Below are 53,896 nucleotides of genomic sequence, written 5' to 3' on the forward strand. Positions count from 1 at the left end.
GAGCGGGATATGCCCCGGCAAGCCGGGGCATAGAGCACGAATTGCGCAAGCGCAATTCGGATTCCGGCGCAAGCGCCGGAATGGAATTCCGCGAGCGGAATTCCTAACGGAATGCAATTCGCGCAAGCGCGAATTGAAGGCGACCGCGCAAGCGCGATCACCGGGGCTGGCTACGGGGGAAGGTGCATCACGCGCGGCACTGTGTAGGGCTTGGGAATCCCAGCCACCACCCCCGCAACGAGAGTGACGGACCATCGGACCGATCGGGCGCCGGCCTCACCGCAGTGACGGGCTCGGCCTCACCGCAGTGACGGGCTCCGCTGCGCTCCACCCTGACCCCTCCCCCACCCTCGAAACCAGCCGCTCACGTTCACCAATACCCCGTCAGCATACACGCCAACCCACAACCGTGGGACGGAATCAGGCGATGCATCACCCGCAAGGGCAAAGACGCATCGGGGCTGATGCATCACGGACCCTAGCTGTGTAGCGTTTGGGTCCTGACCGCGCCACCCTTGCCCCGGCTCAAAAACTCCCGGCAGAATTCAGAATTGCGCGGCCTTGAATGCCTCAGCCACAGAACGGAAGCCCGATATGCGAGAGCTGGAATTCAACGTGCGGAGGTACCTGAGCCGATCGGCCGCCAGGCCGGGCGGCGGAGCCCGCCACCGGCACCGGCCACGCTTCCGTGCTTTTGATCGTCACGGCCGGTACAACCCGAGACTCAGAGCCGCTGCTGCGGCCTACGGTCCGCACCGGTCCCACGGAGCCGCACGCGAAGCCGCCTCAGCCCCGGTCGGGGGCCGACGCGCAGCAGCAGGCGGGCCGCCGGCGGATGGATCCGCGGCCTCCCGTTGCCCGGCCGCCGCCTCGCCGCTGCATGGAGCGGCTGGAGGGCGCAGCGCGGGCCGTAGGGGGCGCGCCTCTAAAGATCAGATAGACGCAAGCCTCTGACCTGCGAAAACGCGCGAGATATATGCAGCCTGAGTGAATGGATCTCGGCCAGAGGGGGCGAGTTGCATTCACGTAGGTGCATAGATCCTTCCTGTCCAGGGACACGCCCGCCGCGTGCATACATCGCCTGCATAACATCGCAGATCTGCTATGTTATGCAGCCCCGACGATCATGGAGGAGAGCCCGTGGCCCAGCCCTTGAGGCGCAGCGCGGAGGCGCCGGCGACCACGCCGCGGCTGGCCCCCGCTCCGCCGCCCGCCGATGCCGTCAACGGCATGGAGTCGGCCCAGCAGCTGGTGAAGAGCCTGGACAGGCTGGCCAAGCGGGGCGGCGCCTTCATCACGAAGGACCCGGTCAAGCCGTACGTCTTCTACGGCAAGGGGCACCTGAGCATGTCCCAGGTGATCGAGGACAACCTGTGGAAGTTCGACCTAAGCGCGATGTCGCGGAACGTCCTGGACTACCTCAAGACGCACCACGACAAGGAGGGCCTGGTGGAGATGACCCAGGGCGCCCTGGCGAAGAAGTACGGCTGCTCGCAGTCGAAGATCTCCCGCGCTGTCGGCCAGCTGAGCCACCACAATTTCACGTGGCGGGAACGGCGTGGGGTGTACCGGCTGAACCCGCTCTACGCTTACCGGTGGGGCAGCGAGAAGCAGCTGCGCCTGGTGAAGTCGCTCAAGAAGACCCTGGTGGAGCACGAGATCACCATTCCGACGGTGAGGAACGAGGCCACGCGATGAGCTCCGCTTCCATTCCTGGTTTCCACAACCCGGAGATCTTCGAGGTCCTGCCGAACGCCTGCCTGTCCCCGACGGCCCGCGACGTCTTCGACGTGCTGACCTCGCGCCAGGAGCCGGGCGGCCTGGTCAAGATCCGCCAGCAGGAACTTGCCGAGCGCCTCGGGCTGACCCAGTCCGTGGTCTCCCGGGCCATCAGCCAGCTGCGCGACAAGGGCATCATCAGCGAGCGGCAGCGCCGCGGCGAGGTCCTCATCCACCCGCTGCTCGCCGGCTACGAGTCGCTGAGCCACATGGTCAACCACCTCAAGGCCCCCGACACGTTCGTGTGGCCGCTGAACTTCCCGACCGGCGACATCCGCCCGCCGCGGGCCCGCGACGCCCGCATCGGGACAGACTTCGACCCGGACCCAGACGGGGGCGAGGACGCCCCGATGCCCGACGCACCGCCCTCCCTGCGACTGGCTGGATGAACCGCGACTCCTGCCCCGCCACTGCCACGGCGCCCACCCCACCGGGGAGGGCGCCTTCGTCGTTCCCGGCAGCCAACGCTGCAGCACGATGGCCGGCCCGCTCGCGGTCCCGGCACCGTGCTGCACCGCGTTGTGCTGCATGCAGCCGCTGCATAGATCTTCTGGCCTGCTGCACGAGCAGCACCCTTGTCCCGCCCGGCCCAGGCAAATGCTGCGCTGCACCCGCGACACCACCCTGCTGCACCCCGACGACCACCACCAGGACGACAGCCACCACCCCCGCTACCCATCGAGCAGCACCCGCTGCACACCACGGCGAGCAGCACGACCAGGAGCAGCGGCATCCCGTTGCCGCAGGCCCTCGCCTCACACCTCACACCCTCACAGCGCGCCTCGCCCACCTGGGGAAACAGGCTGTGTGCCACACAGGAGCAGCCGGGATCGGTGAGCTACAGGACGGTGCCGTACAGGGCGCGGCGGTCGCCGGACATCGCGTAGCGGCGGGCAGCGAGGCCGTTGTCGAGGGCCTCGCCGATCTGCTCGCACAGCGGGGCCAGGACGTCGGCGGCCGTGGTGTCGGACAGGTACGCGGGGGCGACTTCGAGCATCAGCTCCCCGAGCTGGTGGGTGTGGGCGGCGAGGTCGTCGACGACGCGGCGGAGTTCGGCGAGCGCGGGATCCGCCGGCGGATCGGCGGGCGGCGGGGGCGGGGCGGTGCGGAGGTCACGGACGGCCTGGCGGACCACGGCGCGCACGGTGGGCTCATCGAGGGCCTGGAGGCCGCTGTGGGCGAGCGCGGCGAGTCGGTGGGTGATCAACTGCGAGACGGTGTCCGTACGGCCGGAGACGGCGATCAGGGCGCGTTGGGACAGGCCGTAGTCGAGCGCGGCCGCGGCGGCCAGGTCGCTGTCTCGCGTGCGAGACGTCCCGGGGCCGGCGGCGACGGCGTCGTGGATCGCGGCCAGGGCGCGGGCGACGTCGAGCAGCCGGTACGCCTGGGCACGGCTGATGCCGAACTCCGTGGCGCAGTACGCCTCCCACGAGCCGTAGCCGAGTGGCGTCCAGACGCGGGCGACGTGGGCGGCGCGGACCCGGGCGGCGAGATGCGCGACGGAGCGCCGGACGTCGTCCATCGCCTCGCGCAGCCCAGCCGTGACGTCCCGGGCCTGCTCTGCGGTGAGCGGCGGCTGCGCGGGTTCGACGACGTTGTCCTGGTCCTGGTCGCGGGTGCCCATGACTCCATCGTCCTCCGGGCCGGCTGTTGGGACCAGGGGGTGCGGAAGCACGGGCGCGAGCTCCACCTCACAGGCTCACACCCTCACAGCTCACCCCGTCTACCTGGGCAAACGGCCTGTAAGCCTGATAGACCTCACAGGCCGGGGCTGACGTGACACCAGGTGCGTGACACCGGGCCCGGGGCGCGGCCGGGTGCGGCTACGTCGCCTGGGAATCGCCGCCGGTGGGCAGCTCCTGCTCGATCTCCCGCGCCGTCCTCATCAGCTCCAGGGCCTCGCGGCGCAGCTGGCTGGCGCGCTCACGCAGCTGCTTCACGCGCCGGCGCTGCTGCTCGGGGCTGAACGCGTTGACGTACTGCCCGCGCGGCCCGACGAGCAGCCCTTCGGCGATCAGCTGGCGTACGGCGGCCGCGGCCTCCTTGCCACCGATGTCGAAGCGCTGGCCGATGTCGTTGCGGGTCATGAACCGTTCGCCGGGCTCGTAACTGCGGTGGATCGCGGTGCGCAGCAGCCGGTAGGCGCGCTCGGTCGGCGTCGTCGTGCCGACGCTGTAGAGCCGGTAGCCCTCGAACAGGGTCACCATCCCTTCGGCGGCGAGCCTCTCCAGCGCGGAGCAGACCGTGTCCGTCGACAGCCGGAGATCCCCGGCGATCTCGGCCAGCGCGGGCAGATGGGTGCCCGGCTCAGTGCACGAGAGCCGCACCCACCGGCGCACCGCCTGGACGTCGTCGTCGCCCGCCACCACGTTGTCCACCGTCGTCATGTCCGCGCCCCCTGTTCTCCGGTGATCCGGTCTGGGGACCAGCCTGGTGGGCGGCGCGGCGCGGGCGCCAGAAACTTGCCGGGGTTTGCCAGGACCGGGCCTGGGCGCGGTGGATATGGGTGGATACGCGTTGCCGCCCGGGTGGCTACCGGTGGATACGGCCACTCGGGCGGCGGGACTGCCTAGCCCGGCGGCTCTGTTGCTCCGGGCGTCAGCCGCCTGTCGGGTCGGTCGCGCGGGCTACGCTCTGCTCTTCCCGGTGGCTGGTCCGGATATCCAGTCCCAGCTCGGCCAAGGCGTCCATGACGACCCTGGCGGGATCTCCAAGGGCCGTCAGGTCGAACCACTCCCCCCGCACCCGGTAGTCCGCGAACCGCTCGTGCAGCGCGCCTTCGTAGTCGCCCTCCACGTCCAGGAGCGGAAGGAGCCTGGCGTGGTGGCTGGTCTGGAGCTGCGCCATCCGGGACTTGAGGGTGCCGGTGGTCCGCCCGATCTTCGTCTGCGGGGAGTCCTCCACGCCGACGAGGTACGTCCGCACAGTCCGGTGGACCGGGCTTCGGGGTGCTGGCACCGCCAGCTCGTCGGGGCCCGGGAGCGCCTCGTCGTCCTCCACGTCCTCGGGGTTCTGATGCATCACGAGGGCTGTGCTCCCGCCCTGGATGGTCAGGGTCTTGCTGATGGGTGTGCCGTCGGCCCGGAACGTGGTCCGGACGATCTGCATGACGAGGACGGCGCCCTTGTAGCCCAGGGCCTCCAGTTCGGTGTCCGTGGCGAGCCGGGAGGTGACCTCCGTCTCCTCCCGTACGGCTTCGCTCGGTTGGGGCTGTAAGTGGTCACGGCGCGGGTGGCCGGTCGGGTTCTCCATGGCCCGACCCTATGGGCGCCCGCCGACAGGCCGCAGGCCCTGGCCGTGGCCCCCAGCCCGGGGAAGGCGGGGCACGGCGGGGTCGGGTGTGTGGGTGTCGGCTACGGCAGGCAGCGGCCGCGGAGCCGGACTTCGCGGGTGGCTATCCACTCCCTGCGCAGGTAGGCGCGGGCGGAGTCCCGTTCGGCGTCCCGGTCCCCGTCGGTGCGGGGCTGCGGAGGGCGGGAGGTCTTCCCTCCCCCGTGGACGCGGTCATGGGCGACAAGGCGCTCCGCGAGCATGGCCGCGTCGGTGCGTAGCTCCACCGCGGAGTCCACCGGTTCGGGGACGTCGTCGTACGGTTCCTCGCCCGGTAGATACGGGCCCGGTGTGCAGGAGAGGGCCAGGGCGTCCAGGACGGCGCCGGCCTCCAGCAGGTCGTCGCGGGCTTCCATGGCGAGGAGGTTCACCTCGGAGAGGACGGCGTCCTGTCCATGGGTGAGTCGTGCGGTCAGGGCCTCGCGGTCGGACTGGTAGCCGGCCAGCAGGGAGGCGATGAACCGGATGTCCGGCAGGTGCCTGCCGTAGGCGTCTATGGCGGCCTGGGAGGCGTTCCAGGCCGGTAAGCCGCTGGTGTCGTATCCGGGCGCGTGCACGCAGGGGTCCTCTCGGGATTGCCGGGTTATCGGGCGATCTACCAGGGTGGCTACCGGTGGATAGGGCCGTGGCTACGATGCGGAGCACCCCGACCCCGGCAGTTGCGATGCCGGGGTCGGGGCGTTGTCGTCGGGTGGCTACCCGAGCCAGGTGATGGTGAGGACGGACAGCCGGTGCAGGGGCCTGTTCACCCAGTAGGTGAGGGACAGCTGGCCGACGGACGCGTGGCGCACGTCCTGGCCCTCGGGGTCGTCGGCGTTGAACTGCCGGAATCCCCAGGGGTCGGCCGCGGCGGCGTCCAGGACGTCCCACACGGTGTCTTCTGCGTGCTCGGGCAGGGCGTCGAGGACCTTGGCGGCCGGGGCGGAGAAGCGGATCGCGTACGGCTGTGCGGTCACCGGCGCCTGCCGCGGAGCTCCGCCATGTCGATGAAGTCGGTGTCGTCGTAGCCGGAGGCGACGAACGCGTCGACGGCCGGGGCGGAGGCGATGAGGCCCTGCCACTCCTGGACGACCTCGTAGAGCGCGGCGAGGGAGAACGTGCGGCGTGATTCCTCGAGCGCGGCCGCCCACTGCCGCTCGAAGGCCGGCACCCACTGCGCGGCGCGCTGGTCGGCGCGCAGCTGGGCGAGGAGTTCGGCCGGCGCCCCGGGCGCGGGGGCGTACGGCGTGACGGGTGCGTGGTCGGGCTGCGCGCTCATCTGGTCCTCCCGGCGGGTCGTCACCTCACCGTACGCGCGCCGGATCGCCGTGGATGCGGTCATGGGCAGATCCCTCCTACGGGGTGAGCGGCGGCACGAGGGTCGGGCCCCGGCAGTTGCGATGCCGGGGCCCGACCCGTGGTGTGCCGACCGGGGTCAGGCGGCGGGGGTGAGGGTCAGGGTGTAGTGGCGGCCGGTGGCCAGGTGGACGGTGAGGGTGTCGTCGTCGGCGGTGGCGGCCCGGTAGGCGGGGTGGGCCAGGAGCGCGGGGATGACGACGTCGCGCAGCACGTCGGTGGCGGGCCGGTCGGCGGGGGCCGGGCTGCTGGTCGGGTTCTGGAACACCTCGCCGTCGGGGCCGTGCTGGAAGTCGAGCACCCAGGTGCCCCCGGCCGCGGTGAAGACGATGTCGCCCGCCGCGCCAGCGTCGGTGACGTCGCCGGTGCCCGGGTGCGCATCCAGGACGTCGGCCAGGCGCACGGCCTCTTCGTCCACGGCGGTCAGGTGGCTCTTGTCGCGGTCGATGGCCGGGAATTCAGTGGTCATGCATTCGCTCCGATTCAGTATTCGAGATCGAGGTAATCGATGTCGTTGATGGCGACGTCCGACAGTCCCATGGCCCGGCCGCCATTGTCCTGGAAATAGACTTCCTTAAACCCTTCGGCGATGATCCCACGCATCTCCTGGTCGCTGGCCCCAGTTTCGCGGGCGTCGAACAGGCGCTGTGCGTACGTCGCGGGGAGCTTGACGGTGAGGCGGCGGAAGCGGCCGTCGTCCGTCGATCCTTCCGAGGAGTGGTAGCCGAAGCGGGCCCGGGTCTCCACCTTGATGCCGGTGGCGGCGGCCTGCTTGTGTCGGCGCTTGCGCACCTGGGGCTGCCAGCGGGAGCGGACGGCGTTGTCGATTTTCGAGGCGATGTCCTTGGGCGGGTTCTTGCGGGCGCCGCGCCGGTAGCGGTTGACGGAGTCGGCGGTGATGCCGAGTTCCGCCGCCACCGCCTTCGCGGTCCCCAACTGCTTGAGCAGGTAGTTGATGCGGCCCGGGAGCGTCTTGGGCGGCTCGCGGGTGAAGCCCTCCCGGTCGGCCCGCTCGATGGCGTCCTCGATCTCCCCCATCGCCTACTCCCCTTCGTCCATGACGGCGTCGCCGCCCTTGATGTGGCGGGCCGGGTTGAGGCCCTTCTCCATGAGGTCGACCGCCCACAGCATCGACTGGACGCCCTCCAGCTTCGCCAGGCCGGGAGTGGGCCCGAGGCGGAACCCGCCGGGCTGCGGCTTGCCGGACGCGGCGTACGGGAGGAAGTCGAGCGGGCTCTCACCCGGGCTCGGGTAGACGACGCAGTCGGAGAGCACGGCGAGCGGGTAGAGCCCGGTCATCTTCGCCATGTTGTTGAGCTTGCGGTGCATGTTGACCCGGGCCTTGCTGATGACGGCGGCCCGGATGTCGGGGCGCCACGTCGGCCGGGACAGGGCCGGCCACGTCTCGCCCTCGTTGTAGTGCTTGCCCTGGGGGCGCTCGCGGAGCTTGCCGACGCCGCCCTTGACGGTGGCCTTGATGGCGGACAGGACGGCGGCCAGGGCCGGGTCGTTCTGCTTGTGCTGTGCCATCGCGGCGAGGAACTGGCGGTCGTCCAGGTCCTTGGTGACGCCCATGTCGGCGAGGGTGTCGACGTAGGCGTTCTTGAGGCGGTCGTGCCACGGGTCGAGGTAGGCGCCGGTCTCGCGGCGCAGGTACGCCTCGATCGGGTGCACGTCGTGCCCGAGCTCCTGGGCGTAGGCGAGGGTGTGCGTCTGGTACCAGGCCGGGCCGGTCGGGCGGGAGCCGTCCGGAGTGAACGGCGAGGGCAGGCGCGGGTCGAGCTCGATGTGGGAGAGGTCGGCCAGCCAGCTCCCGGGGATCTTCGGGTTGAACGTCGGGGCGTGGAAGTGGTCCGGGGCGCTGAGGCCGACGACCAGGCGGGCCGCGGCGGCGAGGAACGCCGTGTTCAGGTCGAGGCCGACCGCGAAGGGCAGGGTGCACTCCTCATCGGAGAGCGTCTCCACCGACCGCACCCACTGGTACGCCTCCTCGTTCAGGAAGCCGCCGGTCCAGCCGCTGTTGACGACGACGGGGTGTTCCGGGGTGGCCTCCGGCGGCGCCGGGTCCATCGGCTCGGTGCCCAGGCTGCCCGCGTTGTAGCCGGAGACCCAGTTGCCGGTCTCCGGGTCCTGCACGGCCTTGGTGGGCGGGCGCAGCGCGGTCATCAGCTCCAGGCCGGAGACGGCGGTGGAGCCGCGCGGGGTGATGACCCGGGTCGCGTACACGCCCAGGACGCGGGCGATGTCGGCCGGCTCCATCTCGGCAACTCCGGGCCAGGACCGCTCATCGAGGGCGTCCCAGGACAGGATCGCCAGCTGCACGCACTGCCGGTCGCGGCCCTGCGCCTTGCGGTAGATCCGGGCCCACGGGCCGAAGCCCCGCTGGGTGAGCTGCCACTTCGCCTTGGCGACCTGCTTGACGACCGGGTGGTCCTCCGGGAGGCGCAGGGAGCGGCGCTGCTCGTGGCCCTCCAGGCGCTCGGGCAGCCCGAGCTTCACGGCGGCGGCCGCGGTGAGCACGATCAGCGGGTCGGAGTCCTTGCCGTACCGGTTGAGCTTCGGCGCGCCGAGACCGGACTCGCGCAGCGTCCACTCCACCAGCTCCGGCACCGTAGTCGCCGGGCAGTCCAGCACGACGCCGCCCACGGCGTAAGCGGAGCCGTCGCCGTCCAGGACGGCGAGCGGGCCGTGCGGGAAGCGCGGGTCGACGGCGGGTGCGGCGGCCTTCTTCGCAGCCGGACGCCGGGACGACGTCGCCGCCCGTCCGGCCGGACGGGCGAAATGCTCCGGCCCGGCCGGGGCGGCGGGGGCCTGTACCGGGGCGGCCGTGTCGGCGGGCTCGGACACGGCCGGGCCGGTGAACGTGTCCGGCACCGGGGCGGCCTGCGGCGCGGCCACGGGGGCCGGGGCGGCGGGAGCTCCGTGGGCGGGGTACTTCGCCGCCCACCCGTTCAGCAGCCGCTGGTACGCCTCCAGGCGCGGCGGCTTCGGCTCGCTCCTGCCGTTCTCGTAGTTCTTGACCGTCTGCGTCGACGTCTTGAGCGCGACCGCGAGGCGGGCCTGGGTGATGCCGGCGGCCTCACGCAGCCGGGCGCGCTCCGCCGGGGGCGGGAGCTGCGGCTCCTCCGCCAGCAGGGCGTCGATGTTCGCGAAAAGCTCTTCCTCGGATGCCATGTGGATCTCCTTTCGTGCCCTCACCCTAGCACTGTTTACCCAATTCTTTAGCCCGTTTTTTAACCCGATCGGATTGATTCGGAGGGTGGGGGGTGGACATGCAAGAAGGCCGCCCGGCGGATGCCGGACGGCCTTCTTGAAGTCTGACCCCTGGGTGTGTGGCCTGCCCCTTTCAGGGCTACCAGGGACGAATCCAGGGTCTTCGTCGCCCAGTGTACCTACCTCCGCTCACAGCTCACAGGGTCACGCCGCAGCGCTCCCACCTGGGGGAACGCCGTGTGAGGCTCCCAGGTGCAGCCAGTCGTCACAGGCTGCTGCTGAACAGTTCAGGAAGGTCAACCAGGGCAGCGGGGAGATCCTTGGCACCCTGCTGCGCGTACCAGCCGCGGCACCAGCGCAGGACGCCGGGGCGGCTGAGCCGCCACTCCGAGCAGCACTGGACCAGCACATCGGAGGCGAAGTCGACGCCCAGCGCCTGGAGGACCGGGTCGACCGGCCCCCCTTCGAACCCGCAGCCCCAGGGAACGCCGAGGCCCAAAGCGTCGGCGAGGATCGCGTTGGCGGCCCTGCCGGGGCCGGACCCGCTGTATCCCCAGTCGAACCCTCCCAGGGCCTCCGCGTCCCTCGGGGCGAGCTCGTACAGGACGAGGTCGTCGACCTGCCGCTCGGTGGGCCCCAGCTTCCTCTTCTCCACCAGGATCCGGCACTGCCAGTCGTCATCCCCGACCGGCCGCACACCGTGGTAGATGCGGTCCTGCTCCGTCATGGTCTCCCCTTCTCTTGCTGATCCTGCCCGTACACCGGCTCTGCCGGACGTCAGGTGAGTGGCACCCAGCCGAGGTAGATGTGGCCGGCGGCCCCGTAGCGCAGGATGTCGTTGGGGCCGGTCATGGAGGTCGGCTCGCACGCGGTGGAGATGCCCAGCAACAGTCCGCCCAGCGCGCGGGTCGCCTTGACGGTGTCGAGGTTCGCCGATGACGACCACTGGCCGTCCAGGCCGGCGTCGATGTGGATGGTGGAGCCGGTCAGCTTGGCGCGGGGCGGAGTCTGGTCGGCCACCCACTTGTCGACGATCAGCTCGCGGCCCATCGGGCGGAACCCGCGGGCCCGCCAGTACCGTTCGGTGTTCACACTCCAGCCGTCGCCGCCGTCCTGGTCCAGGTGCACCGTCTCCAGGTGCGGACAGACGATGAACGTCGCCCGCGGAGCGCGGTCACCCTCTTCGTCCATCGGCAGGGTGAAGAACCGGCTGGTCCACGACACGTGCGCGCCGACCATGACCGTGCGCAGCCCGTACCAGCCCGAGGGGCGACAGTCCTGGTGGTTGAGGGACGCGCTCAGGAACGGGCCGCAGTCGTCGACGGCGAGCGCGGGCGTCTGGTCACCGAGCGGCGCCCCGCAGGTCTGGCAGTCCCGCTTGTGCAGGTTGAGCGCCACCTCCATGCGGGCCTGCTCCGACAGGCGGGACATGATCTCGTCCGAGACCAACAACTCGGTCACTGCCACCGGCTCAACTCCCCTGCCACCAGGCCGCCCGTCGCGCCCGCTGTCGCAGATCATGGAGCGGGCGCAGCCCCGCCACATCCGCAATGGCCCGGCGTGCCCGGTTCATCGCGAGCATTGGCCGAGAAGGCTCTGTTGCTGCGGCCGGACCGCCGCCCAACCAGCCGTGCCGGTACGGTGCCCGGGACAACGGCGGCAGCAGGAGTGGGTGGAACGTGACGGCAGGACCGGTTCGACGGCGCGGAGATGTGCTCGGCTTCGGCCTGGCGGTCGTGCTCTTCCTGCCCGGGATCGCCTACCTCGGGATCCACAACGGGCACGACTTCATCGAGAACGACTTCTTCGCCTTCATGTACTGCGTGGCCTGCGTGAGCTTCGCGTCGGTCCCCCTGCTGGGGTGGCGCATGGGCGGCCGCTGGCACGCGGACCCGGGCTTCGGCCGGATCACCTGGTTTCCGTGGCTGTTCACGACCGGGCAGGGCATGGCCTACAGCGGTCAGCGCACCGACTCCAACCTCTTCGTCCTGGCTCTCGGCTGGGGCGCGTTCATGGGCGCCGGCATCGTCGCCATGTACTACCTCGGGCACGCGCTCTGGCTGAACGACCAGGAGCGCACCGCCGCATGCGACGCCGACAAGACCCTGGCCGCAGAGCAGACCGGGCAGCGGGAGCCCAGCGATCCGGAGGCCGGTGCCTGAACGCCGCACGGCGTTCAGTCGGCAGCGCGCTGTTCGTCGTCCAGGTGGGCCATCGCGTAGCCGTGCTCGTCGGGATGGCGGGCGAGCCGGGCCATTACCCACGCGGTCCTCGCGTCCATCCCCGCACCGAAGTCGGTGGCCAGGCGCCGCGCCTGCCACGTCGTACGCGGGGCGAGCACCCACCGCGCGAGCGAGAAACGGACCCTGCCGGTGCCGGCCGTCGTCGGACCTGCCCCGTCCGGAGCATCAGCGGAGGGCAGAGGAGCATGGGGATCGGACACGAGCGTGAGTCTGGCGTCGGCCTTGATCACAGCGGGTGGCTGTCGGCAGAGATCACCGGAACGGGTCTGTGCGGCACCGTGGTTGACGCCCACGCCGTCACGGCTGCCGTCTACGGGGGAGAATCCCGATCATGCCGAAGACTGCCGCACCCCCAGCGTCGGCGGCGTCCTTCCTGCTGACCATCCCGCAGGGGCACGCCGCACGCCTCCTTCTCTCCTTCACCGCCGCCCTGCCGCTGTCCTCACCCGACGCCCAGCTGCTCGCCGCGGTCATCGCCGTCAGGACCGCGTGGGGCGGCACAGGCCAGATCCGGGGCGCAGCGGTGCGGGCACTGCGGCTGGACGATGCGGACGGGGCCGTCGCTGAGCTGCGCGCTCTGGGCTGGCAGGTTCCCGACGAGCTCCTGGACCAGAACGCCGACGCCCCGGCACTGCTGACGGTGCCGGCCCTGGCGGCCGGAACGGACGACCACCCGCTTCCCCTCGCCAAGGAACCGCAGTCGCGGGTGTCCGGCTGGATCGTGCGCACCCTGTCCGCCCCGCTGGTCGCCCAATGCCCGCCGGCTGTCCGGCTCGCCGCGCTGTTCCTGACAGGCCACGCTTCCGCCCACCTGAACGGCACGCTGCCCCACGATCTGCCGCACACCTGCCGCGAGAAGATGCCCGCCCTGGCGACGGACGGATTCCTCACCCACCTCGAAGGCGACCGGTACCGCCTCGACCCCTCCATGCGGCACCTCACCGGACGACTCCCCCACCGGGCCGACCCGGACGACTCCCCGCCGCGCAAGGGCCCGTGGAAGGTACCCCGGCACGCCCGGACCACCAAGGCGGAATGGGCGCAGTGGAAGCAGGCAGCCCGCCCGACGGTGCGCCAGAACGCCCAAGCGGTCGAACACTGCGCCGTGTGCCGCCTCCCCCGCCTCCAGGTGGCGGCAGCGTTCACAGAAACCCGGCACACCGACCAGACACCGCGGCACGTACGCGACGCGTACGACACCTGGACGAAGGGGCATCCCGGCCACGGCCTGCAAGCCGCGCAGGCCACCGCCGTGTTCCGGACCAGGCACGGACACGGCCCCTCGTACGGCCAGCTCTGCTCCGGCCTGGGCTGGCCGCCGAAGCTGCGCGGCATCATCGTCCAGCAACTCCTGGCCGACGGGTGGCTGGCAGAGATCCCGTCCGTGCCGTGGACCCTGCAGCCCGGGGACACCGCTGCCGCCCACGGAGTCCTTCTGCAGCCCCGCGCCGCGACAGCCGACTGACCAGGACCCGGTTCGGCGCCAAGGGCGAAGAACTTCGCGGATCGCGCCCCGCCCGGACCGGGGAGCGCCGTACGGTCGTTCCACGGATGGCGACCGGGCGGTGACGCCGGGTCAGGCGTGAGAGGGATCCGGGGATGGTCAATGCCCGTACGTACCCGTTGTGGCGGGACCTCGCGATGAGCGAGGACCTCCCCAAGGAAGCCCTCAAGACGGTGATCGAAGCACTGTGCGCCCCGGCGATGTGTTCGGACGGCTTCGACTCCCGCGCTGATCAGTGGCGGGAGGAAGCCCTCAAGACGGCGTTGCCGGCGCTGCTGGCCCGGACCTCCGCCAAGCGGCTGCGGGGCCGGCTCCTGGTCCACGGCGACGAGAAGCTGCTGGCCGCCTTGGCGGCCGAAGGCACGGTGACCGCCGACGACGTGCCCGCCATCCTGCGACACCGCCGCCTGTGGGCCGGGCTGGTCGCCGCTCTGGCCCGCCACCCCGGCCAGGTCGAGGCCGCGGTCGCGCTCCTGCCGCGCCTCGCCGACCACGAGGTGGAACGCGTCGTGCGGGACTTCGACCCCGACCACTACTCCCGCACCGAAGGGGACACGCCGCCCCCGCCCGTGCCGCAGGCCCTGTTCGACGCCGTCCTCGAGGCGTGCCTGACCCCGCTCGCCGCGTACCTGCTCCACCCCGAGCCCGAAGAGGGCTGGGAGGCCGTGTCCGCGTACGCGAAGGACTGGTCGCTGGAACTGGGAGGCCGCAACGGCTGGGCGATGCTGGCCCGGTGTCCCGAGCGGTGGGCGGAGCTCACCGCGCACCCCACGCTCGGGGCGGCCGTCCAGCACCTGCTCCTGGACCAGGCCGAGGTCCAGGCCGCGGAGGACGCCCGGACCCACGCCGCCGGTTACCTGCCCGGCGAGGACGACCCCGGCGAAGACCTCCCCGCCGACGAGCCGGCCCCCGCGCTCAGCGAGGATCTGCTGCGGGCGTGCCTGCCCGCGTTGTGCCTGCCCGAGTTGGCCAACCTGCCCAACCCGCAGGTGACGGCCCGCAGGACCCTGCACCACATCGCCCGCCGCGTCGACAGCAACCCGCGCGTGGTCGGCCTCGCCGCCGAGCAGCTGCACGCGGCCGCCGACGCGGCGGTAGTCCGCGGCCAGCTGCTCCACCCGTCCGACAAGCAGGAGAACGACTACGAGTTCGACGGGCGGGTGCGGCGCCTCGCCGAGGACCTGGCCCTCCTCAGTGCCAACCCCGACCACCTCGCGGGCGCCTGTGCCCAGCTCGCTGCCCTGGACCAGCCGGCCGTCGTCTCCCCCGCGCCGAGCCGGACCCTGATCCGCGTCGTCGACGACAGCCTCCCCGCCGATTACGACCGTCCGGCCCGGCTCCTGGAACGCCACTCCGAGCACCGCCGCGCCGAGACCCTGGCCGCGCTCGCCGCCAACCCGCGCACCCCGCACGCCGCCGTCACCGACGCTCTGAACGCGCTGCACCCCGCCGAGCTGGCCTGGATCGCCGAGAAGGTCGAAGGCCCCGCCTGGTTCCGGGAGGCGGCGGCTGCCGTCCCGGCCCCCGAGGACGAAGACGACGGTGTGCTGCGGCTGCTGAGCGACGACGAACTCGCCCACCACCCCGACCCTGCCGCCGTCCTGCAGTCCTGGCTCGACTCCCCCGCCGCCGGCGAAATCCTCTCCCGCTCCGAGGTCTACCGGGCCCTGGTCAAATCCCGGCACCACACCCTGGAGCACCTGCGCCAGATCCCCGCCGATGAGGTCCTCGCCCGCCAGGAACCCGAGATCGCGCTGAAGATCCTGCTGAAGCACTGCGGGCGCAGCACCGGCCGGTGGGAAGCCCTCGCCGCCGCCATGACCTTCCAGTACGACGAAACCAAGCCCACCTTCGGCGAACTCCTCGACTCCCTGGACGGCACACCCGCGACTACGCAGGGCACCTGACCTTCGCAATTCACGCCGTTCGCACAGGGCGAGTTCAGCAGCCTTCAACCTCCGCGCCCCAATACGGTGTCCACGCCGCCCGCACGCCGCCGCCCGGCGCGCGGCGGGGGCGGCGAATATCGGAGATACAGGGCGGGAGGGAGACCGGGATGACGCAGGCCGCGGTGAGCGAGCTGGACGAACGGGTGCCGGGACGTCGTTGGACGGTGCGTCTGGACGCCGCCGGCCGGGGCAGTACGGCGGTGCGTATCTCGTGCAGCCGGCCCGCCTGTGCCGAGCAGCGTCTGCCGTCCGCGGCCGCCGGGCGTGCGGCTGCGGTCGCTCACATCAAGGCCCACCTGCGCAGCGTCCCCGCCCCTAGAGCCACGGCGTACTGCGCGTGTCGGCTGGCGGACTGCCACACCCATCTGCCCGACACCGGCCGTCCGCGTACGGAACCCTGGCGGTGCGGCGGTCCGGTCGTCCTGGCCGTGGTCACCGACCGGGAAGGCCGCTGGTGGCAGGTGATGGAGTGCTGCTCCCGATGCGCGGCCGCTACCCCCGGAGCGAAGACCGCGGCCACCTCGCAGCCACCCACGGCCGCAGATCCCCCGGCCACGGCCCCGGCCGGGGGTACGGCCCCGGCAGCGGGTGCGGGTACGGGGGCGCCGCAGTTCTCCGACGACGACCACGGCCTGGTCCCGGTTCCCCGCGCCGCACCGGCGCGGCGCCGTCCACCACAGGTGAAGGTCGCCCAGCGGGTCATCCCCCACGATCTGCGGCCCGTCGTCCTGCGGGACGAACTGATCGAGCTCGGCAATCTCTTCCGCGCCTACCAGCAGCGCGACCAGCCCGACCTGGAGCTGCTTGCCGACCTCCAGGAACGCAAGGCCCGCGCCTTCACCAGCTGGGCCGACGTCACCAGCGAGGGGCCCCTGCGGTGGGAGGCCCGGCGCGCCGAGCAGGCCGCGGCCACCGCCCGTCTCCAGGACCAGCAGCGCACCGGCGGCATCACCGGAGGCGACGGGACGGCCGTGACCCGGTTGCTGACCGTCCCGGCGCAGTGGGAGCACGCACGCTCCGTCCTCGCGTACGTAGCCGACCACACCCCGCTGCCCGGACCCGACGCACGGCTGCTGGTGCTGATGCTGACCCTGCGCACCGCGCACACCGGCACTGGCAATCTCGTCGGCCAGGACCTCACCGCGCTGGGCCTGACCGATCCGCAAGACCTGGTCGAGAAGCTGACCGGCTGCGGCTGGCTGTCTCTCCCCGGCACCGCCGGCGACCTGCTCGCCTCCCGGCCGGAGAACGCCACCCCGATCACCGTCCCCTCCCTCGCGCCCCGCGAGGACGGGACGGGCCCATTCACGTTCGGCAAGAAGATGCGGCCCAAGCTCTCCGGCTGGGCACAGAAGGTGATCTCGGACAAGAAACTCCGCAAGGCCAAGGCCACCGCCGCAACCCGGCTGCTCGCCCTGACGCTGGCCGCCCAGACCGACGCCTCGGGACGTCTCGGTCCCGGTGGCCAGGGCATCGCCCTGACCGCTCTCGCCGCCTGGGTGCCGGCCGATCCTGGTGAGCTGCAGCAGTTGGTCGACCAGCTGACGGAAGCGGACTGGCTCACCGACGCCGCCCTCACCGATACCCACCTCACCGGGCAGCTGACCGAACGCGTCCTCCCGCTCACCTGCCCCCTCCGGGCGTGAGGCAGCAGCCGTCCGAGTGAGCCCGCGACGGAGTCGTTTCCTGGTCCGCCCTCGGCCCGGCGTGAAGGTGGTGTCAGCGCTCGTGGGTCACCCGTCGCACAGTGCTTCGAGTTCTGCCCGGGTCAGGGTGAAAGGAGGAGTGCGGCCCTTCCAGCCCTGTTCGACGGCGTGCCGCAGGCCGGCCGACGGCAGTTGTCCGTCGTAGCCGGGGGCGGTATGGGTGATGTCGTCCAGGAGCAGGCCGATGAGCCTGGCCAGCGCGACCGGGCCGCCGCCTGCGTACCCGTAGGTGTAGCCGCCGCCGATCTGCGGTGCGGGAAACACCGTCCCGTCCTGGGTGGTCACCCATACCGAGTTGTGGCCGCGGCCGATGGTCAGCGCGGCAAGCGGTGAGTGCGCCGGCAGCCGCTGCGGGGCGACGGTCTCGATGACGTCGCCGGTCCGCACGGCGGGCATGTCGGTCACCGGGTCGACGAGGATGTCCCGTTCCTGGTCGTCGCCGAGGTACGTGGCGAGCGCGATACGAGGGCTGGCCTGCAGCCGGGATGCCCACCGCCCGGCCTCGACGCAGGAGGACGGGTCCACGGTGACCTTGCACGAGCCGGGAAAGTACCGGGTGGCGCCCAGGACGTGTCCCAGGCGGGCGCATTCGGTGGCGAGGACGTCGGTGCGGTGCAGGATGCTCCTCCAGCCATCACGCAGGATCTCCTCGGCGACCGGCTGCGGCGGGTGCGGCATGACGGGGCGGGCGGCCACCGCGATGGACGCGATGCCGTCGCTGGCGTCGACGTACTCGGCGATCTCCTTGTGTGCGGAGTCCGCGCAGTTCCACAGGGCGCGCCGTGCGACCTCGAGCGCGGCCGCGGCCGCGTGGGAGCCGTCGGGTTCCTCCGCGGCCAGGCGCAGCAGCGGCGCCGGGTCCGGAGTGACGACGGCCGGCACGTGCACGGTGGGCGCGCCGGGCTTCCAGGCCATCATCAGCTCGGGGTCGCGCAGATTCGAATGCCAGTAGGGGGCGGGCATGCCGAGCACCCGCTCCAGGCGGTGCCAGGTGGTGCCGTAGTGCTTGTCCGGGCCGGCGGCGTCGATCACCTCCAGGCTCGGTCCGTCAGGAGGGCCGTAGTCCGGTTCGACCACGGCCAGGGCCACGGCGTCCTGAGCCAGCTCGCGCAGCAGGGTGAGGCCCGGGAACGTCATTCCCATCTCGCCGACAACCCCGTGGGCGAGCACGACGATCCCGAACTCCGTCTCCCACCGGTACAGCACCCAGTCTTGGCGCCGTTGCGCTCCCAGGAATTGGGACGGCCTGGTCGCCACCGCGTTCCACAACAGCCGCGTCGCGCTCCCGGAACGTTTGAACACCACGAACCCTGGCCTCCTGACTCCGCCCGGTGACTCGATACCGAAGCACCATCCAAGCCCAGTCGGCCGTCGTGCGTGGTCAGAACCAGCGGAATACCGAGGGAGAGCCCCTGGGAGGGTCTGCCGGGTGCGCGTGCTCGGACTGCGCGTGCCGGTCGTCGGGGGCGCGGCGTCGCCGGTCAGCTCCTCGGCGTGGGCTCGGTGCCAAGCCGGAGGTCAGTCATCGAGCGCTTCAATCCGGCCACTCCCGGCGAAGTCACGGCGCGGGGCGGCCGGTGGCCGGTACGGTCGACCGGTTTCGCAGCTGCCAGGCGCGCGGGGTGTCCCGTGGTCGCCGAGGAGGGGGACGGGTGGCCGAGCTTCACGAGGAGATAGCCCAGGAGGTCACGGGGTTGCAGGCCGAGATCACTGCGGCGCTCCAGGGTCTCGACAGCTTGGACGAGGACGATCCGCAGTACGCGGCCGCCTTCGCACGCCTGGTGCAGGCAGGCAACGCGCTGCTCACGTACGAGACGAAGGTGCCGGCCAGGTTGGAGCAGCCCCACCTCGAGGTGAGCACCAAGTCGTTCACGGTGGCGCTGTGGGCCCACGCGGCGTGTGCGGTGTTGCTGGGCGTGGCCTCGGGGTTCGGCTGGATCAGCGGCGGGTGGTCGCTCCTGGCGGTGGTGCAGCTGATCGGGACCTCCGCGTTCTACACGGCCGGCAACAAGCCCCTGCCGGGCAAGCACCGACAGCTGCGGCACGCCGCCGCCGCGCTGGGCGTCGCCAGCGTGGCGGTGCCGCTGCTCGCCTTCGGGGTGCTGCCGTGGTGGGTGTGGCTCTTGCCGTTGCTGTGCTGGGCCGGCGCCTACGGCCTGGCCAGCGAAGCAAGCCGGGACGGCGCGAGGAAGGCGAAGGCGTGAGCGGATACGACTCCCTGGACCTGGGCGAGGAGCAGCGCCGCCGCATCGACGCGCTCAAGCGCAGCCAGGACACCTTCGAACGCAACACCGACTACGCCATCTCGAACCTCACGTCGAAGCTGTCGGACATCGAGGAGACGGTGGAGCGCCTGGAGGATGGTGAGCGCAGCACCGCGCGGCGCTTCGAGACCCTTGAGTCGGAGCTGCAGGAAGCCAAGGAGACGGCCGAAGCCCGCTCTGACGAGCTGGAGGAGTCGATCTCCGCGACGGAGACGGGGCTGGAGCGGCTGACCACGCGGGTGAGCGCGCTGGAGCGTCACCTGCGGCAGGCCGAAGGCGCCGTCGTCGTCGACCTGGACGTCGACCGCGGAGGAAAGCTGAGAGGTCTCGGTCTCGCCGTCGACGAGGGGCTCGCCGCCGAGGAAGCGCTCCTGCCGACCCACCAGCGCAACGTCCTCCAGCTACGGATCACCCACTACCAACAGGCGCGGCAGGCGCTGGCCGGCCACCGCTCCACCGTCCGTGAAGCCGCGGCCGTACTGGCCTCCACCCCGGCCGGCGACCCACGCCGCAAAAAGGCCGAGCAGGCGTTCACCAAGGCCGCCGCCGAGGCCCAGAAGGGCCAGGAACGGATCGGGCGACTGGCCGAGAGCGCTCAGGGCGCCCAAGCCGAGCAGGCCGCGGACAACGCCCGCCGCGCAAGGTCGGCAGGTGTCATCGAGGCCGGCCAACGAGCACGCACCCAACTGCGGGTACGCCTGCGCAGCCGGCTGTCCGACGCGCTCACCGGCACCGACCTGCTGCCCGTGTGGTTCACGACGGCGCTCGGACCCATGGCACCCCCACGCCGCGCGGAGGAATGGCTGGAGACCGCCCTGGACGTCCTGGCCTACCGAGTGACCTACCAGGTCACCGATCCCGTCCTCGCCCTCGGCAGCGCACCCGACGCGAGCCAAGCCCCCCGCCGAGCCGCGCGGTTCAACGAGCTGAAACGGAACCTGCGCGACTGGGGATAGCCACGCCCTCTCGGTGCCGCCCAGCGGACATCTTCTTTACGTCGTAAAGAGGGCTCCTCCGGCGAACCGTTTCCACTGGAAACGGCACAGCGCCACGTTGGCCCGGCGACGCAGCGGTCTCTTCTACTTCGTCGATGATCAGCCACTGCAAGCCAGAAACGCTGGGGCCAGGACATCTTGGCCCGTTCGGCTGCCAACCGCCTGCCAGCCTGGGCAGGATGCGGAAATGACCTTCACCTGGAAGACCCCGCCGTGGGAACGGCACGAGGACTGTACGCACATGGCGGTCACGCTCGTCCACACCGGCGGCGGGAACATCGCTACCTCCGCCACAAGCCTGCGGGGCAACGATGCCACCGAGGCGCTCGCTGACTTCCTCATGGGGGACCCGGGCGGCCGAGCGGCGGCGTCGATGCCCGGACTCGTGGCTGTGGTCGTCCGGCGCGGCATCGACGTGATGTGGATGGCCCAGCCGCCCATCCAAGTCAGCTCCTCGGACTCGGGCGAGTGGACCCTCGCCGTCCACGGCGTGGACGAGGCCGACGTGACCGCCTTCTCCTCCGACCAGGTCCAGGAACTCCTCGCCCAGCTGCAGGCTCAATACGGCCGCACCTAAGGCGGCGCCGCCATACTGCGGTTCGAGTGCCTGGGCTCGTTGTTTCCCGCGTGAAACAACGAGCCCAGGCGCCGTACGGACAGGCCGCTCACGCTGTCGTGCGCAGTGCAACGGCCGGCGGCACGATGATGCCCGCGCGCTCGTCCCGGGCCCGGCGTAGGGCAGCGGCCTCGGTCGCCGCGGCCTGGCGGCGACGCTGGACGCGGGCCTGGTCGATCGGGGCCGGCGCATCGTCCGGCACCACGGGCGGCTCGGGGAACGCGCGGCGGCTGAGCTCCCGCATCGCCCGGTTCTGCCGCTCCACCGCCTCCGCGATGCCCGGGTCGACCCGCGACGGCACCGCGGCCTGGCGGTGCGCCTCGATCGCACGGCGGTAGCCCTCCGGCGGAGTCCGCCGCTGCACCGGCGCGACGGGCGCGGTCGGCCGCGGAGCCGGTTCGGCGGCCGCCGTGGCGGGGCCGGCCTCCACGGGTGCGGGCGCCAGGACGTGCAGGGCGCGGACGCACCCACCGGACACCCGCTCGTTGGCCGCCGCGACCAGCTTCGGCGCGCTCCAGCGCAGCTGCGTGCCGCAGGCCGGGGCGTCAGGGACGACGTCCAGGCGGCCGGTCTCCGCGTCGAAGGCCACGGCCCGGACCCGCCCGGCGAGCTCGGGCACGACCGCCGCGACGATGGTGTCGAAGCCCGCGAGGACGCTTCCGCCGGCGGCCGGGGCGGCCATACCGCGCTCGGTCATCATCATGCCGATCGCGCTACCCAGCCCGAGCGGCTCGCGCCCGTCACGCCGTACGACGGTGCCGGTGCGCCGCTTCGGCTTCTTGCTGGTCGCGCTGTTCTTCCTTGCCGCCTCCCGGGCCGCGAGCAGGGCCTGACGCGCCAGGTCGACACCGGACACCTCGCTGCCGCTCACGACTGCCCCCAGGTGGAGTAGCCGAGGTTCAGGTGCCCGAGCCCGGAGAGGTGCTTCGCATCGTTGACCAGCTGGTTGCTGAACAGGCGCCTGGCCGACGGCTCGCCGTAGCGGTCGATGTGGTCGAAGACGACCTGGTGGTCCTTCATCGCCCGCACCCGCCAGTCGCGCACCTGGTCGGGGGTCAGGTCCTCGAGGACCAGCTCCTGGTCGTCGTCGATGTCGGCGAACTCCGGCTCCGGGGCGGGGACGGCGGCGGCCGGGCGCGGCGCGGGCAGCACGACCGGTGCCACCGGCGCGGCCGGGACGTCGTCCTCGGGCTCCGCGGCCGCGGCTTCGGCACGGGCCTGAGCTGCGGCGGCCTGCTGCTCGCGGACCTGTGCCCACCGGTGCTCGCGGATCCACGCCTGGGCGGTGACGTCCTGGTGCAGCTGCTGCTCGGTCGCCGCGCGGCGCTCGGTCTCGGAGGCGCGCGGCATCGCGGCGTCGACGGCGGCCGCGACCGCACGGCGCTGGTCGCGGCGGTCGGCCTGCTTCTCCTCGCAGCGCGGGCAGTCCTGCCCGGAGTCGAGCAGCACCCGGTCGTCGCACCGGACGTCGCCGCACCGCTGACGCTGGGGCAGGGCCAGGCCGATCAGCCAGCCCACCGGGTCCTTGATCGGCCCGTGCAGCCGCATCTGGTCCTCCAGGCGCCGGGCGAGGCGGTCGGCCAGGACCTGCGGAGCGTCCGTACGGCCGGCGAACCCGATCACCCGGGCCAGCTCGCCACGGGCGGCGGCCTCCACCAGCTTCCGGGCGCTCCGACGCTCCAGGCGCGCCCACACCAGGTCGACCGGAGCGAAGACGGCCCGCAGATCCTCCGACGGCAGAGCCACCCTCCCCCGCTGCTGCCTGCCCTGACCCGCACCGTCCATGGTCCGCACCGGATCACCGGCCACCGGCCCGCGGCCGGGCTTCTTGCTGCTGATCGACGGGGACTTCTTCGGCTGTTCCCCGCGCAGCGGGCCGCCGTCCTCGCGTACGCACGCGCGGTCCGGCAGATCACCGGACCCACCACGGCCTTCGCCGGAAAAGCCACCAGAGAGAGCGAGGGGAAGGACGGGAGTAACCAGGTGAGGGTGGTCAGTGTGAAGGGCTGCCGCAACGTCGGGCTCTGCAACATCCGCCACATCAGTCACCGGCAGGCCGCTGACCTGCGGTTCCGTCTCCAGCTTCGGCGACTGAACAGGCCCTGCCGCAACGTCGGGGTCTGAAAACTCGGGCTCCGGGGCCTGCGCACGGTCCTCCTGGACGTCGTCGGCGACCGTCCGGCCGTGCGCGGCGGCGACCGCCGGCACCATCAGCCGCGACCGGTTCGCCAGCCCGGAACCCGTCTTCAGACGCACCCGGAGCACCAGCTCCCGGTCCTCCAGGCGCTCCAGCACCCGCTCGCCCGCCGACGCCGTGCACCCGAGCAGCCGGGCCACCGTCGCCGCCGCGCGGCCGCGCTTGGTATCCACCGTCCCGCCGCACTGCCGCACCCGCCCGGTCTCCCGCGCCTCCAGCACCAGCAGCAGCAGCGCCAGCCGGTCCGTCGCCGCGCCGCGACCGGTACGCGTACCGATCAGCCCGGCCGGAGTGACCGAGCCGTCCCGGTGCGTCCAACCCGGCCCCATCACGGCCTGCAGGAGCCGCCACAAGGTGGCGTACTCCTTCTTCGCCAGATTCAACGGGTGCCCGACCACGTCCTGCGCCGCCCACAGCGGCAGCACCTTGCACTCCAGACCGTCGTCCTGGCCGTAGTCGCCCTCCGCCGTCTCCACGGAGACCACACCCGAGCGACGCAGCACCGGCACCACCTCGGAGGCCGTGTACGACGCGGACACCCCGATCCACCGACCCAGCTCAGAGGTACGGATCTCCACCACACCGGTCTCCGACGGCGTACGCGACGCCAGCACCAGCACCGCCAGACGCACCGCGTCCGAAGCCCCGGCCAGACCGGCCGTGTCCAGCAGCGCCCGCACCGCGCCACCCAGACGGGCGCGCGCGTCCCGACCGAGCGACAACGGATGACCCGCCGCCCGCTCCGGCACCGGCCCGGCCGGGACCGACCGCAGCCGGCGCCGCGGCTTCCCACCCGGTGCGTCGTCGACGGAGTTGTCGACGTCGTCCCACAGCGGGTGGTCCAGCACGGCGGCCGACGCCGCCGCGGTGCTCATCGAATACCCCCGACGAACGTCACGGAGGAAGCGCGGACGTAGAGAGGTGCCGGGGCGGACAGGGCGGTGCAGGCGGTCATGGCCGTGGTGTACCGGCCAAAGCGGACACCCCCCTGGGGGGCGAAGCGAGAGCTGGGTACAGCGGAGCGAGAAGTGATCACCTCGGCAGCCTGGACCGGCCGCTTTGTGGACAGAGGCCACGAGACCCTGATTGCCTCCAGCGCTCCCGCACGACGGGCAGAAACCTCGGATCGCGTCCCGCCACACGGGACGACCCCTTCGAAGACGCCACCGACGGAGCTGTTGCGGACGCGGGCAGACGCCGACCGGACAGACCCGGCCGGGTTGTGGCTTCCTACAGGAAGACCCTCTTCCTGAACAAAAGGCGCGAAGGGGCGGATCGCGGACGCCTGTTCCGTCACCTGAAACGCGCGAACCGTGTGAATCGCGCCGAAACGGACGGCGCTCGACTTTTCAGGGGACACCAGATCGGGCACTATGGCGAAGACACCTACTTCCATATGCGAGTCGGACCACCCCGTTCACACGGGACGGCCGGCTAGTGGATGAGGGTGCAGCCCTCCTTCTTCGCGAAGCGGGCAGACACCGAACGGCAGGGGGGAGATTTCTCCTCTCGTCTCGGTGGGACTGCAGAGCCCCTGTGGTGGGGGCCCTGCAGGACAACGCACAGCGGGTGCTGCGCGGCTGTGGTGGCCGTGGTTAGCGGCCGGTGTTGCGGTAGCGATCTGGCTCGATGAGCCGAAGCTCAGGACCGGGTGAAGACCGGGACTGAGCGTTGACCTGGACAGTGAGTCCGGTCAGGACGAGGCCGGCGCGGCCGAGCGGATGGTTAGTCCGCCGAAGCAGCGCGGCCATGGCGGTTACGTCACGCCGGCCCCCTCGACAACAGAGGCGGAGTCGGCGTACCCGCACGCCTGAATGGTGAAAGCGATTACGGCTGTAAACGGCGTAGTTGCGCGGTGGAGTTCCCCCACGCGAGTACGCTGCATTCCGCGATCACCTCCCATCAGTTGCATCGTGCGGACGGGAATCCCGTCCAAGAGTCCTCCAAGGCCGCGCCCGGCCAGGGAGGACTCTCTGCTGCCAGCGGTCACATCTGTGATCACCCTAACCCCCCGTGACGACATAGGGATAAGGGGGAAACGCTGCGTGCCCGGATTGCCGCGTCCGTCGAACGTGAGACGCGATCGGAGAGAGTTGATCGGACAAGCCCGACCGGTTTGAAGGCTGGTCACTACCGGTCCTCCCTCGCGGAAGGCAGGCCGTAGCGGAGCTGGGCAAGCAGGGCTTCGGGGCGCTCGTCATATACAACATGCGGCTCATCCTCAGTCGGAGGATGAAAGCGCGTGGCGAAGCGCAACAGGTCTTGCTCGCTGAACTCGATGGAGTTGGCGTCGACATCAGCGAGCTGGTTCCGCTCGCGGATCCGTGACCATCGCACTTCATGCGGCACTGGCAGGTACACCAGGGTGGGGACGCCACCGGCCCCTGCGACTAGAGCCTGCCATTCGGCCCGTTCTTCTGGTGTCCAGAAGCCGTGGTCGACCACGACGTCATCCCCGGCCTCCACCAGTCCTCGGAGTTCACCAGCGACATCTTCAAGGACGGGAGCTTCCCGAACTCGGAATTGCCCCCTGGGGAAGTCGACGCCGTACCGGCCGTAGCGACGGAACATCTCCTCATCAGGACACAGCCGTGTGAACCCCGCGGCTACGAGGGCTCTTGCCAACGTCGTCTTACCGGCGCCCGGCATCCCCGCCATCAGAACGACACGTGACTTGCGCGGCACGTCTCCGCCCATGGCCGAGGTACAAGTCGAGGTCAGCACGTCATGTCCGCCGTTTCGACGCGCGTACGGCCGGGGGCGCCCAGATCCACGCCGTACTCCAGAGGCCGGCCTTCGCGGTCGACGAACCGAGCGGAGAGGACGAGGATCGCTTCGTTCGTACCGGGCTGGAGCTCCAGGAGCTGGGCGTCCTCGGCGGTGGCGATGCGGGCCGTGGTTTCGTCCGTACGCTTCACAGCCTGCCGCCCCGTTTCCTGGGCGATGAGGTCGAGGGACGTGCCGCCGAGCAGGCGTTCGTTGCGGAGGAGCGCGGGCACGGCCTGGGCGAACTCGAGCTGGATCCACGAGGTCGAGTGTGCAACGACGCCGTGCCGGTCACGGTAGACGCGGGTCCGCCGGATGACGTCGTCGCCAGCTTCCACCCCCAGTGCCGCAGCAACGTTCTGCGGGGCGGAGGCGACGGCGGCGGTGTGTCCGTCGGAGCGTTCTCCCGCACCCCATGAAGAACCAGTACGGCGCCCGCGTTCCAGGCGCTGACCTCCAGAGGAGAGCGACACGGGCCGACCGATGCGCGCGTACGCGGCGGTCGCGTCATCGGACCGCTTGAACCGCGGCCAGCGCTCGCCGGCCGGGTCAGCAAGCTCGACTTCCCGAGTGCGCGCGATCAGGGCCGCCGGCCCCTCGACGCGCAGCAGATCGAGGAGTTGCTCCCAGCTCAGAGCGCCGAAGCTGTCAACGAGTCGACTCGCGCCGTCCGTGAGTAGAGCGGCCTGACGGACCTGGGCAAGGTCGACGCTCCCGGTAATCGCTTCGTCAGCCGCAGCCGGGTCAGTTGCCGCGACCCAGTAACCGCCAGGCCGGTTCCGGAGATGCCGTTGGACTGTGACGAGCGCGGAGACACGAGCGGCGTGCTCGGGAGTACCCGTCGGCCCTTGGAGCGCGGCCTCCATCTCCGCGCCGGCCACCTCTTCGACTCGCTTGTCGGTGATGGTCCGGATGCCCTCGTCGCCGAGGTCAAGCACTAGCACGTTGTCGGAGAGCACGAGGTAGTCGAGGACGTCCCCCCGCTCACGGATCATCACGACGGTCGATGCCGGGACGGCTTCCTGGTCCAACGCGCAGGTGTCACGGTGGAGGTCATTGACCTCGGAGATAGCGCTTCGCAGCGCCTCGCGCAGCGACACCACGTCGTCGCCGATCAGGTTGATCAAGCATGTGCCGAGCTGCCGCACGAACCATGGGGTGCCGTGGATGCACCCCATGGGCAGGTCCTTGGGCGCGGACAGGCCGTCCAGCACGACGACCCCGGTAGGGCTGACGTGGACAGTGTCCTCGTTTGCGGTGCCCACACCTTGGGTCGAAGCCATGGATACCTGCACGTCAGGCCCCTTCCGGGCGGTAGAACGGCGTGATTTGCTCGCTCGCGACGATCTCGAGGGTCTCCGGGTCAAAGCGGCTGGAGACGAGGGTCGAGAACCGTCGCGCCTTGAGCTCGCGGTGCACGGTGGCCAGCTCCTGGTTGAGCCAGTGAACGACGCCACCGGAGCCACGCGCGTGGATGCCGGCGACATAAAGGAAGGTTCCCTTGCCGTCAGGGCGCGGGAGCCGGCCGAAGTATGCGATGTCGCTGTTCTCGCCCCGGTCCATCGGTGAGCGGTAGATCTGGCCGGTGTTGCGGTCGGTGAGGTACCAGCCGTCATCATCCTTGCCGAACCGCAGGTGGGGATCCCCTTCAAGGATCTGTTCGATGAGGGGCGACAGCCGAGGGCCGCAGATGACCACGAGGTTGTTGCGGTTGAGCCGGACGTTGCCGCCGAGCGGGATCCGCTCGAAGCTGACTTCCAACCCGACATCTTCGGCCAGCTCCCGCAGACGTTCGTAGGTCTGGACGTCCTCGGTGGCGATCACGGGGCCCTGGATGGCCTTCTTCTTGCCATCCTTGTCGTTGCCGTCTTCCAGCTTCTCGGCCAGCGCCACGATGACCTTGCCCGAGCCGAGGAAGAGCCTCTCCGGCGGAGCTCCCTTGGCGAGCTGGCTTACGCGTCCCTTGCTGATGCCGAGTTCGGACGCCAGCTGAGTGCTGTTCAACCGGCCCACACGCAGCGTCTCGTTCATCGCCTCGTTGCGGACCGCCTGAAACTCGTTGCCGTAGTCCTGTACACGGCCAGCGAGACCATGTGCGACCTTCGCGCGCTCCAGAGGGTCAGGGAGCTCCTTCAGCTGGGACAAGGCGACGTCGAAAGCCGCATCGAGCTGGTCTCTCAGCGCGGCTGGAGCTACATCGTGCGCTTCCATACGTGCCTCCCTTCGTAGGGTCATGTTTACCCCATTAAACCCCATGGGTTCAAGGTGGTTGACGCGCGCCGTGACGAGACCTATGGTTTCGGTAGTCGAGCGGTTTAGGGCGCTAAATCGCTTGGTTGCGTTCGCTATATCTGCTTGTCAAGCGCCCAGCACCATCGCAGTTCCGCAGCTCGTTTCCTCGGAGACGGGCAGGTGGTCGGAGGCGGTAGCAACACCAAACCCCCCGGCTGGCAGGACTGCTTGTACGACCTCAGCGCTGATGCGCTGTCTGTCTGCCAGGACTCGGGCGTTGGCTCGTGGGCCTGGTGGGCGGAGAGAGCATCCGCCCCGCGAGTACCCCTCCCTCTCTTCCTGCCGAGGAGTCGCCATGCCTGAGCTCGCCATGCCCAAGGCCGCTAAGCGCCTGGGCCGCACCCGTACCTCCCGCGTCAGCCCCCTCGACGCGATCGTCCTCTCGACCCTGTCGCCCGGTCACATCGACATGCGGACCGTGGAGACCACGCAGTCCCGCCGCATCTCGCTGGTGTGCCCGGACTGCGGCACCTGGGTGGCCGTGACCCCCCACCGCGGCACCTACCTGCTCAAGACGGTCCCGCACCACACCGGCAAGGCCGGCGTCGCCGACGCGACCCGCTGCCGCTCCAGCAACCGGATCGTCGACGTGGACATCACCGACTACGCCTGGCGCCGCCAGTACAGGGAGTGGGCGCGCGAGGAGCGCCTCGCCGTCGACCTCACCCGCCACCGCCGCGCTACCGTCCAGACCCTCAAGGTCGCCCGGCCGCAGGAGCGCCCCGCCGACCGGCGAGCCCAGTGGGAGCGTGCGATCCCCGCTGCCCGCCGGGCCGACGCCGCCCGTACGGTTTCCGTCGACGCGATCCCCACGACTCGCGGTCGGGCCGTCGACGGGCCCGCCGGCGCCCCGCTGGCCATGGCCCCCCAGACCGCCGGGGACCGCCGCTCCGTCCGCGCCCTGGCCACCGGCACCCTTCGCGCCCTGGCCGACGCCAGCCAGGACCGGTGCGCGAGCGACGTCCTCGAGGAGCACCTCGCCCGCGCCGCCTACACGCACCTGGCCACGGTCTGGCGCCGCCCCCTGGCCCCGGCGGACCAGCCCGCGCACACCGCCCTGGTGGCTGAGGTCAGGGCCGCGCTGCCCACCCCGGCCCCGGGTGAGACCGCCGCCGCGTACACCGCCCGCTGCAACAGGCCCGCACTCGCCGCCTGACCCGCACGACCGCCCACGGCCCCGGCCCCGGCTCCCGCTCCGCGCGGGGGGACAGGCCGGGGCCTTCTGCTCCCGTCCCGCCTGACGCGCCGCAACCTGGAGGTCCTGATGCCCGCCACCCCGACCCTGACGTCCCACCGGCTCAGCGCCGACGAGGTGTTCGACGCCGAGACGCTCGCGCTCCTGGACGAGCTCGACGTCCCGCTCTCCGCCGACTTCGACGTCGACCTCGACATCGCCTTCGGTACGCCGCTGGAGATGTACGAGCTGGTGACCGCGGGCGAGCTGGCCCGATGGGGCGCCGCGTCCACGGTGAAGAAGGGCAAGACCAAGGCCCGCGACGACGTCATCGCGGAGTATGGGGCGCGGCGGGAGGCGGCGCGGGACATCCTCGCGGCCGACCCGTCGATCACCGCGCGTGTCCGCGAGCGCCTGGTCGACGTCCTCATCCCCTACGCCGACCGCCTGCGCCGGACGATCCGCTCCGGCTGCCGCCCCGAGTACGCCGCCGCCTGACTAGCCGGCCCCGGACGGACGCCCACGATCACCGGCCACCCTCTTCTGCACTCAGGGGGTGGCCGATGGTCGTGGCCGGTCGTACGACCCGCCAACACGACGACAGCCCCGGTGACTTGGAACCCCCCGGGGCTGTCCAGGACCTACGTGGAGGACCTGATGCAGGACAGCATCGCACGGAACAACGGCGACTCCGACACGGACATGGACGAGGCCCTGCGCCGCGTCCGGCAGGGGAAGTGACCGCGATGGACTGGCGTCACAACGCGGTCTGCCGCGAAGAGGACCCCGAGCTGTTCTTCCCCATCGGCACCACCGGCCCGGCCCTGCTGCAGATCGAGGAAGCCAAGGCCGTCTGCCGCCGCTGCCCGGTCATGGAGCAGTGCCTGCAGTGGGCGCTGGAGTCCGGGCAGGACGAGGGCGTCTGGGGAGGCCTGTCGGAGAGCGAGCGGCGGGCGATGAAGCGCCGCGCCGCCCGCAACCGCGCCCGGGGCGCGAGGAACGGGGCGGCGGCATGACGGACGCCGACCACAAGCGCCTGGAGGACGACCTCCGCCGCACCAACGAGCAGCACGACTTCGGCCGGCGCTCGCGCGGCTGAGCGTCCCGCCCCGTAGGACGCCAACCCAACTTCACTCCCGCATCACGCTGTTCCGCCAGGTCGGCCGCCCGCCTCACGGGCGGCCGGCCTTTCGCATCCCCGGATCCGGGCATCGGCCCGGTTCGACGTCCATCTCAGGAGGCGCCATGCGCACCATCCGCCGCGACGGCTGGACCGCCGCCGACTACGACTCCGAGCAGATCCTGCACGAGCTCGGGCACCGTGACGCTGCCGCCCGGGTGACCCGGGCCCGCCGCCCGCGCCCGCTCCGCCGGGCCTGGCGCGCGCTTCGCGCCCGGCTCCACCGCCCCGCCGCCACCGCGACGTCGGCGGCGGGAATCGACTGGGACGCGGCCCGGGCGGCGGCCGACGCCGTCAACCGCGGCGACACCGGCGAGGCCGACCGCATCGTCCAGGCCACCGCCGACCCGCGCACGACCGCCTTCGCGGCGTTCCGCTTCATCGACGTCCACTGACCCCTTTCCGTCTGTCGGTTGCCTCCCCTGCCCGTCCCGGCCTGTGTGCCGGTACGGACGGGGCCGAGGGGAGCCGGACAGCCCGGTCCGCACGACCGACCTCCTCGAGGAGATGCCGTGGCCATCAGCACCCAGAAGACCACCACCCCCACCGTCGCCGTCTTCAGGGACGGCGACTACGTCCTGTACCGCGACCCGGAGCTGTACTGGACCGGGCAGAGCGGTCACACCTTCGTCTGCAGGGTCAAGAAGGCGTGGGCGACCGGCGTGTACAACCTGACCGCGCTGGTCTCCGGCCGCCTGATCGAGTTCGCCAAGCCGGACTACATGCGGCTGCTGCCGCCGATCGACGCGATGCGCGACATCGACACCGCCCCGCTGCACGCCGACGGCGCGGCCACCGACATGACCGCGGCCGCGCTCGCCTGGCTCACCCAGCAGCACACCACCGCCAACACGCCGCCGGAGCTGCCCAACCCGCGCGGCTGACCCACCCACCCCGTACCACCGCCGCCCCGACCTTCGGGGCGGCACCCGACCTGGAAGGAGGCGGCGTGGCCGCCACTCGAACCCGGACCAAGAGGGCCAACGCCCGCACCAAGAAGCCGACCACGACGGTCGCGCAGCCCGCCGCCTCCACCCTGCCCGCCCCGACCCCGGCCCCCGAGACGGAGACCGTTCCGGAGACGGAGACGGTGCTGGAGACGGACTGGGCGGCGCTGGCCAGGGTCGCGGACGCCCGCGACCGGGCCGCCGACATCATCGACACCGCCCGCGAGCAGGCCCTCGTCCTCCAGACGCAGGCCGAGGAGCAGGCGGCGCGCACCGTCGCCGACACCCACGAGCAGACCACCGTCCTCCTGGCCGACGCGCGCACCCGCGCCGAGGCCGTCACCGCCGACGCCCAGGAGGAGGCCACCGCCCAGCGGGCTGCGGCCACCACCCAGGCCGAGACGGCGCGCGAGGAGGCGCAGAAGCTGCGCGGCGAGGCCGACCGGCTCCTGACCGAGGCCCGCACCCGCGCCGACCAGCTCCTCGCCCAGGCGCGGGCGCAGGTCGCGGAGCTGACCGAGCTGGCCGCCGCCGACCACCAGGCCACCGCGACGGCGATCGCCGAGCTGCGGCGCCTGGCCGAGGCCGACCTCACCGAGATCTCCGTCCTGGTCGAGGCCCGCCGCACCGAGGCCGGGCAGATCCTCGCCCGCGCCCGCGAGGAGGCCGACAACCTGCTCGCCGCTACGCAGAAGGAGGTCGACCAGGCCCGCGAGCGCCACGCCCAGCTCGCCAAGGCCGCCGCCGAGCAGTACGACGCCCGGCGCACCGAGGCGGAGGCGCTGTACGCGGACGCGGTCGAGGCCGCCGCCGAGCGGCGCCGCGAGGCCGACGCCCACGTCGCCGCCGTGAGCGCCGAGGCGGAGACGGCCCGCGCCGAACTGCGCGCCGAGCTGCGCGAGCTCGGTGAGAAGTTCGACACCGAGGCCGCCGCCAAGCGCCAGGCCCTGGCCGAGGAGCTCGCCGGGCTGAAGACGGCGTGCGACAAGCAGCGCGAGAAGCTGCGGACCGAGGCCACCACCGTCGCCCAGGAGTTGCGCGAGGCCGCCCAGAAGCAGGCCGAGCGCATCACCGCCGAGGCCGAGCGCAAGGCCAAGGGCATCACCGACCGGGCGCAGGCCGACGAGGCCCGCGCCCGCCGGCTGCTGAACGAGGCCCGCGAGGCCAAGAAGTCCGCCTCGAAGTGGCGCGGCTGGCGACAGAACCTCGGCGGCAAACTGTGGAAGGCGGCGCCGTGGGTTGCGCTGGCCGCCGGCGTCGGCCTCGCCGCCTCCGGCGAGTACGAACTCGCCCGCATGGTCGGCATCAACGAGTACGTCGCCCCGCTCCTGCCGGTCAGCATCGACGTCTACTGCGTCACCGCGTTCCGCACCAAGCGGGACATCGCGCCGGCGCTGCTGCTGATGGCGTCGGCCAACGTCGTCTTCCACCTCTCCGAGCAGGCGCACCTCGTCCCCGAGGGCGGAGCGGCTCCGTGGCAGCTCACCACCTTCGTCGTCCTGATCTTCGTGGCCGTCATCTGGCGCGTCCACACCCTCATGCACGACGACAGTACGGACGGCCACGGCGGTACGGACGCACCGTCCGGAACGGCCACCGGTACGCCGGGCCGTACCGGTACGGACGGCGGAAGCGGAACGCACGCCCGTACAGGTACGCACCGCCGGGCGGACGGTACGGACAGTGCGACGTCCGGCCGTACGCAGCCCGCTCACGACGGTCTGTACGCCGCGAACAGCGACGGACGAGCGGACGGTACGGGCACCGGATACGACGGTACGGACCCGGCACACGCCCTCTCGCACCCCTCGCACCACGACGGGGCCGAAGGGGCGCTGACCAGGCCGTACAGCGACCGTACATACGGCGTACACACCACCCCGGACGGGGCGGCGCGTACAGATACGGCACCCCGGGGGCGTACCGGTACGGCTCACGCGGCCGTACAGGACCGCACCGGCACGGTCAGCGTCCGTACACAACTCGACCGTGACGCCGTACAGGGTGGCCGTACCGGTACGGCCACCGCCTCCTCCCGTGCAACCGGAACGAACGGTGCGGGCCGTACAGGCGGTACGGACCGACCCGGTACGCCCGCCCGGACGGACGCCGAACTCCTCCCGCTCGTACAGAAACTCCCGCGCGACGAGGACGGCTTCGTCACCCTCTACCGGGCCCGTACCGACCTCTCGGTCAACCAGACGCGGGCCGTCCGGCTGCTGAAGGAAGCCGGCCTGCTGCGGCCCGAGGACGCCGACAAGTACCTCACCTGACCCACCCGTCCGGCACACACCAAGGAGGGCCAGCCCGCAGCAATCGGGCTGGCCCTCCTCGCGACTGCCGGAAGCAGCGACGACCACTACAGCACGTTTCCCCTGATCAGAACCCGCTTCCGGCATGTCTGGGCGGGCTCGAACAACCCCGAAAAGGAGTCACTCGATCATGTCCGGAATCGACTGGGACAAGGAGTTCAGCCGCATGGACCCCCAGACCCCCCAGGCCCCCCAGACCCCGGAGAAGCCGGAGAAGCCCGCGACGACCTCGCGCCTGTCCGCCGCGGTCGGCGGGATGCGCCGCAACACCGCGGCGATCGCCATGTGCGGCACGATCGCCGTCGTCGCCGTGTGCGGCACGGTCATCACCGTCACCGGCATGCAGGCCGAGCAGGCCGCCCAGGACCGTGCGCGCGCCCAGGAAAACGCCGCGAACGCCCTGGTCGAAGCCGAGGCCGACAAGCAGCGGGCGCAGACCGAGGAGGCCACGGCCAAGGTCGTGTACGAGCGGGAGATGACCGTCTACCGCGAGTGCATGAAGCTGCGCGCGGCGGCGGTCGCCAAGGCCGCCTCGTACGACATCGCGAGGATCCCCGAGTGCGACGCCCCGACCTTCGGCGGCACGGCCACCAAGGCCCAGAAGCCCGCCGATGACGGTGCCGGCGGCGGCATCACCTCCAGCCCCTGGCTGTGGGTGGCGCTCGTCGGAGGCGGCGGATTCATCGCCTACAAGAAACTCTCCACGCCCTCCGGTTCGGGCGCGGTAACCCCCATGAACGACAAGGGATTCACCTTCGAGAAGGGTGCGTGACATGACGCTTCAGTTCTTCGCCCTCGCCCTGTTCTGCTGGGCCCTCTTCTTCACCTTCAAGAAGACCAAGGGAAAGCAGATGGCGATCTGCATCATGCTGATCGTCTCCGGGATCTTCCTGCCGTACACGCCGTTCAGCGAGGAGATCCGCAGCACGCTGGAGTCGGTGTTCAACACCGCGAACACGACCGTGAACAACATCGGCTCGTCGTCGCGCTGAGTGAGCAAGTGTGGTTACCGGTTACCGGTTACAGCCCCCAGGAGTGCCCCGAACCCCCCGCTGGAGGGTCAGAACCGGGGTTCCGCGGGCCTGTAACCGGTAACCGGTAACCGACCTCAACCACACAGAGTCACAGAAGGGAGGGTCATGGAACTCCTCGTACTCCTCGCCATCAGTTATCTGTTCGGCGTGGAGAAAACGAACGGGAAATACGAGCAGGCGGGAATCAAAAAGCCCCCCGCTAAAACGAAATCGAAATGGGAGCCGTCCCGGGCTCCGGACACATTCCGGAATACGCCGTACAACATCGCGGCGAAAACGCATTATGGCCTGCTGGCGGGCGCTCATATGGCCGGTGGCCTGCGCGACGGATGGCGCTCGGCCTACCTCAAAAAGCCGACCGGCAAGCCTTCCGTTTCCACCTCCGGAGAGCCTTCTGCGGCCACCGCGCCGACGGGGACCTCGTCCTCGACGACCCCGCCGGCAGGATCCCCGTCCTCGGCAACTCCGCCGACAGCGCCCCCGCCGCCGACAGCGCCCCCGCCGCCGACAGCGCCTCCGCCGCCGTCCGCGCCCCCGCCTCCCCCGACGACCCCGCCCACGGCCCCGCCGCCGCCGACGACCCCGCCGCCCCCGACGGCTCCCCCGCCGCCTACGGAGCCGCCGACGACGGTCCCGCCGGGGTCCGCAGTCCCGCCCGCGGGCACCATCCCGCGGCCCCGCACCGTCACGTTGCCCGACCACATCCGGAAGGACCCCTCTATGCAGCCCAACCCGCCCACCCCGCACTCCGCGACCGTCGATGACAAGGGCGTCCACGTCACGACCGCCGCCGGGAAGACCCGCACCTACAGCGGCGGCGAGGTCATGACCCTCACCCAGGTCATCGACCTCGCCGAGGGCTCGGCCACCCTGTGCCAGGCCAGCACCGACACCGCCCTGGAACTCATGGACGAGTCCCTGGAGCTGGCCACCGACTGCGACACGCTCATCGCCGACATCACCGCGAAGGGCGTCGGCGCGAACCTCATCGCCAAGTGCGAGGTGCTCAAGGAGCAGCTCGACCTCCAGGCCGCCGCCGCCAAGGACGTCCACGACAAGATCCAGGGCGGCGAGGAGGCGTGCCGCACCGCGTCCGCGAACGCGGAGCTGCGGCACGGCGGGATCTTCCGGGCCGTCGCCGACTCCCCCCTGACCAAGCCCGCCGAGCGCGACTTCTACAACGCCCGCTGAACAGAGACAGGAGAGGCCCCTCATGAGCGCCACCGAGACCCTGAAGGACGCCGCGAACTACGCGGCCCTGCGCACCAAGCTGGCCTGGCTCACCCACAAGGTCCACGCGCACGCCCAGACCGTCACCAAGCTCGCCGCCGACGTCGACGACGCCGCCGAGCAGATGCTGGACGCCTCCGAAACGATGAAGGCGCTGGCCGTCGACGACGCGACCACGGCTGAGTTCGCCGACGCCGCGCTGACCATGACCGGCGTCAAGGACGCGGCCGGCGCCTACACCTCCGCCGCCGACAGCGCCTCCGCTGCCGCCGACGACGCCAAGACCACCACCGAGAACGACCACGGCGGGATCGCCGACGCGGTCGACTCCTCCCCCGTCGACATGGCCGAAGCCGGCTTCTACGCCCAGCAGTAAGGAGAACGAAGGATCATGGGGCCGACCCGAGCACAGTTCGTCCAGTACGCGCCCGCCGCGCTCGCGGTGGTGCCACTCGTGGCCGGCCCCTGGTCCGCCCTCGCCGCCGCGGCGGCCGGAGCCGGAGCGTGGGCCGTTGGCGCCTCCGCCCCGGTTCTGCGGTCCCTGATCGCGTGCGGGCTCACCACCACCGGCTGCGGCATCGCAGCCAGCGAGGTCCTCGCCGCGGGCGGGAACCCGCTGATCGCCCTCGGGCTCGCCGTCCCGGCCGGGGCGGCCGCCCTCGCCCACCACCGCAACCTCACCGGACACACCCCCGCCGCCGCGCTCACGCCCGCGACCACCACCAAGGGCGCGGGCACGGGGCTCAGCTCGCAGGAACAGGTGATCGCCGCCTTCTGGGCGGAGTTCATCTCCGGCCCCACCCAGACCGAAGGCCGCAAGCTCATCCAGCCCGGCGCCGCCCTGGAGCAGCTCGTCCTCCAGGTCGACAGCCACGTGTCGTTCACCGGGATCATCACCCTGCCCCCCGGGCAGCAGGTGAAGGTCCGGGAAGCCGACATCGCCTCCGTCTACAAGGTTCCCGTCTCCCAGGTCGAGCTGGGAGACCCCAAGCACTACGCGCCGAACGCGCTGCCGGTCACCGTGCAGCTGACGGCACCGGCGGCGCAGCCGCAGATCCAGGCCGGTACTCCCACGACTCCCGAGGAGCTGTGGGCCGCGTACGTCGGCGTCCCGGAGGGCGCGATGCCCGGCACCACCCTGACCCTCACCCGCTACGACGGGCCGAAGGACTGGGAAGGGATCGCCACCCGCGACCGCCGGGCGATCGGCACCGTCAACCTCCAGGACCTCGCGGGCAACCTCGACCTGGAGACGATCCAGATCGCCCTCGCCCCCGGCGACAAGCCCTCGCAGATGGGGATCCGGGTGATGAAGGAGCACGCGCTGATGCACGGCACGATGCTCTCCTCGGTCCTGGACGAGCTGTCGATGGACTCCCGCGGCTACATCCGCGCCGGCACCTACGTCGACGGCCGGGCCGCGCTCCTGCCGCTCGCGCAGCCCGGCTCCGGCGCCCGCCACCTCTACCTCGTCGGCGGCTCGCGCTCGGGCAAGTCCGGGCTGCTGGAGCAGATCCTGCTCTCCGCCCACCGCTCCGGCATCGCGGTGATCCTCGCCTCCCCGCAGGCCGGGACCATCGCCGGAGCCCACCTGGCCGTCCACTGCGGTGACGGCCTGGACGAGGCGATGGGCGCGCTGCGCCTGGCCTACGCGATGATGCTCGACCGCGAAGCCCGGTACCGCTCCCCGGCGTTCCCGTTCACCGACCCGCTGGTCCTGGTCGTCATTGACGAAGCGCACATGCTGTTGTCGGCCTCCTCCCCGTACCACCTGGAGGCGAAGGCGATCGTGGAGCAGCTGACCCGACGCTCCCTCAAGCGGGGTATCGGCGTGGTCCTGGCCACCCAGACCCCGCTGGCCGAAGACCTCGGCAACTCCACCGTGATCCGCTCGCAGCTGCTGATCGGTGGTGGCGCGGTGTTCCTGCGGTGCGCCAAGGGCCAGGGATCGCTGGTCGGGGCGAACGCGGTGGAGGGCGCGGAGGGCATCGACCTGTCGATGATCCCCTCGCAGTGGCCGGGCCAGTACGCCAAGGTCAGCAACCGGGACATGAGCGGCCTGGCCACCGAGGCCGCCGCCGCTCCCGAGGACGGCACCTTCGGCCTGGGCTACCTCCTCACGCCCGGTTCACAGGCCGTCCAGTTCCGTTCCCTGCACCTGGACGTGCCGCCCGTCTCCCTCGCCGGAGGCGAGCCGCCGGTCGGGATCGAGGACTGCGACGCCTGGCGCGAGCGCGACGCGGTCGCCCAGACGCCGATGGTCGACAAGCGCGGCAAGAACCTGGTCGGCAGCCTCGCCGACCTCCTTGCCGCGGCCGAGGGCGCCCCCTCCTCGCAGGAGCCGGCGGCCCACCACAACCCCGCCGGTCTCCACGTCGTCACCGGGCCCGCCCGGTCGGGTGGGGCACCGGCGGCGCCGGAAGGACAGGAGCTGATCAAGCCGCGCATCCTCGAGCTCCTCCAGGAGCACTCCATCCCCATGACCGCCGAAACCATCGCCCGAAAGCTCGAGATCCCCGCGCGGAACGTGAAGCCGCGGTTGTCGGAGCTGAAGAAGCGGGGCGAGGTCATCAACGAGAACGGCCTGTGGAGGGCAGCATGAACACCCGAACCCAGAACGGCTTCACCCCCGTCGACCAGGACCTGTACGCGAAGGCGTTCCAGCTCCTCGACCCCGACCCCGACCCCACCCCGGAGCCCGCCGCCCCCGCGGCCTCGGCGGCTCCCGCGCCGGTTCCCCCGGGCCTCCCCGCCGCCCCGCCGGTGCGCCTGACCGGCCCGGTCGAGAAGACCCTCACCGACGCCCTCGCGTTCCTCGACACCCACGGCTGGGCCAGGCGCACCCTCGTCCACCCCGAGGGCGCCCGCTGCTCCATCGGCGCCCTGCGCGCCGCGGCCGGCGCCCGCAACGCCGCCTACTGCGACGCCGGGAACCTGCTCCTGGACGAGGCCCGCCGCCAGCACGGCAAGAAGTGGGAGACGATCCCCTCCTGGAACGACTCCCACACCGGAGCACAGGTGCGTAGCGTGTGGGAGGCCGCCATCCGGCGCGCCCACCACATGAACATCTGACCGGCTGGAGCTGCCTTGTCGTTCTCGTTCACCAACCCCGAACCGGACCGTGACAGGTCGTTCTCGTTCACCGGCCCGCAGCCGGGCAGCGACGACGGCCGCTCGTTCTCGTTCACCGGCTCGGACCCGGCCGACATCGACAGGCAGCTCCAGACGATCACCGACATGGCCACCGAGATCCTCCGCCTCGTCGCAGACGTCCGCAGGCAGATCAACACCTGACCGCCTCCTCCGCCCAGACGCGGAGACACCCACACAGCTCGGCACCACGCCCCGCCCGGAACCTTCCGGGCGGGGCGTCGCCGTTCCCTGCCCGAACCACCCTCACCCGCAGGAGCCCGACCACCGTGCACCGATACCGCTACCGCTGCACCATCTGCCGCACCACCAGCCCCATCGTCCTCGCCCTCGACGACCTGGAGGCCGAAGGCACCGCCCACCGCCAGGGCGTCCACGGCGGACACATCCCCGACGACGAGATCGCCGGCCAGATAGACCGCCTCGGCCGCTGGTACGCCGCCCTGTCCCCGCTGGCCGCGCTCCACGCCCGCATCGCCGACGGTCTCAGCGACCTCCGCGACGAAAAGACCATGGGCCACTACTGGTGGGCCAGCGCCGGCGCCGCCCTCCTGATCGGCGGGACGGCCGCCCTCACTCTCCTCCTCATCGCCGCCGCTCTCTGACCCCCGGCCCCAGCCACCCCTTCACCCGCGAAAGGAACAGCCTTGATCTCCCCTCAGATCCAGCACTGCGAGCACAGCATCCGGCCCAGCCGTATCGAAGCCCCCGCCATCACCGCGATGGTCGCGGCCGCAGCGCACCTGCAGGACGCGCTCGCCGCCGACCCCCGCGACACCGCAGCCTTCTACACCCCCGACCACGGCCAGCACCTCGTCCCCGAGTGGATCCGCGGCAACGCCGACCGCATCCGCCAGCTCCTGGACCAGCTCCTCGCCCAGTACCCCGACACGGCCACGACCCAGGACGGCCCCGGCGACCGGGACCAGGCGCCCGCCACGGGCAACCCCGCGCTCGCCGTCGCCTGCCCGGCCTGCGACTCCCAGCCCGGCGCCCTGTGCACCTCCCACAGCGGCACCCGGCCCCGCCGCCACGACGTCCACCGCGCCCGCACCGCCGCCCTCGCGTCCACCAGCTGATCCGGTCACCCCGCCCGGCCACCGGCACCACCGCCCCCACCCCCGGGGGCGGCTGGTCCCGGTGACCGGGCAGGCCGCCCGGCCACCCGCCCTCACCCCACGCCCCGTCGACGGACCGCCCGCCGACGGGGCGCAGCACTGCCCGCCATCAACCCCTTGTTGGAGGACATCCCGTGCTCGTACCCCGTCCGCGCCGCCGGATCGGACGCCCGCGCCCGCAGCGCCCCGGCCCCCGCTACCCGCAACGCCCCGCCCGGCTCCCCGGCACCTGGAGCAGGTGATGGCCGACCAGGACCAGGACCTGGTCGACGTCGACCCGAACGACCCCGGCGACGGCTCGCTACCGGTCTTCCGATGGAAGCAGGCCGGGCGTACGAACCTCGCAACCCGCCGCCAGCTGCGGGAGATGGGCCTGCGCCCCGGAGGAGCGGAGCCGGTCGCCCGGATCGAGTGCCGGGGCGGGAAGCGGTGGGCGTGGCTGTACCGGATCGACCTGGCGAAGCCGAAGTTCGCGATGACGCTCGCGAAGGAGGCCGCGCTCGACAAGGCGATGGCTGCTCGTCAGACGTGTCCCGGCCCCTGTGGCCGGCGCTATTTCCACTGCCTTCCCTTGAGGACCTTGGGGTCGTGCTTGGAGTGCTACGACGGCACGCCCGCCGACCCCACCTCGTACATCGCTCCCCTGGCCAAGCACCTGCTGGCCGCCTGATCCGAGAGGACACCAGCCCATGAGCACCGCCACCCTCGCCGCCTTCACCGAGCCGGACCGCCCCAAGAACCTGCTGATCAGGTTCATCACGGTCGGCGGCTCGTACGTGGACGTCACCGGCCCCGGCGAGCACTCCGACAAGAACCGCTGGGACTGCCACGGCTGCGGAGACTCCTCCGACCGGCCCGAGGAGGACTTCCTGTTCTGCATCCGGCCGGACGCCAACAGCCACGCCGCCGCCTGCCGCGCCATCCCGCTGAGGTGACCGCCCGCCACCTGCGCGGCGCCCTGCTGCTGGCCGCCACCGTCCCGCTCGCCGCGGCGACGGCGGCCGCCGTGCTCAAGGCCGGCCACCTCAAGCTGTACGCGGACCGGCACCGCATCGAGATCACCGCCCTGCCCCGGCCGGGCTGCCCGCGCTGTCACGGCGAGGGCGGCTGGTGGACCGGCGGCGCCTTCCCCGAGATGGAGGCGTGCGGCTGCTGGTCCTACCGGCGCGAGATCCGCATCCGGCTCCTGCCCGTCCCGGCCTGGGACGAGCCGCCGTTCTGAACACCGTCGCCCCCGGCCGGACTCCGGCCGGGGGCGAAAGTGCATCACGGGGCGACCGCAGCATCGGCAAGAGGCCGGCCGCCCCGCACACCCCACCCCGAACACCGAGATGAGGAGCACACCCAGCATGACTGATCGCCTCCGCGCCATTGAGGGCCTCGCCCTGGCCGCCGCCCTGACCGCCGTCTTCGACGGAGTCCACAGCTTCGGGGACCAGTTCGTGCAGAACTCGCACGACGCTTCGACCAAGGGCATGCACGGCTCCCACCTGGTCTACAAGAACGACGGTGCCCCGGTGGAGGAGAACCCGTGGCGCCACGGCAAGGAGGGCCGCACCTGCACCGCCAGCGCGTACGGCCGCCGCTCGGTGAGCCGACACGTCGCCAGCTATTCGGCCGTGCAGCTCGCTGCGACCATCGCCGTCACCCGTACCGTCGGCTACCGCGTCCCCGCGGCCGCGCTCCTCACCGGCGCCGCGATCAACGCGATCACCCACGGAATCCTGGACCGGCGCGAACCGCTGCTGTGGCTTGCCGAGAAGGCGGGCAAGTCCGGCTACATCAAGCACGCCACGGTCGTACGCAAGCAGGGCGGCGAGGGCACCGCCTACCCCGAGCCGGTCCAGGACGTCTCCGGACCCGGCACGGCGCTCATGGAGCTGGACCAGGCGGCACACCGCTTGATCGGCGTGGCCGCCGCCCTGGTCACCACCTGGATCACCCTGCGCAAGGGCGACCGCCGGTGACCCCCGCCGCCCGCACCCGCCTGGAGCGGGTGCGGACCTCCGTCGGGATCGCCAAGCTCGCCGTCCAGCAGCTCGAGGACGAACTGGGCGGTCCGGTCGACGCCGAGTTCCTCGCCGGGCTGCTGCGCGAGCTGTTCGACGAAGCCTTCCCGCAGGACGGCGTCCTCGGCTCGCTCAACCAGCTCCTGACGATGGCCTCCCGCGCCGCCGCGCTCACGCCGCTGGACGGCGAGGACGCCGAATCCGCCGCCTGCGCGATCGAAGAGGCCGCTGCCTTCGTCGCCGACTCCGCCGGGATGCGCCTGCACCTGGCCACCTGCACCCTCCACCCGCAAGGAGAACGCGCATGAAGACCACCTTCACCGGCACCATGCAGCCGCTCGACACGACCATCCCCGACCCGGCGCTCATCGTGATGATCGGGGCGAGCGGCAGCGGCAAGAGCACGCTGGCGAGCAGCTGGCCCGCCACCCAGGTCCTGGAGCTCGACGCCTTCAGGGCGATGGTCTCGGACCGGGCCGGCGACCAGTCCTCCACCGAGGCTGCGGTCACCGTCATGCACGCCGCGCTCACGGCACGCATGGCCCGCCGGCTCACCACGGTCATCAGCGACACGAACACCGACGCCCGCGTCCGTAAGGGCCTGATCGACGCCGCCCGCGCCCACGGTGTACCCGTCGTCGCGCTGCTCGTGGCGACCCCGGCCGACGTGTGCGTGTGGCGTCAGGCCGTCCGCGACCCGGACCGCGCCGTGCCCGAGGACGTCGTACGCCGCCAGCACGCCGACGCCGTCACCGCGTTCCCGCAGCTGCACGGCGAGGGCTTCGACCACGTCGTCTTCGCCGACAACATCCACCGCCTGGAGCCGCTCCTCAAGCGCGCCAGCGACGCCCGCCGCCGCGACATGGGCTGGGACGGCAGCGCCGGCCTCGGCTCCCTGCTCCTGGTGCGCCGCGTCTTCGGACCGGACGTGCTGCCGCTGTGGACCTGGCGCGACGGCAGCGACCTGGCGGGCGGCGACCGCGTCGGCGAGATCCGCCTCGGCAAGGACCGGCTCGTGCTCGCCCTGCGCACGGACGTCGACGGCGAGGGTGACATCGGCTTCGACCTGCTCGTGTGCTGCCCGTACGACGACGAGTGTGACGCGCGCGCCTGGCAGCCCGTGCACTCGGTGACCGACCTCCTCGTCGCGCACACCAGCGACCGGCCGCACCCGGACGCCGTCTGCACCGTCCACGGCGGCCCCGACGACGTCGACCAGGAGGCCGACGACCACGACCGGGGCTGGGACGACGACCCCGAGGGGCGCGCCGACCTCGAGGCGCAGGCCATGGAGGCGATCAGCGCATGAGCACCAAGGCCCCCGCGCGCGGCTGGGACCAGGCCGTTTTCCGGTGCGGGCGGTGCGGCGCCCAGCACACCGCCCGCACCGAGGCCGACTACCTCAAGGCCGTCGGCGCCCACGGCGACGCCCACGCCGTGTGGGACCGGCTGAACCCCATCGAGCGCGACGGGATCACCTCGATCCTGCGCACCATCCTGTCCGCGCCGGAACTCACCGCGGAGCTCCTGGCGCTCGCCGACCGGCAGTCGGCCGGGGGCGAGGGCCGGTGAGCCGGGCCGCCGACGGGCCGCACCCCCACCCGCTCACCCCGGCCGACCTCCCGACCGGCGACGAATGGTTCAGCGGCTGCCCGGACTGCCATCTGCCGATCCAGGGCGGAGGCGCCGGCCTGGCCGCGCACCGCCGGACCGTCCACAACCCCCGCCGCGACTACGGCGACCGCCGCACCCCCATCACCATCCAGCTCGACTTCTGACAAGGAGGCCCTCATGGCCGTCCAGACCGCTCAGGCCGACACCTTCACCGCGCTCCGAGACTGCTTCACCGCCGACCTCGCCGCCCTCACCGGAGACGAGCCGCCGCGCGACCTCACCGAGAACGCGTTCATCGACCTGGTCGAACGGGTCCGCGACGTCCTCGCCTCGTCCAGCATCGGCGCCTGGCAGGACGCCGGCGAGGACCTCGACTCCGCCGCCACCTACCTCACCGACGCGCTGACCGAGCCCGGCGCCGATCAGCCCGCGCTCCTGGCCCGTGCGCGGACCCACCTGCGCGACGCGATCGAGACGGCCAGCTGAACCTTCCCCGAGTTGAGCGCACTCCGTGCCTCCCCGGACCCCTGCACCCGCAGGGCCGGGGCGGTCGCGGTGGCCCCTCAACACAGGAAGGAGATGGGCGCCATGCCGCTGCCGTATTTCGAGGTGGACGTCCCTATACGCAGTACCGAGGCACCCGGCCTGCGCGGACTGCACGTCTTCACCGGCCGGGCCGACAGCCGCAGCGCCGCCGTACGGATCGCGCACGAGGTCTACGACGCGGCACGCGCCGCGACGGAGGCCGGGCTGGAGATCCCCCACGGTCGGCCGGACGGCTGGGGTGCCTGCGGATACCGGCCCGGCTGGGAGCTCGACTGGCCCGCCGCGACCGCCGGCCGCTGGACGAACCCCTTCCGCTGGACCAAGCCCAGCACCTTCGAGTTGTAGCTCCGCCCCGGGACAGCCGCCCTGCTTGTCCGGCTGACGACTGCCCCGGGCCACCCATCCCGTACGAGACGAGAGGGAGACCTCAGTATGGACTCCGCCCTGCGCGTACAGGCCCGATCCGGGCAACGCGCGCTCCTCATCACCACCCTCGCGGTCCCGCTCACCGGCTGGACCGTCCACGCCCTGACGCTCCACCGGCGCCTGGCCGATGCCCGCAAGGATCAGCTCACCGGCCTGCCCTGCCGGCCCGAGTTCGTCGCGTACGGCGAGCGGCTCCTGCGCACCCGCCGCCGGGACGCCCTGCACGTCCTGATGCTGGACGGGGTCGACTTCAAGGCCGTCAACGACACCTACGGCCACGCCGCGGGCGACACCGTCATCCAGACCATGGGCCACCGCCTCGCCCGCTGGAGCTCCAGCCGTACGGCGCTCGCGGCCCGGCTGGGCGGCGACGAGTTCGCCGTCTGCGCCGTGCTCCCGCCGGCGACCGCCCTCGCGGAGATCACCGCGCTGCGCGAGCAGCTGCAACAGCCCCTCCAGCACGAGCAGCACGCGCTGCGCCTGGACGTCTCGATCGGCATCTCCCGCGCGGCAGACCTGCCCGGCGGGGGCATGAGCCGCATCCTGCGCGGCGCGGACACCGCCATGTACAGGGTCAAGAAGGGCGAGGCGACGTTCCCATACTTCGCGACGCGGGCCAACGCCTACGTGAAGACGGTCAACGGCCGCCGCGCCGGTCGCCGTGGCACACACCTTCTGGCGGGTGCCGCGTGAGCGCCGCCGAACTCGAGGGCGGCGACTGGATCCGGGGCATCACCATCCGCCAGCCTTGGGCGACCTGCATCCTCGCGGGCAAGAGCACGGAGAACAGGCCCAAGCCCTGGAGCTGGCGCGGCTGGGTCCTGCTCCACGCCGGGAAGGCGCAGCCGGCGCCCACCGTGCTGCGCGACCCGCTGGTCGCCACCGCGAGCCGCGGCCGCGAACTCCCCCTCGGGGCGGTGATCGGGGTCGCCCGGCTCACCGACTGCCACCTGGACCAGGGGCCCGCCCGCTGCTCCAGCCCATGGGCGGAGCGCGACGTGCACCACCTGGTCCTGACCGATGTCCGCGAGCTGCCGCTGCCCGTGCCCGCCAAAGGCGCGCTCCCAGCCTGGAAGCCGACCCGCGACCTCGTGGACCAGGTCCTCCAGCAGCTGCCCGATCTACGGCTGTGACCCGCAAGCGAGACAAGAAGCCGCCGTTCGAGCCGGGATGCGTCCCGGCTCCCGGCGGCCTCCTCGAATGGCGCGACAGCCAGCACTACGACCACTGGCAGATGCGCCCCTGCGCGCTGTGCGAGCAGCCCACACCGCTGCGCTCCCACGCCGGGGAGCCAGCTCACAAGTGCTGCGCGGAGTCCTGGATCGCCGCCAACCCGACCGAGGCACGCCTCGGCAGGTTCGCCTCCGACGTCCAGCCCAAGCGCCAGCGCTACGACAACCACGCCTGACCCTTCCCCCGGAGGCTCCCGTGAGCAGCACTCCGCAGGACGACAACCTCGCCTATCCCGAGCCGCCCGCATCCCCGCTCTGGCACCGCCAGGGCCCCAAGTGCGGGCCGATGACCCCGGAGCAGCAGCGCCGCAACCGCGAACTCGTGCTCCGCGCGCAGTACACCCCCCGACCCCGCTCGCCGCGCACCACCGAGACCCTGGCGGAGGCCAGCTGATGGAGACCACGCACTGCACCGTCGACGGCTGGGTCGACGCCATCCCCGTCCCCGGCCCGCACAGCACCGCGATGTTCGACCTGACCATCCGACCCGTCGACGCGGACATCCTCCCCGAGGACGCCCCCGACACGGTCCTCTCCTGCACCAGCACGGCCGCCAGGATCGTCCACGAGCTGCTGACCCGCATACAGCCCGGCGACCTGCTCAGCGTCACCGGCGACCTGGTCCAGCCCCAGACGCCCGGTGCGCCCGCCCGGCTCACCGTCGACGTCCTCCAGGTCCTCGACACAGTCCTGGTTCCGGCCCTGCGCGAGATGGTGATCGACAGGTTCGGCGACTACTGCGTGATCTTTGACGCCGACACCGACGCCGTGCCCGTCTTCACCGCGCGCGGCACGTGGGTCGGCCTCGCCGACAACCCCGACGCCATCACCACCCTGATCGACATCCACGAGCGCGTGCACGGCGGTGACGACCGATGACCACCGCCGCGCCCCGCACCGTCCTGGAGCGCTTCCCCGCCGGCCACCCCCGCGGCTCCTGGCCCGCCGACGAGTACGCCGCCGCCCAGCGCGCCCAGGGCCACGACGCCCACGTCGTGATGGACCTGACCACCGACCAGTTCCTCGTGGTCACCGGCACCACCACCCGATAGCCCGCCCAACCGAGAGGTGAACATGACCGAGACCGAGCCCGAGACCATCCGCTACACCGCCGACGTCGTCGCCCTGACGCCCGGCGGCACCGTCCTGCTGATCGAGCGCGGCTGGGAGCCGCACGCGGGCGAATGGGCGCTCGCCGGCGGTCACTGCGACGTCGGAGAAACAAGCCGTGCGGCAGCGGCCCGGGAACTGGCTGAGGAGACCGGTCTCCACGTCGACGCCGACAGCCTGCGCCAGGTCGGCGTGTGGGACGCGCCCGACCGCGACCCGCGCGGTCGGTACGTCACCGTCGCTTACATGGCTGTCGTCCCCGCCGACACCCCGATCGTGGCCGGGGACGACGCCCGCGCCGCCCGCTGGTGGCCCCTGGACGCTCTGCCGCCGCTGGCGTTCGACCACGCCGACATCGTGAACGCGGCCGTTGCCCTCACCGCCTCGAAGGGGGAGGTGCGGTGAGCGTCATCGGACAGGAAGCCGGGATCGACCACGGCAGCATGCGCGGCTACCGGCAGCACACCTACCGCAAGGTCCCCGCGACCGAGGCGTGCGGCTGCCTGGCCGCCGTCCGTGAGGCGCAGCGCACCAGCAAGCCGGTGCAGGAGCGCTCGCAGAAGCAGCGGGAGTGGTACGGCGGGCAGTACGTCACCGCCGCGTCCGGCTCGCAGCCCGGACGCCGGATCCTGGCGCCGGGCGACTGCCCCGTCGACGGGTGCGGCCAGGAGGTCGCGGGCCGCAGCGTGCAGCGCCGCGGCTGGGTCCGCATCCACGTCCAGGGTTCGACCATGCCCGCCCGCTCGTTCTGCTCCGGGTCCTGCGCCACGGTCGGGATCGCCCTGGCCGAACTGCGCATGGACACCCCCGCCGGCGGCTGACCGCCGCCGCGATCAGCACGTCCCTCCGAAGCGGCCCGCCCGGCGGCGGGCCGCTTCACCCATGTCCGGCCCGGGGCGGCCGCCGGCCACGAGCCCGGCCTCCCCGGCGCCACCCCTCAACTCAAGGCACACCCCGAGCACCCCACCCTCAACCACGACCTGGAGGTCCTCTCGTGCACCCGATCCGCCTTATCTCGTTCGGCTACCTCCACCTGCCCACCGGCCCGGACGGCTCCCCTGTCCCGCCCTCCGCCGACCGGATCGAAGACGTCCGCGACCGGCTTCGCGACCCGGCCGCCGCCCGCGACATCCTCGACCTCGACGGCCACCACCCCCGCGTCCAGGACGTCGTCCTCAACACCCCCGGCGCCCGCGAACTGCTGGCCAACCTCGCCGACTACGCCGACCTCCCCGCTGGCCCCCACCGCATCGCCATCGGGTGCGCAGGAGGTAAGCACAGGGCATCTGGTCTCACCGAACTACTTGCCCGCGAACTTCGCGCCCGCGGCCACCAGGTCGACATCGAACACCTCCACGTCCATCTGCCGCGCGTCCTGAAGGCGGCCGACACCAGCACCGGAGCGAGCGCATGACCACCACGGCCCCGTACGAGATCGAGACCAGCGAGGGCGACGACGGCACGATGCACCCCGTCGAACAGCTCTGGACGCCGTGCGCCGACGGCGCGGCCGACAGCGGCTTCATTGCCCATCGCGGCCTGTACGTCACCGGGATCGACGACGCGACCGAGGATCACCTCTTCCCGGTCGGCTTCGTCGTCCTCGGCCACCAGGCGTGGGGCGACGTCATCGAGGGCGCCGCCGCCTACATGGCCAGGGTCCACGGCTGGCGGAACCTGCACCTGTACCCGGGCGACGACCCCTCGGTACTCATCCCCCGCATCCCGCGCGCCGTCCTGACCTGGGGCCTGTTCTTACGCCATCCCCACGACGATCACGCGTGCGGCTGCGAGTGGGATCAGACCTGGCGGATGATCTGGTCCTCCAGTGCTGAGCCCGGGGCCGTCCCGATCACCGCCATGCGGCACCCCGCCGCCCTGGTAACCGCCGCAGACATCCCCAACCCCGACCAAGGCGCGCCCGCGAGCTGGGCAGCCTGACACGCATGAGTGACATGCCCAGGGCCCGCATCCCCTTCCCGAGGGGTGCGGGCCTTTCGTGTTTTCAGGGCGGACAGCAGTGATACAGCGCGGCCGTGGCACGATGCGGGGCAGCATCACCCCGTATCCGACAGGAGTAGACGCCCATGCTCGATGACGACGAGACCCCGCCGATCGACCGGGAAGCGTTGAGCAACACCTACGTCATCGCTAACGGCAAGGGCGGCGTCGGCAAGACCACGCTCGCATCCAACCTCGCCGGCCTGGTCGCCGCCGACGGAGGTAGCGTCCTGCTGGTCGACGTCAACGGTCAGGGCAACGTCGGCCGTGACCTGGGATACCGAGGAACCGCGGCCGACGACGAAGGGGCCGCCTTCTACGAGGCCCTGCGCACCGGCAAGGCGCTGGAGCCGGTCCGTAACGTGCGCACCGGCCTGGACGTCATCGTCGGCGGCCAGCACATCGGCGCCGCTCCCGACATGCTCGCGGCGACCTTCCGTATGCAGCAGCACCGACAAGCCCTGGCCCTGGCCGTGTGCCTGTCCCCCATCGCGCGCTCCTACGACCTGGTCGTCCTCGACAGCGCCCCCGAGAACCCGCCGCTGCAGCAGCTGGCCTTGTCCGCCGCCCGTTGGATGGTCGCGCCGACCCGCTCCGACAAAGCGAGCATCAACGACGGCCTCGGGAGCATCTCCCGACAGGTCCAGCTCGTACGCCGCAGCGTGAACCCCGACCTCGAACTGCTCGGGGTCGTCCTCTACGCCACCGGCAGCGCCTCCAAGCAGATCCACCGCAACGCCCGCGGCTGGATCGCCGAAGAACTCGGCGCCGATGCCTACCTCTTCGACACGATCGTCCGCTACGCCGAAGCGGTCGGCCAGGACGCCCGAAGCCACGGCCGCCTGATCCACGAACTGGAAGAAGCGGCCGCAAGCAACCCCAAGTTCTGGGACCTCCGCGCAGGCCGCGCCGCCGCCGGCACCGTCGTGTCCGCCACCTCCGCCTCCGTCGCGGAAGACTTCGCTACGCTCGCCCGAGAAATCTTGACCCGGGCCGCCGAAGGTGACGCAGCATGACAACGACCGAATCCGAGACGACCGCTGACCGCTTCGGCCTCAACGAGCGCCCTCGACGCTCCCAAGGACTCGCTGGGCTGGCCCGCAAGACCACGGCCGCCGTGGATCCTGTCGCCCTCACGCTGGACACCCTCCCGGATCCGTCCATCACTGCCAGCTCCGACCAGCCGCTCACGGAAGCGGAGCGCAAGGACCTCGCTGTCTGCGAGAGCGTGATCCGTTCTCACCATGCGTCGTACTGGATGACCGGCAAGGCGTTGGACGCCGTGGCGAACCGGCACCTGTACCGGGCGGAGTACCCCACCTTCGAGGCGCTGCTGGAGGACTGGGACGTCTCGCTGGCCGACTCCAGCCGGATGCGGCGCGGCTGGCGACTCGCAGCCCGCCTCCTGCCTGACGTCCCCAAACTCACCCGCTCCCATGTCGAAGCCCTGCTCCCCACCGTGGAGCGGTACGGTGTCGAAGCAGCGGCCACCCTGCACGGACTGCTCCGCGAGGCCCTGCCCAAGGTCACAGCCAAGGCCATCGCCGAAGTCGTTCGTGAGCTGCCTGGCCCGCAGAGCGACGGCGACCCCGCGGAACAGATCCGAGAACAGGCTGAGAAGGCGCTCACCGAACCGGACCAGGATCAGGGCGATGCCGACGAGCCGGCCGACGAGGCGCTTCAGCTGGCCGTCAGCCGCAAGGCCCGACAGCTGGCGGACGACCTCAAGCGAGGCCGCATCCCCCGACGTGAGCTGAACCGCACCCTCGCCGAAGCCTTCGCAGACCCCAACGACACCCGGGTCTACCAAGCACTGGTCCGCTGGGCGAAGGATCGCGATCGGCCGACAGGCCAGCAGTAGGCTCCGCCGGTCCTTCCAAATTTGGAAGGAATTGTTCGAGCGAATCGAACATGTCGTCTGTGGGGGCAACAACAGCCCCGGCGCCCCACCGGAGTTCGTCCTCGGCAGCCGGTGCCTGGCGGGGGAGCTCACGCCGGGCGGTGAGGAGTACGGCGAGGGCCTGGGCGTGGGCCGCGTCCAGGGTGATGGTCAGCAGGGCGGGGCCGAGCTGGTGGACCCGGTGCCCGAGGCTGTGCCCGGCGAGAGCCCGCCGCAGGCCCGTACTCAGCACCGCCGGGTCCTCGACACAGCCGGCCGGACCGGATGGCGCGGCCGGGGCCGGTGCGCGCTCCACGCGTTCACGCAGCGCGGCGACGGCGGCCGGGACGACCCCCAGGAGCTCGGCGGCCTCCGGGCTGAGATCGGCCAGCGCCCCGGCGAGTACCTCCAGCGCGGTGGCCGCGTCCTCGACGGCTCCGCTGCTCCACCGATCGGGTCCGGCGGCGTCGGCGAGAGCGCACACGGCGATCACCGCGTTTTCGGCCAGCGGGTCCAGGAGGGGGTTGGAGTGCTTCATGTCCCGCCCAACGAGTATGGCCAGTCCGGTGGTGCTGGCACTTCATGATCGCTGCTGTGCCGGTGCGGTTTCACGCGTGAAAGTAGCTGCGAGCCCTCTCGGGTCAGGGGCCGGTGAGGATGTCGTGGGTGCCGATGCGCCTCCAGATGACATGCGGTGTGCCGGGACGGCATGAGGCCCCGTACTGCCACGTGGCGCGCCCTGCCGGGCCGGTCCCTGCGGACCAGGTGAGTTCGTAGATGCCGGGGAACCCGCTGACCTGCTTCACGCGGAGGCCGGCGCGGAAGCGCCCGTCGGTGTCGCGCAGGTCGTGGACGAAGGCGCTGACGGCCCGGCGGAAACGCTGGCGCTGTTCTGGGTTGAGGCGGCGCAGGTCGTTGTTGAAGCGGGTCATGGTCTCGTAGGTGGGCACGTCGGTCCTCCAGGCAGCAAGAAGCCCCCGGCGTTGCCGGGGGCGAAGAGTGGGTGACGTGGTGCAGAGCGCGGCGTCCTTGGCCGCTGGGTGGGGGAGCGGTACGTAGATGTGCGCTCGATGTGCGCTCGTTGACGGTGAAGTCGTCTACTTGCGGTTTTCGGGGCGTGTGAGGCGTGTGTGACGGGGTGGCCGCGCAGCATTTGCATGGCCCTGGTGGTGTCCGCCAGGCGGGCGCGGTGCCGCCGAGAACGCCCGCCCGGCGGGATCGGCCGTGAAGTTCCGGTGAACTGTCCCACCCCACGGGATCGCGCTTTTCCGCAGGTCAGAGCCGGTGTCCCCTGTGGGGATGCTGAGTGTCGCGAAGGTCCAGAGGCGTAACGCCTGGCGTTACTACGTACGCGGAGTCGCATTCGGGGACGGCCGCCGCCCGGTCGGTCAGTCCCTCAAGGAGGCCCAGGAGCTGGCCGGCCTCCCGCCGGGGAGGTGGCTGGGGCGCGGCCTGGACGCGCTCGGGCTCACCGAGGGCGCGGAGGTGTCCGAGCGGCAGATGAAGCTGATGTTCGGGCAGGGCCGCCACCCGGACGCCGACCGCATCGAGCGCGGCCTCCTGGACGACGGCGCCGACCCGGCCACCGCGCGGCTGGCGACCGTGCTCGGTCAGCCGATCGAAGAGATCGAGGCCCGCAAGCAGACCCCGCTGCTCGCCCTCGACTTCACCTTCCGTCCGCAGGCGTCCCTGCACGTGCTGTGGGCGCTGGGAGACGCCCACACCCGCCGGATCATCGAGCGGGCCCACGAGCGGGCCATCGCCACGGCGCTGCGCTGGCTCGAGGACGAGGTCGCGGAGACCCGGTGGTCTTCCGGCCGCGGCCGCGCGAAGACGCCGGCCTTGGTGGTTGCGGCGTTCCGGCACTACGACAATCGCGACGGCTTCCCCCTCCTGCATGACCACTGCCTGGTCCTCAATCGCGTGCAGCGCCTGGACGACAACGGTGATCCGAAGTGGGGCGCGCTGGACACCCGCCGTCTATACCGCCATGTGGTGGCCGCCGGGTCGCTCTACACCCTCGCGATCACGACCGAGGTCTGTGAGGAGCTGGGACTGGCGACCGTGCCCCGGGAGGTGACGCCGGGCCTGCGCCCCGTCATGGAGATAGCCGGTGTCGACTCCAAGCTCATCGACTGGTCGGCCACTCGCCGCCAGCAGATCGAGGACGTCCTGGAGGGCCTGACCTACAAGTACGCGCAGAAGCACGGGCGGCTGCCCGGCGAGAAGGCCCGCGAAGGCCTCGGGTGGTGGGCCGCGCAGGAGACCCGCCGTGAGAAGAAGACCCCGCGTCCGCTGGAGCAGCTGCTCGTGTGGTGGAAGGCGTCCGCGCTCCTGAAGTTCGGCCAGCAGATGGTCGACGGGCTTCTGCAGCGCTGCCGCGCGGCGGGGGCGGCGATCCGCGCCCGGGTCGACCCGCACATCGACATCGTGCTCGCCGCCGTCGACGTCGCCGCGGTCGTCTTCACCGTGCGCGGCAAGTTCGCCCGCCGCCACGTCCTGGCCGAAGCGCGCCGGCATCTGCTGGAGACCCTGCGCGGCCGCGAGTTCACGCGCGGCGTGGACGACTACATCGCCACCCGCGCCCTGTCCGACCACGGCCGCCAGACCACCGATCCCCAGCCCGGCCGCCGGGCCCCGGCCGCCGACCAGATCTTCTACACCGCCGACTTCACCGAGCCCGACCCGTGGTTCATCGCCGGCACCGACGGCAAGCCGCCCCGGGAGTCGTCCCGCTACGAGCGG

The 53,896-nt window shown here is 71.6% G+C and carries 69 protein-coding genes (1 of these 69 cut by a window edge); 50 read left to right on the plus strand and 19 right to left on the minus strand.

Features of this window, described 5'->3' with window-relative positions:
* Positions 1 to 1,140 precede the first annotated feature (1,140 nt).
* Both ACFWWU_RS34920 and ACFWWU_RS34925 read left to right on the plus strand, forming a co-directional pair.
* A complete protein-coding gene (locus ACFWWU_RS34920) occupies positions 1,141 to 1,698 on the plus strand; it encodes a replication/maintenance protein RepL (RefSeq protein WP_384152416.1) in 558 nt (185 codons plus the stop codon).
* On the plus strand, positions 1,695 to 2,168 hold the full coding sequence (locus ACFWWU_RS34925; RefSeq protein WP_384152419.1) for a helix-turn-helix transcriptional regulator: 474 nt from the start codon (positions 1,695 to 1,697) through the stop codon (positions 2,166 to 2,168). The genes ACFWWU_RS34920 and ACFWWU_RS34925 overlap by 4 nt, the downstream gene beginning before the upstream one ends.
* Before the next feature lie 449 nt (positions 2,169 to 2,617).
* On the opposite strand, the gene ACFWWU_RS34930 is transcribed toward ACFWWU_RS34925, so the two are convergent.
* The 11 genes from ACFWWU_RS34930 to ACFWWU_RS34980 form a co-directional block, all read right to left on the minus strand.
* Entirely contained in the window at positions 2,618 to 3,403 is a 786-nt protein-coding gene (locus tag ACFWWU_RS34930) for a hypothetical protein (RefSeq protein ID WP_384152422.1), read from the minus strand.
* A 199-nt stretch (positions 3,404 to 3,602) separates the two neighbouring features.
* Positions 3,603 to 4,166, minus strand: a complete 564-nt coding sequence (locus tag ACFWWU_RS34935; RefSeq protein ID WP_384152426.1) for a GntR family transcriptional regulator — start codon at positions 4,164 to 4,166, stop codon at positions 3,603 to 3,605.
* 211 nt (positions 4,167 to 4,377) lie between these two features.
* Positions 4,378 to 5,031 carry a GIY-YIG nuclease family protein gene (locus tag ACFWWU_RS34940; protein ID WP_384152429.1) on the minus strand — a complete coding sequence of 218 codons (654 nt, stop codon included), beginning with the start codon at positions 5,029 to 5,031 and terminating at the stop codon, positions 4,378 to 4,380.
* Positions 5,032 to 5,132: 101 nt separating this feature from the next.
* The gene (locus ACFWWU_RS34945; protein ID WP_384152432.1) at positions 5,133 to 5,666 is read right to left on the minus strand and encodes a hypothetical protein; all 534 of its coding nucleotides are present in this window, start codon (positions 5,664 to 5,666) and stop codon (positions 5,133 to 5,135) included.
* A 138-nt stretch (positions 5,667 to 5,804) separates the two neighbouring features.
* On the minus strand, positions 5,805 to 6,065 hold the full coding sequence (locus tag ACFWWU_RS34950) for a hypothetical protein (RefSeq protein WP_384152434.1): 261 nt from the start codon (positions 6,063 to 6,065) through the stop codon (positions 5,805 to 5,807).
* Positions 6,062 to 6,367: a DUF6247 family protein gene (locus ACFWWU_RS34955; protein ID WP_384152664.1), complete on the minus strand. Its 306-nt coding sequence runs from the start codon at positions 6,365 to 6,367 to the stop codon at positions 6,062 to 6,064. The genes ACFWWU_RS34950 and ACFWWU_RS34955 overlap by 4 nt, the downstream gene beginning before the upstream one ends.
* Before the next feature lie 156 nt (positions 6,368 to 6,523).
* A complete protein-coding gene (locus ACFWWU_RS34960; RefSeq protein ID WP_384152437.1) occupies positions 6,524 to 6,913 on the minus strand; it encodes a hypothetical protein in 390 nt (129 codons plus the stop codon).
* A gap of 14 nt (positions 6,914 to 6,927) precedes the next feature.
* Positions 6,928 to 7,482: a telomere-protecting terminal protein Tpg gene (gene tpg, locus ACFWWU_RS34965; RefSeq protein WP_384115722.1), complete on the minus strand. Its 555-nt coding sequence runs from the start codon at positions 7,480 to 7,482 to the stop codon at positions 6,928 to 6,930.
* A 3-nt stretch (positions 7,483 to 7,485) separates the two neighbouring features.
* Positions 7,486 to 9,618: a telomere-associated protein Tap gene (gene tap, locus ACFWWU_RS34970; RefSeq protein WP_384152440.1), complete on the minus strand. Its 2,133-nt coding sequence runs from the start codon at positions 9,616 to 9,618 to the stop codon at positions 7,486 to 7,488.
* 304 nt (positions 9,619 to 9,922) lie between these two features.
* Complete coding sequence (locus tag ACFWWU_RS34975) at positions 9,923 to 10,384, minus strand: DUF6166 domain-containing protein (RefSeq protein ID WP_384152443.1); 462 nt, start codon at positions 10,382 to 10,384, stop codon at positions 9,923 to 9,925.
* Between the two features lie 50 nt (positions 10,385 to 10,434).
* Positions 10,435 to 11,124: a hypothetical protein gene (locus ACFWWU_RS34980; RefSeq protein WP_384152447.1), complete on the minus strand. Its 690-nt coding sequence runs from the start codon at positions 11,122 to 11,124 to the stop codon at positions 10,435 to 10,437.
* Between the two features lie 212 nt (positions 11,125 to 11,336).
* On the opposite strand from ACFWWU_RS34980, the gene ACFWWU_RS34985 reads away from it, so the two are divergent.
* Positions 11,337 to 11,819 (plus strand): hypothetical protein, encoded by a 483-nt coding sequence (locus ACFWWU_RS34985; protein ID WP_384152450.1) that lies wholly within the window; start codon positions 11,337 to 11,339, stop codon positions 11,817 to 11,819.
* A 14-nt stretch (positions 11,820 to 11,833) separates the two neighbouring features.
* Here ACFWWU_RS34985 and ACFWWU_RS34990 read toward each other — a convergent pair whose 3' ends face one another.
* Entirely contained in the window at positions 11,834 to 12,100 is a 267-nt protein-coding gene (locus tag ACFWWU_RS34990; protein WP_384152453.1) for a hypothetical protein, read from the minus strand.
* Between the two features lie 131 nt (positions 12,101 to 12,231).
* Between ACFWWU_RS34990 and ACFWWU_RS34995 the strand changes: the two genes are divergently transcribed.
* The 3 genes from ACFWWU_RS34995 to ACFWWU_RS35005 all read left to right on the plus strand — a co-directional run bounded on the left by ACFWWU_RS34995 (position 12,232) and on the right by ACFWWU_RS35005 (position 16,999).
* On the plus strand, positions 12,232 to 13,365 hold the full coding sequence (locus ACFWWU_RS34995) for a hypothetical protein (protein ID WP_384152456.1): 1,134 nt from the start codon (positions 12,232 to 12,234) through the stop codon (positions 13,363 to 13,365).
* A 134-nt stretch (positions 13,366 to 13,499) separates the two neighbouring features.
* Complete coding sequence (locus ACFWWU_RS35000; RefSeq protein WP_384152459.1) at positions 13,500 to 15,311, plus strand: hypothetical protein; 1,812 nt, start codon at positions 13,500 to 13,502, stop codon at positions 15,309 to 15,311.
* Between the two features lie 149 nt (positions 15,312 to 15,460).
* Complete coding sequence (locus tag ACFWWU_RS35005) at positions 15,461 to 16,999, plus strand: hypothetical protein (protein WP_384152462.1); 1,539 nt, start codon at positions 15,461 to 15,463, stop codon at positions 16,997 to 16,999.
* 87 nt (positions 17,000 to 17,086) lie between these two features.
* Here the strand turns inward: ACFWWU_RS35005 and ACFWWU_RS35010 are convergent, their stop codons facing one another.
* On the minus strand, positions 17,087 to 18,364 hold the full coding sequence (locus tag ACFWWU_RS35010) for a hypothetical protein (protein ID WP_384152465.1): 1,278 nt from the start codon (positions 18,362 to 18,364) through the stop codon (positions 17,087 to 17,089).
* A 347-nt stretch (positions 18,365 to 18,711) separates the two neighbouring features.
* Between ACFWWU_RS35010 and ACFWWU_RS35015 the strand changes: the two genes are divergently transcribed.
* The 3 genes from ACFWWU_RS35015 to ACFWWU_RS35025 all read left to right on the plus strand — a co-directional run bounded on the left by ACFWWU_RS35015 (position 18,712) and on the right by ACFWWU_RS35025 (position 20,895).
* Positions 18,712 to 19,263: a hypothetical protein gene (locus ACFWWU_RS35015; protein WP_384152468.1), complete on the plus strand. Its 552-nt coding sequence runs from the start codon at positions 18,712 to 18,714 to the stop codon at positions 19,261 to 19,263.
* Positions 19,260 to 20,279 (plus strand): CopG family transcriptional regulator, encoded by a 1,020-nt coding sequence (locus ACFWWU_RS35020; protein WP_384152471.1) that lies wholly within the window; start codon positions 19,260 to 19,262, stop codon positions 20,277 to 20,279. Before ACFWWU_RS35015 ends, ACFWWU_RS35020 begins: the two co-directional genes overlap by 4 nt.
* A 226-nt stretch (positions 20,280 to 20,505) precedes the next feature.
* Complete coding sequence (locus tag ACFWWU_RS35025; protein ID WP_384152474.1) at positions 20,506 to 20,895, plus strand: hypothetical protein; 390 nt, start codon at positions 20,506 to 20,508, stop codon at positions 20,893 to 20,895.
* A gap of 88 nt (positions 20,896 to 20,983) precedes the next feature.
* Here ACFWWU_RS35025 and ACFWWU_RS35030 read toward each other — a convergent pair whose 3' ends face one another.
* The 5 genes from ACFWWU_RS35030 to ACFWWU_RS35050 form a co-directional block, all read right to left on the minus strand.
* A complete protein-coding gene (locus ACFWWU_RS35030; protein WP_384152476.1) occupies positions 20,984 to 21,805 on the minus strand; it encodes a DUF721 domain-containing protein in 822 nt (273 codons plus the stop codon).
* On the minus strand, positions 21,802 to 24,006 hold the full coding sequence (locus tag ACFWWU_RS35035) for a hypothetical protein (protein ID WP_384152479.1): 2,205 nt from the start codon (positions 24,004 to 24,006) through the stop codon (positions 21,802 to 21,804). The genes ACFWWU_RS35030 and ACFWWU_RS35035 overlap by 4 nt, the downstream gene beginning before the upstream one ends.
* 1,255 nt (positions 24,007 to 25,261) lie before the next feature.
* Complete coding sequence (locus ACFWWU_RS35040; protein WP_384152667.1) at positions 25,262 to 25,828, minus strand: AAA family ATPase; 567 nt, start codon at positions 25,826 to 25,828, stop codon at positions 25,262 to 25,264.
* A gap of 20 nt (positions 25,829 to 25,848) precedes the next feature.
* The gene (locus ACFWWU_RS35045; RefSeq protein WP_384152482.1) at positions 25,849 to 27,192 is read right to left on the minus strand and encodes a UTRA domain-containing protein; all 1,344 of its coding nucleotides are present in this window, start codon (positions 27,190 to 27,192) and stop codon (positions 25,849 to 25,851) included.
* Between the two features lies 1 nt (position 27,193).
* Positions 27,194 to 28,108 (minus strand): sigma-70 family RNA polymerase sigma factor, encoded by a 915-nt coding sequence (locus tag ACFWWU_RS35050; RefSeq protein ID WP_384152485.1) that lies wholly within the window; start codon positions 28,106 to 28,108, stop codon positions 27,194 to 27,196.
* A gap of 376 nt (positions 28,109 to 28,484) precedes the next feature.
* Here ACFWWU_RS35050 and ACFWWU_RS35055 point away from each other — a divergent pair, with 376 nt between their 5' ends.
* The 40 genes from ACFWWU_RS35055 (at position 28,485) to ACFWWU_RS35250 (ending at position 51,737) form a co-directional block, all read left to right on the plus strand.
* Complete coding sequence (locus ACFWWU_RS35055) at positions 28,485 to 29,345, plus strand: hypothetical protein (protein WP_384152488.1); 861 nt, start codon at positions 28,485 to 28,487, stop codon at positions 29,343 to 29,345.
* A gap of 108 nt (positions 29,346 to 29,453) precedes the next feature.
* Positions 29,454 to 29,861: a hypothetical protein gene (locus ACFWWU_RS35060; protein ID WP_384152491.1), complete on the plus strand. Its 408-nt coding sequence runs from the start codon at positions 29,454 to 29,456 to the stop codon at positions 29,859 to 29,861.
* 111 nt (positions 29,862 to 29,972) lie between these two features.
* A complete protein-coding gene (locus ACFWWU_RS35065) occupies positions 29,973 to 30,104 on the plus strand; it encodes a hypothetical protein (RefSeq protein WP_267882170.1) in 132 nt (43 codons plus the stop codon).
* Between the two features lie 5 nt (positions 30,105 to 30,109).
* Complete coding sequence (locus ACFWWU_RS35070; RefSeq protein WP_384152495.1) at positions 30,110 to 30,379, plus strand: WhiB family transcriptional regulator; 270 nt, start codon at positions 30,110 to 30,112, stop codon at positions 30,377 to 30,379.
* A 229-nt stretch (positions 30,380 to 30,608) separates the two neighbouring features.
* Positions 30,609 to 30,938 (plus strand): hypothetical protein, encoded by a 330-nt coding sequence (locus ACFWWU_RS35075; protein ID WP_384152498.1) that lies wholly within the window; start codon positions 30,609 to 30,611, stop codon positions 30,936 to 30,938.
* 117 nt (positions 30,939 to 31,055) lie between these two features.
* Complete coding sequence (locus ACFWWU_RS35080; RefSeq protein ID WP_384152500.1) at positions 31,056 to 31,427, plus strand: hypothetical protein; 372 nt, start codon at positions 31,056 to 31,058, stop codon at positions 31,425 to 31,427.
* 65 nt (positions 31,428 to 31,492) lie between these two features.
* The gene (locus ACFWWU_RS35085; RefSeq protein ID WP_384152503.1) at positions 31,493 to 33,763 is read left to right on the plus strand and encodes a hypothetical protein; all 2,271 of its coding nucleotides are present in this window, start codon (positions 31,493 to 31,495) and stop codon (positions 33,761 to 33,763) included.
* A gap of 169 nt (positions 33,764 to 33,932) precedes the next feature.
* Positions 33,933 to 34,574 (plus strand): hypothetical protein, encoded by a 642-nt coding sequence (locus ACFWWU_RS35090; protein ID WP_384152506.1) that lies wholly within the window; start codon positions 33,933 to 33,935, stop codon positions 34,572 to 34,574.
* Position 34,575: 1 nt separating this feature from the next.
* Positions 34,576 to 34,794, plus strand: a complete 219-nt coding sequence (locus ACFWWU_RS35095; protein WP_249004794.1) for a hypothetical protein — start codon at positions 34,576 to 34,578, stop codon at positions 34,792 to 34,794.
* Positions 34,795 to 35,165: 371 nt separating this feature from the next.
* The gene (locus ACFWWU_RS35100) at positions 35,166 to 35,600 is read left to right on the plus strand and encodes a hypothetical protein (RefSeq protein WP_384152509.1); all 435 of its coding nucleotides are present in this window, start codon (positions 35,166 to 35,168) and stop codon (positions 35,598 to 35,600) included.
* On the plus strand, positions 35,557 to 36,027 hold the full coding sequence (locus tag ACFWWU_RS35105) for a hypothetical protein (protein ID WP_384152512.1): 471 nt from the start codon (positions 35,557 to 35,559) through the stop codon (positions 36,025 to 36,027). The genes ACFWWU_RS35100 and ACFWWU_RS35105 overlap by 44 nt, the downstream gene beginning before the upstream one ends.
* 22 nt (positions 36,028 to 36,049) lie before the next feature.
* On the plus strand, positions 36,050 to 36,442 hold the full coding sequence (locus ACFWWU_RS35110; protein WP_384152515.1) for a hypothetical protein: 393 nt from the start codon (positions 36,050 to 36,052) through the stop codon (positions 36,440 to 36,442).
* 15 nt (positions 36,443 to 36,457) lie between these two features.
* A complete protein-coding gene (locus tag ACFWWU_RS35115; RefSeq protein WP_384152518.1) occupies positions 36,458 to 38,668 on the plus strand; it encodes a hypothetical protein in 2,211 nt (736 codons plus the stop codon).
* On the plus strand, positions 38,665 to 39,138 hold the full coding sequence (locus tag ACFWWU_RS35120) for a hypothetical protein (RefSeq protein WP_384152521.1): 474 nt from the start codon (positions 38,665 to 38,667) through the stop codon (positions 39,136 to 39,138). The genes ACFWWU_RS35115 and ACFWWU_RS35120 overlap by 4 nt, the downstream gene beginning before the upstream one ends.
* A gap of 15 nt (positions 39,139 to 39,153) precedes the next feature.
* Complete coding sequence (locus ACFWWU_RS35125) at positions 39,154 to 39,360, plus strand: hypothetical protein (RefSeq protein WP_058944585.1); 207 nt, start codon at positions 39,154 to 39,156, stop codon at positions 39,358 to 39,360.
* Between the two features lie 125 nt (positions 39,361 to 39,485).
* Entirely contained in the window at positions 39,486 to 39,821 is a 336-nt protein-coding gene (locus ACFWWU_RS35130; protein WP_384152525.1) for a hypothetical protein, read from the plus strand.
* Positions 39,822 to 39,863: 42 nt separating this feature from the next.
* Positions 39,864 to 40,295: a hypothetical protein gene (locus ACFWWU_RS35135; protein ID WP_384152528.1), complete on the plus strand. Its 432-nt coding sequence runs from the start codon at positions 39,864 to 39,866 to the stop codon at positions 40,293 to 40,295.
* Positions 40,296 to 40,575: 280 nt separating this feature from the next.
* The gene (locus ACFWWU_RS35140; protein WP_384152531.1) at positions 40,576 to 41,004 is read left to right on the plus strand and encodes an RRQRL motif-containing zinc-binding protein; all 429 of its coding nucleotides are present in this window, start codon (positions 40,576 to 40,578) and stop codon (positions 41,002 to 41,004) included.
* Between the two features lie 19 nt (positions 41,005 to 41,023).
* Positions 41,024 to 41,269 (plus strand): hypothetical protein, encoded by a 246-nt coding sequence (locus tag ACFWWU_RS35145; RefSeq protein WP_384152534.1) that lies wholly within the window; start codon positions 41,024 to 41,026, stop codon positions 41,267 to 41,269.
* The gene (locus ACFWWU_RS35150; RefSeq protein WP_384152537.1) at positions 41,266 to 41,556 is read left to right on the plus strand and encodes a hypothetical protein; all 291 of its coding nucleotides are present in this window, start codon (positions 41,266 to 41,268) and stop codon (positions 41,554 to 41,556) included. Before ACFWWU_RS35145 ends, ACFWWU_RS35150 begins: the two co-directional genes overlap by 4 nt.
* A gap of 127 nt (positions 41,557 to 41,683) precedes the next feature.
* Positions 41,684 to 42,301, plus strand: coding sequence for a hypothetical protein (locus ACFWWU_RS35155; protein WP_384152540.1), 618 nt, complete (start codon positions 41,684 to 41,686; stop codon positions 42,299 to 42,301).
* Positions 42,298 to 42,651, plus strand: coding sequence for a hypothetical protein (locus ACFWWU_RS35160; RefSeq protein ID WP_384152543.1), 354 nt, complete (start codon positions 42,298 to 42,300; stop codon positions 42,649 to 42,651). Before ACFWWU_RS35155 ends, ACFWWU_RS35160 begins: the two co-directional genes overlap by 4 nt.
* The gene (locus ACFWWU_RS35165; protein ID WP_384152546.1) at positions 42,648 to 43,652 is read left to right on the plus strand and encodes an AAA family ATPase; all 1,005 of its coding nucleotides are present in this window, start codon (positions 42,648 to 42,650) and stop codon (positions 43,650 to 43,652) included. The genes ACFWWU_RS35160 and ACFWWU_RS35165 overlap by 4 nt, the downstream gene beginning before the upstream one ends.
* Positions 43,649 to 43,915, plus strand: coding sequence for a hypothetical protein (locus ACFWWU_RS35170; RefSeq protein ID WP_384152549.1), 267 nt, complete (start codon positions 43,649 to 43,651; stop codon positions 43,913 to 43,915). Before ACFWWU_RS35165 ends, ACFWWU_RS35170 begins: the two co-directional genes overlap by 4 nt.
* A complete protein-coding gene (locus tag ACFWWU_RS35175) occupies positions 43,912 to 44,121 on the plus strand; it encodes a hypothetical protein (RefSeq protein WP_384152552.1) in 210 nt (69 codons plus the stop codon). Before ACFWWU_RS35170 ends, ACFWWU_RS35175 begins: the two co-directional genes overlap by 4 nt.
* Before the next feature lie 13 nt (positions 44,122 to 44,134).
* The gene (locus tag ACFWWU_RS35180) at positions 44,135 to 44,443 is read left to right on the plus strand and encodes a hypothetical protein (protein ID WP_384152555.1); all 309 of its coding nucleotides are present in this window, start codon (positions 44,135 to 44,137) and stop codon (positions 44,441 to 44,443) included.
* Positions 44,444 to 44,545: 102 nt separating this feature from the next.
* Positions 44,546 to 44,848 (plus strand): hypothetical protein, encoded by a 303-nt coding sequence (locus ACFWWU_RS35185; RefSeq protein ID WP_384152558.1) that lies wholly within the window; start codon positions 44,546 to 44,548, stop codon positions 44,846 to 44,848.
* Positions 44,849 to 44,935: 87 nt separating this feature from the next.
* Complete coding sequence (locus ACFWWU_RS35190; protein ID WP_384152561.1) at positions 44,936 to 45,622, plus strand: GGDEF domain-containing protein; 687 nt, start codon at positions 44,936 to 44,938, stop codon at positions 45,620 to 45,622.
* Positions 45,619 to 46,062: a hypothetical protein gene (locus tag ACFWWU_RS35195; protein ID WP_384152564.1), complete on the plus strand. Its 444-nt coding sequence runs from the start codon at positions 45,619 to 45,621 to the stop codon at positions 46,060 to 46,062. Before ACFWWU_RS35190 ends, ACFWWU_RS35195 begins: the two co-directional genes overlap by 4 nt.
* A complete protein-coding gene (locus ACFWWU_RS35200; RefSeq protein ID WP_384152567.1) occupies positions 46,059 to 46,337 on the plus strand; it encodes a hypothetical protein in 279 nt (92 codons plus the stop codon). The genes ACFWWU_RS35195 and ACFWWU_RS35200 overlap by 4 nt, the downstream gene beginning before the upstream one ends.
* Before the next feature lie 20 nt (positions 46,338 to 46,357).
* Complete coding sequence (locus ACFWWU_RS35205; protein WP_384152569.1) at positions 46,358 to 46,555, plus strand: hypothetical protein; 198 nt, start codon at positions 46,358 to 46,360, stop codon at positions 46,553 to 46,555.
* Positions 46,555 to 47,040, plus strand: a complete 486-nt coding sequence (locus ACFWWU_RS35210) for a hypothetical protein (protein ID WP_384152572.1) — start codon at positions 46,555 to 46,557, stop codon at positions 47,038 to 47,040. The genes ACFWWU_RS35205 and ACFWWU_RS35210 overlap by 1 nt, the downstream gene beginning before the upstream one ends.
* The gene (locus ACFWWU_RS35215; protein WP_170198266.1) at positions 47,037 to 47,213 is read left to right on the plus strand and encodes a hypothetical protein; all 177 of its coding nucleotides are present in this window, start codon (positions 47,037 to 47,039) and stop codon (positions 47,211 to 47,213) included. Before ACFWWU_RS35210 ends, ACFWWU_RS35215 begins: the two co-directional genes overlap by 4 nt.
* 22 nt (positions 47,214 to 47,235) lie before the next feature.
* Complete coding sequence (locus ACFWWU_RS35220) at positions 47,236 to 47,676, plus strand: NUDIX domain-containing protein (RefSeq protein ID WP_384152575.1); 441 nt, start codon at positions 47,236 to 47,238, stop codon at positions 47,674 to 47,676.
* Positions 47,673 to 48,092, plus strand: coding sequence for a hypothetical protein (locus ACFWWU_RS35225; RefSeq protein ID WP_384152578.1), 420 nt, complete (start codon positions 47,673 to 47,675; stop codon positions 48,090 to 48,092). Before ACFWWU_RS35220 ends, ACFWWU_RS35225 begins: the two co-directional genes overlap by 4 nt.
* Positions 48,093 to 48,265: 173 nt before the next feature.
* Positions 48,266 to 48,685, plus strand: a complete 420-nt coding sequence (locus tag ACFWWU_RS35230; RefSeq protein WP_384152580.1) for a hypothetical protein — start codon at positions 48,266 to 48,268, stop codon at positions 48,683 to 48,685.
* The gene (locus ACFWWU_RS35235) at positions 48,682 to 49,212 is read left to right on the plus strand and encodes a hypothetical protein (RefSeq protein WP_384152583.1); all 531 of its coding nucleotides are present in this window, start codon (positions 48,682 to 48,684) and stop codon (positions 49,210 to 49,212) included. The genes ACFWWU_RS35230 and ACFWWU_RS35235 overlap by 4 nt, the downstream gene beginning before the upstream one ends.
* Positions 49,213 to 49,358: 146 nt before the next feature.
* Positions 49,359 to 50,288 (plus strand): ParA family protein, encoded by a 930-nt coding sequence (locus tag ACFWWU_RS35240; protein ID WP_384152586.1) that lies wholly within the window; start codon positions 49,359 to 49,361, stop codon positions 50,286 to 50,288.
* Entirely contained in the window at positions 50,285 to 51,133 is an 849-nt protein-coding gene (locus ACFWWU_RS35245) for a hypothetical protein (RefSeq protein ID WP_384152589.1), read from the plus strand. The genes ACFWWU_RS35240 and ACFWWU_RS35245 overlap by 4 nt, the downstream gene beginning before the upstream one ends.
* Positions 51,134 to 51,164: 31 nt before the next feature.
* On the plus strand, positions 51,165 to 51,737 hold the full coding sequence (locus ACFWWU_RS35250; protein ID WP_384152591.1) for a hypothetical protein: 573 nt from the start codon (positions 51,165 to 51,167) through the stop codon (positions 51,735 to 51,737).
* 55 nt (positions 51,738 to 51,792) lie between these two features.
* On the opposite strand, the gene ACFWWU_RS35255 is transcribed toward ACFWWU_RS35250, so the two are convergent.
* A complete protein-coding gene (locus ACFWWU_RS35255; RefSeq protein WP_384152594.1) occupies positions 51,793 to 52,101 on the minus strand; it encodes a hypothetical protein in 309 nt (102 codons plus the stop codon).
* 349 nt (positions 52,102 to 52,450) lie between these two features.
* On the opposite strand from ACFWWU_RS35255, the gene mobF reads away from it, so the two are divergent.
* Positions 52,451 to 53,896 carry the 5' portion of a MobF family relaxase gene (gene mobF / locus ACFWWU_RS35260; RefSeq protein WP_384152597.1) on the plus strand. 489 nt of this gene lie beyond the right edge of the window, so 1,446 of the gene's 1,935 nt are visible here — the first part of the coding sequence; the start codon lies at positions 52,451 to 52,453; its stop codon lies beyond the right edge, outside the window.

Origin of the sequence: Streptomyces sp. NPDC058650, from assembly GCF_042717315.1 — a bacterium.
Lineage (GTDB): Bacteria > Actinomycetota > Actinomycetes > Streptomycetales > Streptomycetaceae > Streptomyces.

Coding starts and splice junctions, on each gene's coding strand:
- ACFWWU_RS34925 (WP_384152419.1), top strand. CDS start 1,695: ATGAGCTCCGCTTCCATTCCTGGTTTCCACAACCCGGAGATCTTCGAG.
- ACFWWU_RS34930 (WP_384152422.1), bottom strand. CDS start 3,403: ATGGGCACCCGCGACCAGGACCAGGACAACGTCGTCGAACCCGCGCAG.
- ACFWWU_RS34935 (WP_384152426.1), bottom strand. CDS start 4,166: ATGACGACGGTGGACAACGTGGTGGCGGGCGACGACGACGTCCAGGCG.
- ACFWWU_RS34940 (WP_384152429.1), bottom strand. CDS start 5,031: ATGGAGAACCCGACCGGCCACCCGCGCCGTGACCACTTACAGCCCCAA.
- ACFWWU_RS34955 (WP_384152664.1), bottom strand. CDS start 6,367: ATGAGCGCGCAGCCCGACCACGCACCCGTCACGCCGTACGCCCCCGCG.
- ACFWWU_RS34960 (WP_384152437.1), bottom strand. CDS start 6,913: ATGACCACTGAATTCCCGGCCATCGACCGCGACAAGAGCCACCTGACC.
- tpg (WP_384115722.1), bottom strand. CDS start 7,482: ATGGGGGAGATCGAGGACGCCATCGAGCGGGCCGACCGGGAGGGCTTC.
- tap (WP_384152440.1), bottom strand. CDS start 9,618: ATGGCATCCGAGGAAGAGCTTTTCGCGAACATCGACGCCCTGCTGGCG.
- ACFWWU_RS34975 (WP_384152443.1), bottom strand. CDS start 10,384: ATGACGGAGCAGGACCGCATCTACCACGGTGTGCGGCCGGTCGGGGAT.
- ACFWWU_RS34995 (WP_384152456.1), top strand. CDS start 12,232: ATGCCGAAGACTGCCGCACCCCCAGCGTCGGCGGCGTCCTTCCTGCTG.
- ACFWWU_RS35000 (WP_384152459.1), top strand. CDS start 13,500: ATGGTCAATGCCCGTACGTACCCGTTGTGGCGGGACCTCGCGATGAGC.
- ACFWWU_RS35005 (WP_384152462.1), top strand. CDS start 15,461: ATGACGCAGGCCGCGGTGAGCGAGCTGGACGAACGGGTGCCGGGACGT.
- ACFWWU_RS35025 (WP_384152474.1), top strand. CDS start 20,506: ATGACCTTCACCTGGAAGACCCCGCCGTGGGAACGGCACGAGGACTGT.
- ACFWWU_RS35035 (WP_384152479.1), bottom strand. CDS start 24,006: ATGAGCACCGCGGCGGCGTCGGCCGCCGTGCTGGACCACCCGCTGTGG.
- ACFWWU_RS35040 (WP_384152667.1), bottom strand. CDS start 25,828: ATGGGCGGAGACGTGCCGCGCAAGTCACGTGTCGTTCTGATGGCGGGG.
- ACFWWU_RS35050 (WP_384152485.1), bottom strand. CDS start 28,108: ATGGAAGCGCACGATGTAGCTCCAGCCGCGCTGAGAGACCAGCTCGAT.
- ACFWWU_RS35055 (WP_384152488.1), top strand. CDS start 28,485: ATGCCTGAGCTCGCCATGCCCAAGGCCGCTAAGCGCCTGGGCCGCACC.
- ACFWWU_RS35060 (WP_384152491.1), top strand. CDS start 29,454: ATGCCCGCCACCCCGACCCTGACGTCCCACCGGCTCAGCGCCGACGAG.
- ACFWWU_RS35070 (WP_384152495.1), top strand. CDS start 30,110: ATGGACTGGCGTCACAACGCGGTCTGCCGCGAAGAGGACCCCGAGCTG.
- ACFWWU_RS35075 (WP_384152498.1), top strand. CDS start 30,609: ATGCGCACCATCCGCCGCGACGGCTGGACCGCCGCCGACTACGACTCC.
- ACFWWU_RS35090 (WP_384152506.1), top strand. CDS start 33,933: ATGTCCGGAATCGACTGGGACAAGGAGTTCAGCCGCATGGACCCCCAG.
- ACFWWU_RS35095 (WP_249004794.1), top strand. CDS start 34,576: ATGACGCTTCAGTTCTTCGCCCTCGCCCTGTTCTGCTGGGCCCTCTTC.
- ACFWWU_RS35100 (WP_384152509.1), top strand. CDS start 35,166: ATGGCGCTCGGCCTACCTCAAAAAGCCGACCGGCAAGCCTTCCGTTTC.
- ACFWWU_RS35105 (WP_384152512.1), top strand. CDS start 35,557: ATGCAGCCCAACCCGCCCACCCCGCACTCCGCGACCGTCGATGACAAG.
- ACFWWU_RS35110 (WP_384152515.1), top strand. CDS start 36,050: ATGAGCGCCACCGAGACCCTGAAGGACGCCGCGAACTACGCGGCCCTG.
- ACFWWU_RS35115 (WP_384152518.1), top strand. CDS start 36,458: ATGGGGCCGACCCGAGCACAGTTCGTCCAGTACGCGCCCGCCGCGCTC.
- ACFWWU_RS35120 (WP_384152521.1), top strand. CDS start 38,665: ATGAACACCCGAACCCAGAACGGCTTCACCCCCGTCGACCAGGACCTG.
- ACFWWU_RS35140 (WP_384152531.1), top strand. CDS start 40,576: ATGGCCGACCAGGACCAGGACCTGGTCGACGTCGACCCGAACGACCCC.
- ACFWWU_RS35145 (WP_384152534.1), top strand. CDS start 41,024: ATGAGCACCGCCACCCTCGCCGCCTTCACCGAGCCGGACCGCCCCAAG.
- ACFWWU_RS35155 (WP_384152540.1), top strand. CDS start 41,684: ATGACTGATCGCCTCCGCGCCATTGAGGGCCTCGCCCTGGCCGCCGCC.
- ACFWWU_RS35165 (WP_384152546.1), top strand. CDS start 42,648: ATGAAGACCACCTTCACCGGCACCATGCAGCCGCTCGACACGACCATC.
- ACFWWU_RS35170 (WP_384152549.1), top strand. CDS start 43,649: ATGAGCACCAAGGCCCCCGCGCGCGGCTGGGACCAGGCCGTTTTCCGG.
- ACFWWU_RS35180 (WP_384152555.1), top strand. CDS start 44,135: ATGGCCGTCCAGACCGCTCAGGCCGACACCTTCACCGCGCTCCGAGAC.
- ACFWWU_RS35185 (WP_384152558.1), top strand. CDS start 44,546: ATGCCGCTGCCGTATTTCGAGGTGGACGTCCCTATACGCAGTACCGAG.
- ACFWWU_RS35190 (WP_384152561.1), top strand. CDS start 44,936: ATGGACTCCGCCCTGCGCGTACAGGCCCGATCCGGGCAACGCGCGCTC.
- ACFWWU_RS35210 (WP_384152572.1), top strand. CDS start 46,555: ATGGAGACCACGCACTGCACCGTCGACGGCTGGGTCGACGCCATCCCC.
- ACFWWU_RS35215 (WP_170198266.1), top strand. CDS start 47,037: ATGACCACCGCCGCGCCCCGCACCGTCCTGGAGCGCTTCCCCGCCGGC.
- ACFWWU_RS35220 (WP_384152575.1), top strand. CDS start 47,236: ATGACCGAGACCGAGCCCGAGACCATCCGCTACACCGCCGACGTCGTC.
- ACFWWU_RS35235 (WP_384152583.1), top strand. CDS start 48,682: ATGACCACCACGGCCCCGTACGAGATCGAGACCAGCGAGGGCGACGAC.
- ACFWWU_RS35240 (WP_384152586.1), top strand. CDS start 49,359: ATGCTCGATGACGACGAGACCCCGCCGATCGACCGGGAAGCGTTGAGC.
- ACFWWU_RS35245 (WP_384152589.1), top strand. CDS start 50,285: ATGACAACGACCGAATCCGAGACGACCGCTGACCGCTTCGGCCTCAAC.